This window comes from Novosphingobium resinovorum, assembly GCF_036352595.1.
Lineage (GTDB): Bacteria > Pseudomonadota > Alphaproteobacteria > Sphingomonadales > Sphingomonadaceae > Novosphingobium > Novosphingobium resinovorum_B.
The window spans coordinates 57,672-115,342 of record NZ_JAZFAX010000016.1; the positions used below are offsets into that span (position 1 = coordinate 57,672).

Consider the following 57,671-nt stretch of genomic DNA (forward strand, 5'->3'; position numbering starts at 1 on the left):
TCGTCTCGCGCCTCGCCATGGTCGTGTTCGCGGCGATCGCGCTCTACCTGACCTTGGGCGCGAGCGGCTCGTTGGTCGAGATCGGGCTGTCCGCCTATGCCGCGATCGGCATGCTGGCGCCGGGCGTCTACTGCGCCTTCCTGCTGCGCCGCACGAGCGCCGCCGCCGTCCTGTGCGGATTGCTGACGGGCTATGCGGTGCTCTGGGTGCCCGCGCTGTCGAGCCTTGCCGCCGCATGGTTCCCGCACTGGGAGATCGGCCTCGTCGCGCTGATCGCCAATGCGGTCGTCACCGTGGGCCTGTCTCTGGCAAGCCCGCGCAAGGTGCTCGTCGCCCAACCCGCCTGACGACAGGCTACCAAGGCACAAGACAACGCCGCGTCCGGTTCCGACCGGGCGCGGCGTCTTCGTGTCCGGACCATATCCGACGTTGCGGCCAGCGCAACGTTTTCGCCCGATGCGCGCCATTGTTGGAAAACAACCCCACTGGCATCGATCGTCCTACGGCAGAGAGCGGGACAAAGATCGCGCCGCTGCAGCAGGAATTTCCGCAGGTCAGGAACAAGGACGAAGCAATGACGGTCAGCAAGCGGTCACGGGTGAACTGGCAGGGCTATATCCCCGCGATCACGACCCCCTTCATCGACGAGGACACCCTCGACGAAAAGGGCCTCGGCCTGCTGCTGGAATGGCTCGTCGATCAGGGCATGCATGGCCTCGTGTTGGCCGGCACCACCGGCGAATGGACCAGCATGCGTCCTGACGAGCGCAAGCGCCTGTTCGAACTGGCGGGTAGCCAGATGGCGAAGAAGGTGCCGCTCATCGCGGGCTGCTCCAGCTTCACCGCGCGCGAGACGATCGCTTATGCGCAGGCCGCCGCAGAGGCCGGTTTCGAGGGCGTTCTGATCACCCCGCCGCCTTACGTGCGCCCACTGCCGAACGAGATCGTGGCGTTCTACGAGGAAGTCGGTGCCGCCATCGACCTGCCGATCTGCGTCTATAACTGGCCTCCGGGCACCGGCATCGACATGCCGTTGGAGACGCTGCGCCGCCTTGCCGACATCGACGCGATCGTCGCCATCAAGCAGTCCACCCCGCGCTTCACGCACTTCATGGACACCGTCTTCGCGCTGGGCGAGCAGGTCCGCGTGTTCGGCTACCCGATGGACGAACTCGGCCTGACGATGCTGCGCGTCCACGGCGGCGACGGAACGATGGGCGCGGGCGGCGTGCTCGGCCGCAACCAGACCGGCTTCTACGACAAGCTCTGGGCCGGTGATATCGAGGGCGCGCGCGAATGCGGGCGCAAGGACCGGGTGCTGATGGAGGAATGGTACACGCCGGACCTCGTCGGCCGCTTCGGTTCCGGCCCGGCGATCCTCAAGGCCGCGCTCGATGCCATGGGCCTGCCCGGCGGTCCGGTGCGCAAGCCGCTGATCGACGTCACCGGCAAGGACCGCGAAAGCATTGCCGAGACGCTGCGAAAGCTCGATATGCTCTGACCATGAGCATGCCGACGACGACCCACTGCGATATCCTGATCGTCGGCGGCGGACTCGTCGGCTGCGCTACGGCCTGGCATCTTTCCCGCATGGGATTCAAGGTGTTACTAGTCGAACGGGGGCACCTCAATTCGGGTGCCTCCGGCCAGAACGCGGGCTCGCTGCACTTCCAGATCGAGCGGCGCTTCCTCGAACAGGGCGAGAAGGCCGCCGCCGACGGGGCGCGCATCGTCTCGCTCAACCGCCTCGCGATCGAGGAGTGGAAGGGCATCGAGGACATGCTCGGCCGCCCCCTCGACGTCGCCATGCACGGCGGGCTGATGGTGGCCGAGACCGAGGCGGAGATGGACCTCCTCGCCTTCAAGGTGGCCCGCGAGAACGAACTTGGCTTGCCCACAAGGGTACTCAACGGCACTCAACTGCACCATAAGGCCGCCGCACTGTCCCCCAACCTTGCCGGAGCCGCCTGGCTGGAGGACGAAGGCCATGCCAACCCGCGCATCCTCGTCGATGCCTTCGCCGACGGCGCGCGCGGGCAGGGGGCGGTGGTGAAGACCGGCACCGCGCTTGCCGGACTCTCGATGCAGCGCGACCGGACATACCGCGCCACGCTGCACGGACCCGACGGCGAGGTTACGGTGAACACGCCGCGCGTGCTGCTGGCGGCGGGACATTGGGTGCCGCGCCTTGCCGGGCTGCTGGGCCTCAACGTGCCGCTTTACCCTGCGCCGCTGATGATGAGCGTCACCGATCGGACCGAGCCGGTGCTGCCTTACCTCATCCAGCACGTCGGTCGGCGGCTGTCGATGAAGCAGACCGAGGACGGCAACCTGCTGATCGGCGGCGGCTGGCCCTCGCGCCTTGCGAAGCGCGCCGACGGCACCCCTGATCTCGACCGCCCCGCGATCGTCGAGCCCGAGAACCTGCGCGCCAATCTGGACGTCGCCGCGCGGGTCATGCCGGAGCTGGCCGAGCGCTCCCTGCTGCGGACATGGACCGGCACTACCTGCATTTCCGCCGACCAACTTCCCATCGTCGGCGAGGTCGCCGCCGCGCCGGGGCTGTTCGTGGCGGCGGGGGGATCGCTGTTCACGCTTGGCCCGGTGCTGGCGCGGCTGCTCGCGCGCACGATCGCGGAAGGGACCACGCCGGAGGAACTGACGATGTTCACGCCGCGCCGCTTCGCCCACCTCGATGCCTTCGCGGTGTTGCCGTGAAGCGCGTCGAACAGGGCGTCACCCGGCCCGCGCCGGTCGCGGTGGAACTCGACGGCGCGCCGGTCATGGCGCATCCGGGCGAGACGGTGGCGGTTGCCGTGCTATCCGCCACGCCGCGCTTTCGTGACGACCGTTCGGGACAGGCGCGGGGGATGTTCTGCAACATGGGCACCTGCAGCGAATGCACCGTCTGGGTCGCGCGCGGGGATGCGCCATGGCGGCGCCTGCGCGGCTGCCTCGTGCCCGTAGAGCCGGCCCTGCGCATCCGCACCGAAAGGCCGGAAGCATGAGCACTTACGACGTCGCCATCGTTGGCGGTGGCCCGGCGGGCCTCGCCGCTGCGGAGCGCACGCTGGCGGCGGGCCTTTCGACATGCGTGATCGACGAGCAGCAGCGCCCCGGCGGCCAGATCCTGCGCCAGCCTCCCGCGACGTTCTCGGTCCCCGGCTGGCTCAGCGGCGCGCCTTATCGCAAGGGCCGCGCGCTGCTGGACCGGGTGAGCGGTGATGCGCGGCTCCAGTGGCTGGGCGGCCGCTCTGTGCTGGGCGTCATGCCTGACGGCGAAGGCTTCGCGCTAACGCTTTCGGGCACGGCGGGCGGCATCGAACAGGTGCAGGCGCGGCGGGTGCTGGTGGCCGGGGGCTGCTACGACATGCCGGTGGCGCTGCCGGGCTGGACGCTGCCCGGCGTCATGAGCGCGGGCGCGGTGCAGACGCTCATAAAGGCGCAGCAGGTGCTGCCCGGCCAACGGATCGTCCTGTTCGGCACCCATCCGCTGATGATCGTCCTCGCGCAGCAGATCGTCGAGGCGGGCGGCGAAGTCGCTGCCGTCTGTTTCGCGCAGCCCTTTGCGGCGATGGCGCGCACGGCGCTGGCGAACCTCCCGCGCGCGCTGCGGACGCCCGGCCCGTTGCTAGCCGCTGCCGCCGGGATCATGGCGCTGCGCCGGGCCGGGGTTCCTGTTCGCCACGGCGCGCAGGCGTTGCGCTGCGAAGGCACCGACGCGGTGGAGCGCATCGTCTTCAGCAACGGCGAAAGCATCGCCTGCGACGTCGCCGCGATGTGCTACGGCTTCCTGCCGCAAGTGGACCTGATCCGCCAGATCGGCGGCGAAGTGCGTTGGTCCGACCCCGCCGGAGGCTGGGAGGCAGTGCACGACGAAGCCATGCGCGCGACCGTGCCGGGCCTCTACGTCGCGGGCGAGACTACCGGTGTCGCGGGCAGCGATGCGGCGATGGCCGAGGGCGCGCTGGCGGGGCTGGCCATCGCGCGGGACGCGGGCGCTCTGTTGGCCGGGGAAGCGGCTGCGGCCATGCGCAAGCCTTGGGCCGAGCGGCAGGCGATGCAGGGCTTCATCGATCTTCTGCGCGGTGTCGCCGATCCCCGCCCATGGCTGCCGCAGCCGGAACCGGAAACCCTGCTCTGCCGGTGCGAAGACATTTCCGCCGGGGCTGTCGATCGCGCGATTGCCGATGCCTTGGAAGTCGGTCCCTCGTTCGGGGCAAGCGCGATCAAGCTGCGCTGCCGGGCTGGCATGGGGCTGTGTCAGGGCCGGACCTGCGAACACGCGCTCGTGCGCCGCATCGCCTCGGCGCGGGGCTGCACAGAGGGTGAGGTGAGCGGCTTCCGCCCGCGCTTCCCCGCGCGTGCGGTGTCGGTGGCGGACTTGCTGGAAACGATGGAATAACCTCCTAACTCCGCTCAGCCTGAGCTTGTCGAAGGCCCCTGCGGCGTGGCGCCTCGTCTCGGGGCCTTCGACAAGCTCAGGCTGAGCGGGGGGAGGGGGAAGCGGCGGGCCTTTACGTTGCGTCCATCGCAACATCTTCGCTCAGTCCACGCCATTGCCGGAACACTCGTGCGGCGTAGGCTGGCCGCTTCCCAGCCGGAGATTCCCATGACCGACGCCGCGTCCGACCGCCCCATCTTCATCGAGGCCGACCACGTATCCTGGACCGTGGCCGATGCCGACACCGTCGCGCAGTGGTACAAGGACGTTTTCGGCGCCACCGAACTGTTCCGCATGGGACCGCTCGACGCCGCCGATATCCCGGTCGGCGAGGACGGCCGCGACTGGATGGAAAGCCATGTCGGCGTGCCGGGCGCCTGCCTGACGCTCATCATGCTCAAGCTGACGGCGAACCTGAACTTCCAGCTCGTCCAGTACGACAAGCCCGCCGATCGCGGTACGACCCTGCCGCGCAACTGCGATGCGGGCGGCCACCACCTCGGCATCAAGGTCGACGATGTCGAGAAGGCCAAGGCTTACCTCGCCGCCCACGGCTGCACGCCGATGGACACCATCGACATCACCGAGGGTCCGCTGGCGGGCAAGAAGAACCTCTATATCCTCGACCCCTGGGGCCACCAGCTCGAGATCGTCGACTGACCTTTCCTGACAGGAGCCTGCCATGACCAGCACCCGCATCAATCCCGAGACGCTCTATCCCAGCGTCCAGTACGGTTTCTCACACGCCACGCTCGACGAGGCGACCGGCACCCTGCACCTCTCGGGGCAGGTGGCCTGGGACAAGGACTACAATGTCGTCGGTGGCCCGGACATCGGCCTTCAGGCTCGGCAGGCGCTGGCGAACATCAAGGACGTGCTGGCTTCGCAGGGCGTCGGCCCCGAAGCGGTGCTGCGCCTGCGCACCTTCATCGTGAACTACGACGTCTCGATGCTGGCCGCGATCGGGCCGGAACTGGGCGCGTTCTATGGTGATGTAGTGCCGGCGTCGAACACCGTGGTGGGCGTTTCGGCGCTGGCGATGCCCGAGTTCCTGATCGAGATCGAGGCCATCGCCACGGTGAAGTAGCCGTAGCGATGCCCTGCCGGGGTTGAGGCAGGCCGATGGGGCTTCGACAAGCTCAGCCTGAGCAGGATTAGAAGACCGCCTCTCAACGCCGCTCAGGCTGAGCTTGTCGAAGCCCCATCGGTGCACGCCAAGAAGGCCCGTCGCTTCATCTGCGACGGGCCTTTTTCATCACCCCTCCGCCTTCTCTGCGCTCCACTGCGCGTAAGTCGGACGCGTCATCTGGAACAGGTCGGTGGTGCGTGCATACCAGCCGGCGCCGTGGACACGGGCGACGAGGTTCATCGCCAGGGTATCGACGTGCAGCTTCTCGGCATCGATGAAGGCGTTGTCGATGTGGAAGCGCAGCACTTCGCCAAGGGCAATGGTGGTCTTCTCGGTCTCGACCGCCTCGTAGAGCCGGCATTCCATCGCCACCGGGGCGCTGGCGATGCGCGGGGCGCCGATCACGCTGGAGGGCAGCGTGCCGATGCCCGCCGCCGCGAGTTCGTCGAACTCGGGCGGGCCGTCGATGCAGGTGAAGTTCATCGCCGCGCTGTCCGCCTCGGAGACGAGGTTGACCACGAACTCGCCGGTTTCGAGGATGTTGGCGGCGCTGTCCTTGTGGGTGCCGTCGGGGCGGCGCATCATGCCCAGCACGACCAGCGGCGGCTCGGCGCTCATCATGTTGAAGAAGCTGTAGGGCGCGGCATTGCGCAGCCCCGCGCCCGACACCGTCGTCACCCACGCGATCGGGCGCGGGGTGATGCTGGAGCCCATCAGCTTGTAGCGATCGGGGCCCGGTACTTTTGAAAAATCGAATTCCACGCTTGATTACTCCCCGGAGCGGGTGACCGCGCGGCGCGGCGCGACATTGACCTTCAGTTCGAACACGTCCGGCCGGGCGTAGTGGCCGACGACGTCGAAGTCGTACTTGCCGCGCACCACCTGCGCCGGTTCGATATCGGCATAGAGGATCGTTTCGCCCGAATAGTCCGGCCCCGCAAGCACGGCGCCCAGCGGATCCACGATCATCGAGCCGCCGCGCAGCAGGACGGTCTCGGGATCGTCGCCCAGCGCGCAGTCGTAGTCTGCCGGGTAGGCGCCGCGCGTCACGTGCTGGCAGGCGGAAAGCACGAAGCAGCGGCCCTCCAGCGCGATGTGCTGCATGGTCGAGGGCCAGGCGTCGCGGTCGTCGGCGGTGGGGGCGCAGTAGATGGAGATGCCCTGATCGTACATCGCCATGCGCATCATCGGCATGTAGTTTTCCCAGCAGATCACCGCGCCGACCTTGCCGAAGGGGGTATCGAACACCGGCAGCGTGGAGCCATCGCCGAAGCCCCAGATCAGGCGCTCGGCGCCGGTCGGCATGAGCTTGCGGTGCTTGCCGATCAGCCCCCTGTCGCCGTCGAAGAACAACGCGGTGCAGTAGACGGTGCCGCCGTCGCGCTCGATCACGCCGATGACGACGAACGCGCCGGTCTCGGCGGTTGCCTCTGCGAGGAGGTCCACTTCGGGGCCGTTCAGGTCGATTGCGGCTTCGTGGTAGATGCGGAAGTCCTCGCGGCCCTGGGGCTTCCTCATGCCCACCGGCGTGCCGAACGAAGCGCCCTTGGGATAGCCGCCAAGGAACGCTTCGGGGAACACCATGAACTGCGCGCCGCCCGCGGCTGCCTTGCGGATCAGGCCGGCAGCCTTCTGCGCGGCGGCGAGAGAATCGGTGGGGATCGATGCGGCCTGAACGACGGCGGCCTTGAAGGGTGCGGGCATGTGGCGCTCCTTTCCAGAAATCGCAGGGAATCTGCGGTTCACATAAGCGACAATAGTTGCATTTGACACTTTATTCAAATTATTTTAGGTCTGTAATATCTCGAACGGAGGCACCCATGGCGACTGAGAGCTACGACCAGTATCGCGAGGACATGATCGGCCGCGCGAACGTGGAGGACACCCCCGAGCTGGTGGCCTATTACGAGCGTCTGAAGCAGCTGGGCACCGGCGCGCTGTGGACCGTCGCCAACAAGATCGAGCCGTGGGAGCCGGTTTCCACGTCGGTGCCGTACCTGTGGCGTTACAAGGACTTGCGCGACGATGTTATGAAGGCGCTTGACCTCGTGACACCGGAGAAGGCCGGGCGCCGGGTGGTCTACCTGGAGAATCCGGGGCGCAGCGACGTCGTCGCCGCCGTGGGCTGGCTTTATTCGGGGCTGCAAGTGATGGGGCCGGGCGAACTGGCTTCCAGCCATCGCCATTCGGCCTCGGCGCTGCGCTTCATCATGGAGGGCGAGGGCGCCTTCACCAATGTCGATGGTCATAAAATGACCTTGGGTGCCAATGACTTCGTGCTCACTCCTAATGGAACCTGGCATGAGCATGGCGTGGCCGAGGGCGGCACCCCGTGCATCTGGCAGGACGGCCTCGACATCCCGCTGATGAACGCACTGGAGGCCAACTTCTACGAGGTTCATCCCGATCTGCAGCAGGCGGTCTCCTACCCGGTCGACGATTCCACCGCGACCTGGGCGGGTACCGGCCTGCGCCCGGCGGGCATGGCCTGGTCCAAGCCTTATTCGCCGCTGTTCAAATACGAATGGGCGCCCACCTACGAGGCGCTGACGAAATATGCGCGAGTCACCGACGGGTCGCCCTTCGACGGTGTGATGATGGAATACGTCAATCCGCATACCGGCGGTCCGGTGATGCAGACGATCGGCGCGTCCATGCAGCTGCTGCGCCCCGGCGAGCGGACGAAGGCCCACCGCCAGACCGGCAGCTTCGTCTACCAGTGCGCCAAGGGGAAGGGCTGGTCCATCATCAACGGCCAGCGCTTCGACTGGCAGGAGCGCGACATCTTCGTGGTCCCCGCCTGGATGTACCACGAGCACGCCAATGCCTCGGACACCGAGGATGCCTGCCTGTTCACCTTTAACGACCTGCCCGTGATGCGCGCCCTCGGCCTCTACCGCGAGGAAGCGCTGGGCGAGAACGACGGCCACCAGCCAATCCTCACCTGATTTGTCAACTTAACGTCATAACCTACGGGGGAATAACCCAATGCGTCTCGTTACCTACCGTGCCAATGTCGAAGCCGAAGCCCGGCTCGGCGCCCTCGTCTCCGGGTTCGGCCCCGGTGCTGCCAACGATCTCGTGCTCGACCTCGAACTGTTCGGCGAGGAAATGGGCGTTCCCTTCCCCGCGACGATGCTCGAATTCATCGACCTCGGCCCGCAGGCGGTCCTGATCGCCTCCAAGCTGATCGAGCAGGCCGAGGGCCTGTTCCCGCTCGGCACCGCGATCCCCTTCGCCAACGTGATCCTGCTCGCGCCGATCCCGCGCCCGCGCAAGAACATCTTCGGTATCGGCCTCAACTACACCGAGCACGTCGCCGAGAGCGCCAAGTCGCTCGACACCTCGCCCGAGCTGCCGCGCCAGCCGGTGATCTTCTCCAAGCCGCCGACCTCGGTGATCGCGCCGGGCGAGCCGATCCGCCACAACGGCGAGATCACCCAGCAGCTCGACTGGGAAGTCGAACTCGCCGCGATCATCGGCACCAAGGCCAAGGGCGTCGCCCGCGAGGACGCGCTGAACTACGTGTTCGGCTATACCGTCTGCATCGACATGAGCGCGCGCGACTGCCGCCGTGCCGGCCAGTGGATCTACTCGAAGGGGCAGGACACTTTCGCGCCGATGGGCCCGGTCGTGGTCACCGCCGACGAACTGGGCGATCCGCAGACCCTCGACCTCTCGCTCACCGTCAACGGCGTGACCAAGCAGTCGAGCAACACCGCCTTCATGCTGTTCAAGGTCGACGAACTGGTCGCCGACATCTCGAAGGGCATCACCCTTGAGCCGGGCGACATCATCGCCACCGGCACCCCGGCGGGCGTCGGCGCCGGCATGGACCCGCAGGAGTGGGTCTGGCCGGGTGACGTGATCACGGCCACCGTCGAGAAGATCGGCTCGCTAACCCACTCGGTCATCAAGGCTTGAAATTTCGGGCCTGAAGCTTCGGGCCTGACACCAGGCTTCCTCAAGGAAGAACATCCTCCCTGACTTACGACGGGGGCCCTGCCAAAGGGCCCCCTTTTTTTGCCGAAAACGCCGCGTTCAAACCGTTGCAGACATTCAACCTTAGGTCCGCGTTAACCAATTATGCCTAACAGCGAGGCGCAATCTTGGGGCGCGCTACGCATGTTCGATATTCTGCTGTGCATTCATGACCAGCACGACCACCGGCTCGTGGTGCTTGCCGGGGTGATCTGCCTGGTGGCGGCGGCGAGTTCGGTGCTGCTGCTGCGCCATGCCCGGCATATCTCGGGGCCGGCGGCGGTGCGCTGGACGGTCGGGGCCGGCTTCGCGATCGGCTTCGGCATCTGGGCGACGCATTTCGTGGCGATGCTCGGCTACGACCCGGGCGTGATCGTCGGCTACGGCGTGCCGGCGACGATCGTATCGCTGGCGATCGCGATCGCGATGACGACGATCAGCTTCTTCGTCGCGCTGGGCTGGCCCGAGCGCCGGGGGCTGGCGGCCGCCGCCGTCCTGGGTGGCGGGGGCATCGCGGGCATGCACTATATCGGCATGTCGGCGCTGGAAATCCCGGCCGAGATGCACTGGCGCGCGGGCTATGTGGCGGCTTCGCTGCTCTTTGCGATCCTGCCCGGCTATCCGGCGCTGCGACTGGCGGTACGCGGGCACTCGCTGCGCAGCGGGCTGGGGGCGAGCCTGCTGCTGGCCCTGTCGGTCCTGCTCCTGCACTTCACCGGCATGGCCGGGATGCAACTGACCGCGGCGCCGCTGGGGCGCCCGGACGACGTGCTGCTGTCCTCGCAGAGCATGGCCGCGATGATCGCCGGCGGCTCGCTGGGACTGCTGACGCTCTGCACGGCGCTGCTGGCGATGGCCCGCAGGGCGCGCATGGCGCTGCACGCCAGCGAACGGGCGATGAGCATCCTGGTCCAGGGCATCACCGACTGCGCCATCTACATGCTCGACCGCGAGGCGCATGTGGTGAACTGGAATGCCGGCGCGCAGCGGTTGAAGGGCTATGACGCCCACGAGGCCATCGGCCTGCCGCTGGCGGCGTTCTATACCCCGGAAGACCGCGCGCAGCGGGCCCACGAACATGCCGTCGGGCTGGCGCTGGAGAACGGCAAGTTCACCGGCGAAGGCTGGCGCCTGCGCCGCGACGGCACGCGCTTCTGGGCGCACGTCACCATCGAGAAAGTCACCGACGAGCAGGGCCAGCACATCGGCTTCGCCAAGATCACCCGCGACATGACGCGCTTCAAGGAAGACGAGGACCGCCTGCGCGAACTCGCCGGGCATCTCGACGCGGCGCTGGGCAACATGCACCAGGGGCTGTGCCTGTTCGATGCGCAGCGCGAGCTGCTGATGGCCAATTCCCGCTTCGCGCAGATCTGGGGCATCGATCCCGCAGTGACGCTGCGCGGGCAGACGCTGGCGGCGGTAGCCGATGCCGCGGCTGCGGTGCAGGTCGCCCGCGGGCTGTCCGAGCGTGACGCCGAATTCCTGCACCGCCAGGTCGTGCAGTGCTTCGAACTTCCGGGCGGATCGCCGGTGGTACTGGACGTGGGCGAGCATCTGGTCGTCGCGATGACGAGCAGGGCGATGCCGGGCGGCGGCCGCGTCGTCACCTTCGAGGACATTACCGAGCGGCGCCGCTCGGAGGACAAGATCGCCCACATGGCGATGCACGACAGCCTGACCGGGCTGCCCAACCGATCGTCGTTCGCGCACTGGATCGACGCCGAACTGGAGCAGGCCCGGCACTTCGGGCACCAGCTCGCCACGGTCATGATCGACCTCGACCGGTTCAAGGAAATCAACGACACGCGTGGCCACGGGGCCGGCGACATGGCGCTGCAACTGCTGTCGAAGCGGCTGCTCGACGTCCTGCTCGACGGCGAGGTCGTCGCCCGGCTTGGCGGCGACGAGTTCGCGGCGGCCAAGCGGTTCCGCGATCGCGCGGAACTGGCGAGCTTCCTCGACCGCCTGGAAAGCTGCTTCGCGACGCCGCTGGGGCCGGCCGACAATGCCTTCCACCTGGGCGCGAGCATCGGTGTCGCCATCTTCCCGCATGACGGCGAGTGGCGCGAGCAGATCCTCAACAACGCCGACCTCGCGATGTACCGCGCCAAGGGCGGGCTGGGCGAGCGCATCGCCTACTACGAGCCCGAGATGGACGAGACCGCGCGCGCCCGGCGGCAGATCGCCCACGACTTGCGCCTGGCGATCGAGCGCGACGAATTGTCGCTCGTCTACCAGGCGCAGCATTCGCTCGTGGACGGAGAGCCCAACGGCTACGAGGCGCTGCTGCGCTGGCGGCATCCGACCCGGGGCCTGGTTTCGCCGGTCGAGTTCATCCCGGTCGCCGAGGAAACGGGCGAGATCTTCCGCATCGGCGAATGGGTGCTGCGCGAGGCTTGCCGCGAAGCCCGCGACTGGCCCGCCGGCCTGAAGGTGGCGGTCAACCTCTCGGCGGTGCAGCTGCTGCAGCCCGACCTCGCCGACGTGGTGCGCGGCATCCTGGTCGAAACCGGGCTTCCCGCCGCGCGACTGGAGCTGGAGATCACCGAGACCGCGATCATCGCCGACAAGCTGCGCGCGCTGCACCTGCTGCGCCAGATCAAGGCGCTGGGCGTCAGCATCGCCATCGACGATTTCGGCACCGGCTATTCCTCGCTCGATACCCTGCATTCGTTCCCGTTCGACAAGATCAAGATCGACAAGTCGTTCGTGCTCAAGTCGCAGCGCAGCGCGGAAGCGCGCGCGATCATCAAGGCGGTGCTGGCGCTTGGCCAGAGCCTCAACATGCCGGTGCTCGCGGAGGGCGTGGAGACGGGGGACCAGGCCGCGCTGCTGCGGGAGCAGGGCTGCGATCAGGCCCAGGGCTACTACTTCGGCCGCCCGGGCCGGGCGCCGTTCCCGCTGGCGCTCGAAGGGTCGCTGCGGGTCGCGGGCTGAGCCGCGACCGAACTGCCGTCAGGCGGGGACCAGCCCGGCTTCGATGGCGGCGCGCACGCCCTGCGGCCATTCCACCGGGCGATGGATGTTCAGGTCCATGCAGACCAGCACCACCCGCGCGCGCAGGCGCTCGCGTCCCTCGCCGGCGAACACCACCTCGATCCCGCAACTGGTGCGACCGAGGTGCTGGGCGGTGATGGTGATGTCGAGCTTGTCGCCGAGGCGGCTCGGCGAGAGGAACTCCACCTCCAGCTTGACCGTCGGCACGCCGATGTGGTGATCGAGGTGCATGGCCGCGAAGTCGAGCCCGAGTTCCTGGGCGAACCAGTCCTCCACCGCACCGTTGAGCATCTCGAAATAGCGGGGGTAGAAGACGATCCCCGCCGGGTCGACATCTGCGAAACGCACTTGCGCGGTGGTGGTGAAGGGCATCGGCGCGGATCCTAGAGAATGGAAGTCTTGAGCTGGGTCAGCAGGGCCAGGAGCTGGCGCTGGCTGTCCTCGGGAAAGTCGGCGAGGGCTTCGCGCACCCAGCCGTGGTGGGCCTCCGCCAGCGCGGCGAACTGGACGCGGCCGTTCGGCGTGAGCGAGACGATGGCGGAGCGGGCGTCTTCCGGATCGGTGTACGAAGAGACGAGGCCCTGTTCCTGCAGCTGGCGCACGATCGCGGTGACGTTGCCGTTGGAGACGAGCAGCGCGCGCGACAGTTCGCCCATGCGCAGGCCGTCCGGCGCGCGGTCCAGCGTCGCGAGGATGTCGAAGCGGGGCAGGGTGGTGGAGAACTGGTCCTCGAAATTGCGGCGCAGGCGCTTCTCGATGATCTTCGCGCAGTCGAGCAGGCGCACCCAGACGCGCAAGTCGAGCGTGCCGGACGGCGCGGTGCTGCCGGGAATCGTCTTTTCCATCGTCGCCAAGGCTCCTCGTTTTCCAGGAGGTTCCATAGCGGGGGATGCGATTATGTCGATTCCTGCAGGCATAAAGTTTCTTTCGGGCAAGCAACCCTGCGTTGAAGCAGCCCCTTCGACAAGCTCAGGGTGAGCGGGGTTGGAATGAACCTCCCAATTCCGCTCAGGCTGAGCTCGTCGAAGCCCCGGCCGCCGGGCGCGAGGGTCAGGCCCGTGCGCCCTCCGCCTGTTTCGCGGCGCGCATCGCCATCTGCTGGCCCAGTTTGTAGGGCGCGGGGATCGGCTGTTCCTCATACCCGGCCGAGGCCGCGGCGCGCAGCGTCCACACCGGGTCGAACAGGTGCGTGCGGCCCAGCGCGACGAGATCCGCGCGGCCCGCCGTCAGGATCGAGTTGACCTGATCGGCATCGGCGATGTTGCCCACCGCGATCGTCGGTACGCCTGCCTCGTTGCGGATCTGGTCGGCGAACGGGGTCTGGAACATGCGGCCGAAGACCGGGCGGCCTTCGGGGGCGGTTTCACCGGCGGAAACGTCGACGATGTCCACGCCTGCTTCGCGCAGCAGCCGGGCGATCTCGACCGCCTCGGCCGGGGTCACGCCCGCTTCGCCGACCCAGTCGTTGGCCGAGATGCGCACCGCCAGCGGCTTGTCCTGCGGCCATGCGGCGCGGACCGCCTCGACCACGCGCAGCGGGAAACGCATGCGGTTTTCAAGGGAGCCGCCGAAGGCGTCCTCGCGCGCGTTCATCACCGGGGTGATGAAGGCCGAGAGCAGGTTGCCGTGGCCCGCCTGCACCTCGAGCATGTCGAAGCCGGCCTTGTCGGCCAGCATGGCGGTGGCGACGAATTGCTGGACGATGCGGTCCATTCCCTTCGCGTCCAATGCCTGCGGGACCGTGCCGCCCTTGCGCCACGCCTGCGCGCTGGCGGAGACGATCGGCCACGGCGCGTCCATCGGCACGTCGTAGCCCACACCTTCACCGGGCACCTGACACGCGGCGCGGGCACCGGCATGGCCGATCTGTGCGCAGGTCTTGGCCGCCGAGTGCTGGTGCGCGAACTGGTTGAAGGCGGTCCAGCGCTCGGCCTGACCGTCGTGCCACAGGCCGGGGCAGGCGGGGGTGGTGCGGCCTTCGGGCGCGACGGCGAGCATCTCGGTGACGACCAGACCCGCGCCGCCCAGCGCGCGCGAACCGTAGTGGACCGAGTGGAAGTCGGTGGCATAGCCGTCGGCATCGGCCGAGTACGTCAGCATCGCCGGGATCACCACCCGGTTGGGCACCGTCATCCCGCGCAGGGTATAAGGCGTGAACATCGGCTGCACCGGCACGTTGCGGCCTTCGTTGCCCGCCCAGAACCAGCGCTCCAGCCCCTCCAGCCAGGCGGCGTCGCGCAGGCGCAGGTTCTCGTGGCTGACGCGCTGCGAGCGGGTCATCAGCGAATAGGCGAACTGCGGCAGGTCGAAGCCGAGGTAGCGATCCAGCGTCTCGAACCATTCCGTCGAATTGCGCGCCGAGTTCTGGATCTTGAGCACCTCGACATGGCGCTCCTCCTGATATTCGGCGAGCGCGGCGGCCAGTTCCTCGCGCCCCGTGATGCCGGGTCGGTCCAGCACTTGCGCCAGCTTGATCGCATCTTCCAGCGCCAGCTTGGTGCCCGAACCGATCGAGAAGTGCGCGGTGTGCGCGGCATCCCCAAGCAGCACGACGTTGTCGAACGACCACTGCTTGCAGATCACGCGGCGGAAGTTGATCCACGCCGCCGAGCCGCGCAAGTGCGTGGCGTTGGAGATCAGCGGGTGGCCGTCCAGATGGCGCGCGAAGATTGTCTCGCACAGCGCGATCGAATCGGCCTGCTCCATCACGTCGAGGCCAAGGCCGGTCCACGTTTCGGGCGAGCATTCGACGATGAAGGTCGAATGCGTCTCGTCGAAGCGGTAGGCGTGCGCCCAGATCCAGCCTGCGTGGGTCTTCTCGAAGATGAAGGCGAAGGCATCGAACAGCTTGGTGGTGCCCAGCCAGGAGAACTTATTGGTCTTGGTCTGGATATCGACGCCGAACTTCTCTTCGTTGGCGGTGCGCACCATCGAATTGATGCCGTCCGCCGCCACGATCAGGTCGAAGTCCGCGAACTGCGAGAGGTCGTCGCTGAACTGCGTCTCGAAGTGCATGATCACGCCCAGTTCGGCGGCGCGCGCCTGCAGGATCTGCAGCAGGTGCTTGCGGCCGATGCCGATGAAGCCGTGGCCGGAGGAGCTGACGGTGTTCTCGCCGACGGTGACGTCGACGTCGTCCCAATGCGCGAAGCTGTCGACGATGGTGGCGGCGCTGACCGGGTCGTTCGCCTGCAGGTTCACCAGCGTCTGGTCGGAGAACACCACGCCCCAGCCGAAGGTGTCGCCCTCGCGGTTGCGTTCGAAGACGTGGACCTCATGCGCAGGGTCGCGCAGCTTCATCGAGATCGCGAAGTAGATACCGGCAGGTCCGCCGCCGAGGCACGCAATACGCATGGATGTCTCTCCTGAATTGCTTCATGCCTAAACTAATATGGTTGCACGTGCAAGTTTAATCGAGGCGGAAATGCGTTGGCGGTCCGGGGGTTTAGGGCTGGCCCCCAAGCTATACGCTCGTCACCCTGAACTCGTTTCAGGGTCCATCGGGCCGCGTGCCCCTGCCGTTGCGATGGCAGGCTGCCAGCGCGGCACTATGGCACTTCGCTCCGGCTTACACCGAGGGATGGACCCTGAAACGAGTTCAGGGTGACGAACGTCTCGAGTGAGGTGGACGCGTGCGGCCAGCGGTCCCGGATCAGGTTCGGGACGACGAATTAATCGAGGTTGTCGTAGAGCCGCCCAAGCAGGTCCAGCATCTTCGAAAAGTCCCCGGCCGAGAACCCGCGAATAATCTTGTCATAAAGCGGCGCGGTCACTTCGCGCGCTTCGGTCAGCTTCACGCGGCCCTCGGCCGTCATGCGGATCTCGGTCACGCGGCCGTCCGATTCGCTGGGCGCCGTCTCGATCAGCCCGGCCTTGGTCATGCGCTCGACGATGCGCATCATGGTGGAGAGGTTGATGACCGCCGACTTCGCGACCTGCCCGATCGCCAGCGGCTCGTGCTCGCCGAGAATCATCAGCACGCGCCACGTCGGAATGTCGATGCCGATGCCGCGCAGGCCCGACTCGATGACCACGTTGTAGCGGCTCGCGGCCCGGTTCAGCAGATAGAACGGGTAGGCGTCGAGGCGGAAATCCTCCGATCCAGGGTTACCGAAAGGGCGCAAATCCTCGCTCATCCTAGGCTCCAGCGGGCCGAAACGCCCGGCATGACATTTTAGTTGCATATGCAACTTAATTCGATACTCTTCGCCGTAATGGTCCAACAGGAGGCCCAAGTCCATGACAGACGTTCTCGCTTCTCTCGCCCATGCGCTGACCGCCGGTGACATCACCGTCGTCGATCTGACCCAGACCCTCTCCGAAGACACCCCGCTGCTGGTGCTGCCCGAGCCGTTCGGCCAGACGGCGGCGTTCTCGCGTCAGGAAATCTCGCGCTACGACGAGCGCGGTGTCGCATGGCACTGGAACAACTTCACCGTGGGCGAGCACACCGGCACGCACTTCGATGCGCCGGTCCACTGGGTCTCGGGCAAGGATCTGCCCGACAACACCATCGACAAGGTGCCGCCGCAGAAGCTGGTCGCGCCCGCCGTGGTGCTCGATTTCGCGGCCGAATGCGCCGCGAACCCGGACTTCCTCCTGACGGCCGAGCACATCAAGGCATGGGAAGCCGAGCACGGCGCCATTCCCGCCGGCGCCTGGGTGCTGTTCCGTACCGACTGGTCGAAGCTGGACGTCGATGCCTACACCAACCGCAAGGACGACGGCGCCCACACCCCGGGTCCGGACGCCTCCGCGATCCAGTACATCCTCGACCGCGACGCGCTGGGCTTCGGCGTCGAAACGATCGGCACCGATGCAGGCCAGGCACATCTGCTTGAGCCGATGTATCCGGCGCACACGCTGCTGCACGGCGCGGGCAAGTACGGCCTGCAGTGCCTTGAAAACCTCGACAGGCTGCCCGCGACCGGTGCGATCGTGATTGCCTCGCCGCTCAAGATCCTGGGCGGTTCGGGCAGCCCGCTGCGCGTCCTCGCGCTCGTTTCGGAGTAAGGCGAAGTGGCGGAGCGTTCATTCAAGAAGGAAGTTCTCAAGCTCACCGCCGGTGAGGGCGAGGTCTTCACCGGCGAGGGCATCCTGGCGGTCACCAAGGGGCTGCTGCAGTCGGGCGTGGCCTATGTCGGCGGCTATCAGGGCTCGCCGATCAGCCACCTGATGGACGTCTTCGCCGACGCCAACGATCTGCTCGAAAGCCTCGGCGTCCATTTCGAGGCGAGTGCCTCGGAAGCCACCGCAGCGGCGATGCTGGCGGCTTCGGTCAACTACCCGCTGCGCGGCGCGGTCGCGTGGAAGTCGGTGGTGGGGACCAACGTGGCGTCGGACGCGCTGTCCAACGTCTCGTCGGGCGGCGTTACCGGCGGCGCGCTGGTGATCGTGGGCGAGGACTACGGCGAAGGCTCCTCGATCATGCAGGAGCGCACGCATGCCTTCGCGATGAAGTCGCAGATGTGGCTGATCGATCCGCGCCCCAACCTGCCCAGCATCGTCGATTCGGTGGAGCAGGGCTTCCGCCTCTCCGAAGCCTCGAATACCCCGGTCATGCTGCAACTGCGCGTGCGGTCTTGCCACATGACCGGCTCGTTCGTGGCGAAGAACAACGTGCGTCCGCCGCTGACGGTGGGCGAGGCCGCGGCCAGCCCGGTGCGCGATACCGACCGCATCGTGCTGCCCCCTGCGAACTTCCTTCACGAAGTCGAGAAGATCGAGAAGCGCTGGCCCGCAGGCATCGCCTATGTCCGCGACAACAAGCTGAACGAGTGGTTCGGGCCTGAGGAAAGCCCTGGAGATTCTGGCGAAGGCATCGGCCTGATCGTGCAGGGCGGCCTCTACAACAACCTCAACCGCGCGATGGAACTGATCGGGCTGGCGGACTCCTACGGGGTCAGCAAGCTGCCGATCTACTGCCTCAACGTCGTCTACCCGATCATCCCTGAGGAAGTCGCCGCGTTCTGCAAGGGCAAACGCGCGGTGATGATCCTGGAGGAAGGCCAGCCGGAGTTCATCGAGCATGAACTCAACACGCTGATCCGCCGCGCGGATCTGGACACCCGGATCGTCGGCAAGGACATGCTGCCGCGCTCGGGCGAGTACACCGCCGACGTGATCCGCAAGGGTCTGGCGAAGTTCCTCGAAGCCTACGCGCCCGCGCTGGCGCCGCAGCTGGAAGCGGCCAGCCCGCTCCCCGCGCCGGTCGCCAAGGAAATCCCGCAGCGCCCCGCGGGCTTCTGCACCGGCTGCCCCGAGCGTCCGATCTTCACCGCGATGAAGCTGGTGGAGCGCGAGCTTGGCCCGACGCACGTCTCGGCCGACATCGGCTGCCACCTGTTCTCGATCCTGCCGCCGTTCAACATCGGCAACACGACGATGGGCTATGGCCTTGGCGCGGCAGGTGCCTCGGCGTTCAAGCCCAAGGAAGGCGAGGGGTCAAAGCGGTCGATCGCGATCATGGGCGACGGGGGCTTCTGGCACAACGGCCTGACCTCGGGCGTCGGCAATGCGGTGTTCAACAAGGACGACACCGTCACGATGATCATCGACAACGGCTATTCGGCGGCCACCGGCGGTCAGGATATCCTGTCGTCGCGCGCCGAAAACGCCAATCGCGTGACCAAGAACCCGATCACCAAGGCCGTGCGCGGCGTCGGTGCCAAGTGGGTGCGTGAGACGCACCGCACCTACGACCTCAAGGGCATGACCTCGATGCTGCGCGAGGCGCTGACGACCGAGGAAAAGGGACCCAAGGTCATCGTCGCGCAGTCCGAATGCATGCTCAACAAGCAGCGGCGCGAAAAGAAGGCGACCTCGGCGAAGCTGAAGGCGGGCGAGCGCGTGGTGCGCGAACGCTTCGGCGTCGACAGCGACACCTGCACCGGCGATCACAGCTGCATTCGCCTCTCGGGCTGCCCCTCGCTGACGATCAAGCCCAACCCGGACCCGCTGCGACAGGATCCGGTGGCGCATGTCGAGAACTCGTGCGTGGGCTGCGGCCTGTGCGGCGAAGTGAGCCACGCGGCGGTGCTGTGCCCCAGCTTCTACCGCGCGCACATCGTCGCCAATCCGGGCAAGTTCGAACGCTTCAAGGCCAAGGTCAGCGGCGCGATCATGGCCCGCTGGCAAGCCGGCGCCGACAAGGCCCGCGCGGCGCGCGCGTTCTGAAGCCATTCCTCCCCGAGCTTGTCTCGGGGAGGGGGACCGCCGACGCAGTCGGTGGTGGAGGGGGGAGAACCCAGCCTTCCCCCTCCGTCAGCCCTGAAGGGCTGCCACCTCCCCGAGCAAGCTCGGGGAGGAATTAGAGAGACAAACGAGGCAACCATGACGAACGCCAACGAAAATCGCATCACCATCGCCATCCTCGCCCTCGGCGGACAGGGCGGCGGCGTGCTGGCCGACTGGATTCAGGAAGTCGCCCGGGCCGAGGGCTGGCTGGCGCAGGGCACCTCGGTCCCCGGCGTGGCGCAGCGCACCGGCTCGACCGTGTACTACGTCGAACTGGCGAAGCCCGACGGTTCGGGCCGACTGCCGGTGATGGCGCAGATGCCGATGCCGGGCGACGTCGACGTGGTGGTCGCCTCCGAACTCATGGAAACCGGCCGCGCGCTGCTGCGCGGGTTCTCGACCGTGGGGCGCACGACGCTGATCGGCTCCACCCACCGCATCTACGCCATCGGCGAGAAGCAGGCGATGGGCGACGGACGCGGCAACGGTGAAAAGATCATCGAGGCGGCGTACCAGCGCTCGAAGCGCTTCATCGGCTTCGACATGGAGGCCGCGACCGACCGTTCGGGCAGCGTCATCAGCGCGATCATGTTCGGCGCGCTGGCGGGCAGCGGCGGGTTGCCGTTCTCGGCGGAAACCTACCGCGCCGCAATCGAGCACAGCGGCATCGCGGTGAAGAGCAACCTCAAGGGGTTCCAGGAAGGCTTCGACCGCGCCCAGCAGCCCGTCGCCAGGCCCGACGAGATCACGCACGATCTCCCCGTGCCGACCACCGAGCAGGGCCGCGCGCTCGCCGCGCGCATCGCTGCGAACCTGCCCGCGCCCGCGCAGGCCAATGCGCTGCACGGCGTCGCCAAGCTGATGGACTGGCAGGACGGCGCCTATGCCGCGCTCTACCTCGATCGCCTCGAATCCGTCGCCGCGCTCGATGCCGCGCCTTTCGAACTGACCGCCGAGACCGCGCGCCACCTCGCGCTGTGGATGGCCTACGAGGACACCATCCGCGTCGCCGACCTCAAGACCCGTGCCTCGCGCGTCGAACGCGTGCGCGGCGAGGTGAAGGCCGGCGCCGAGCAGATCCTCTCGATCACCGAATTCATGCACCCGCGCCTGCAGGAAGTGTGCGAGACGCTGCCCGCCGGGATCGGCCGCCGCATCCTCGCCAGCAAGGGCCTGACGAAGCTGCTCGGCCGCTTCTTCACCGAGGGCCGTCACGTAGAGACGACCGGCCTGCGCTGGTTTCTGGCGCTGCGCACGGTGGCGGCGATGCGCTCGATCCGTCCGCGCTCGCTGCGCTACATCGAGGAGCAGGAGCGCATCGAGCACTGGCTGGAACTGGTGCGCACCGAGGCGGCGAAGGATCGCGAACTGGCGCTTGAAATCGTTCTGTGTCAGCGTCTTATCAAAGGTTACGGAGATACTTTCGAGCGTGGTCTTGGCAATTACCAGCGCCTGATCGCCGAACACCATCGCCATGCCCGCTCGGGAGCGGAAATCCGCAGGCTGCGCGAACTTGCGCTGGCGGATGACAAGTCGGCAGCCTTCGGCGAGGCGCTCGCCGGCTGACGACGGGCCGGGATTCGCTTCCAACCTCGCGCTTTGACGGCCTGCCGCAGCCAACTGTAGGCAAGCCGGCTGGACCTTCACGGGCAGAAGTTCGCGCTGGGCTGAAGCCGTCAAAGCGCGCGGAGCCTTCATAATTTAACATAAGATATATTATCGATCCAAAACGACAACTGCATCCGTTATCGAGTTGCTGCTCCCCCGAAACTTTTCCCTAAGCTCCTAAGGAATTTGGTTCCCTCACAATCATCTCGGAAACGGAGGAAACCCGAATTGGCGAATCCGGCCATGTGATTATTCCAGTGCCCGGTCGAGATCTCGAGTGCTCGACCCGCACAGGGAGCCATGCCATGCCCGTCGAGGTAAAGATCTCTCCGGAAACCGGGGGCATCCCCGCAGCACCGGTGCAGACCGTCGAAGGGGCCGTATCGATCGCCCCCGGCAGCAGCGTCGCTCTCGATGTGGCTCCGGCGGGGGTTGCCGGATACAGCCGGCAGGGCGCGGACCTTCTGGTCCACCTCAAGTCCGGAGAACTGGTGCGCATCACGGACTTCTATCTGGATCCGTCGCGCGGTTCCCACCTGCTGCTGGCCCAGGAAGATCAACTGGTGGCCGCCGATCTCGCCCAGGTCACCGGCGGGGAACTCGCATCCGCTGCCTATGTCCCGGTCGATGCCATGGCCGGCTTCGATGCCCCTAACGTGGCGGCGGCGACAGTTGCGGCGGCAGGCGGCGGCGGGCTGAGCACGGGGCTCGTCCTTCCGCTTGCGATCCTGGGCGGCGGCGGACTGGTGGCCGCCGCGGCGGCCGGCGGAGGGAGCGGCGGCGAGGACGAGCCGGGCACCCCTCCGGACACGACCGCCCCTGCCGCCGCCACCGACCTTTCGGTGAGCGCCGCGGGCGATCGCCTTACCGGCCGTGCGGAAGCCGGGGCGAGCGTCCGCGTCGATGCCGACGGGGACGGTACCAGCGACTATTCCGCCACGGTGGCCGCCGACGGCACCTTCTCGGTGGCGCTCTCGCCGCCGCTCGTGAACGGCGAGACGCTGGAAGTCACCGTGCGCGATGCGGCCGGGAATGTCGGTCCGGCGGCCAGCGTCACCGCGCCCGACATCGTCGCGCCGCTGCCGCCTTTCCATGTCCTGTTCGCGAGCCATGGCGGGAGCATCACCGGCACCGGTGAACCCGGCGCGACGGTCGCCGTCGATATCGATGGCGACGGCGAGGCCGACCATACGACCCAGATCGCGCCGGACGGTACGTTCACGATCACCTTCGCCGCGCCGCTCGACAATGGCCAGTCCATCGACGTGACCGTCATCGACGGTGCGGGGAACGCCAGCGTTCCGCTTACCGTCGTGGCGCCCGACCTGACCCCGCCGCCGGCGTTCGCTCCCTCGATCGCCCCCACGAACGGGAGCATCGTCACCGGTACCGCCCAGGCCGGCGTCGCAGTCATGCTGAGCGATTCCGCCGGCGTTCCCCTTGGTCAGGCCATCGTCGCGGCAGACGGCACCTGGTCGTTCTCGCCGTCCTCCCCCCTTCCCGATGGCACCGTCATCACCGCTGCCGGCGTGAATGCAGAGGGAGAACCCGGCCCTGCCGCGACGGTCATCGTCGATGGCATCGCTCCGGCGGCGCCTGTCCTGTCGCCGTCCAACGGCACGATCGTCAGCGGCACGGCCGAAGCGGGAGCAACGATCCTGCTTTACGACGCAGATGGTGGCCTCGTCGGCCAGGTCGTCGCCGATGCCGGCGGTGCCTGGTCGATCGTACCGCGCACGGCGCTGGCCGACGGCTCGGCGGTGACCGTCATCGCCCGCGATGCGGCCGGCAACTCGAGCCCGCAGGCCGGCACGGTCATCGACGCGGCGGCGCCCTCCGCCCCCATCCTCGCCCCGGCCAATGCCACGACCATATCCGGCACAGCGGAGGCTGGATCGACGGTGCTGCTTTCGGATGGTGCCGGCCGCGCGATCGGGCAGGTGACAGCGGACGGTGCCGGCAACTGGTCCTTCACCACCACCACGCCGCTTGCGGACGGCAGCACCGTGCAGGCCACCGCGCGCGACGCTGCGGGCAATCTCAGCGCCGCTGCCAGCATCACGGTGGACGCCATCGCCCCTGCCGCGCCGACGGTCGCCGCGTCGAACGGCGCCGTGCTCTCCGGCTCCGCCGAGCCGCTCTCGACCGTGATCCTGCGCGACGGCAGCGGCAATCCCCTCGGCCAGGTCACCGCGAGCGCGAGCGGCAACTGGATGTTCACCCCGGCGTCCCCGTTGCCAGATGGCACGGTGGTGAGCGTCATCGCCCGGGACGCGGCGGGCAACGCGGGGCCGCCTGTCGTCACGACCATCGATGCCGTCGCCCCCGCCGCCCCGACCATCCAGCCGAGCAGCGGCGTGGTGCTGAGCGGTTCGGCGGAAGCCGGTGCGCTGGTCGTTCTGACGGACGGCAACGGCAGCCTCATCGGCCAGAGCCTCACTTCCGCGAATGGCAACTGGTCCTTCACCCCGCCCTCCCCGCTGCCGGACGGGACCATCGTTGCCGCCACGGCGCAGGATGCCGCTGGAAACATCGGACCTCAGGCCGGCACGGTGATCGATGCGATCATACCGGCCGTCCCCGTGGTCGATGCCACGAACGGAGCCCTGGTCAGCGGCAACGCAGAACCCGGAGTGATCGTGCTGCTTACCGACGGCGCCGGCAATCCGCTCGGGCAGGCGGTAGCGGACGCATCGGGCGCATGGAGCTATGCGCCCCCCACCCCGCTTCCCAACGGCGTGATCGTTTCTGCCGTGGCGCAAGACGCGGCGGGCAACACCAGCGCCGCCGCCAGCGTGACCGTCGATGCCCTCCCCCCCGCCACGCCGACGATAGAGCCCAGCGACGGTACGGTGCTTTCCGGCACGGCAGAAGCGGATGCCCTCGTCATCCTGGTCGATGGGGATGGCAACGACATCGGGCAGACTTATGCCGATGGTTCCGGCCAGTGGAGCTTCACTCCGGCCTCTCCGCTGCCGGACAGCACTATCGCCAGGGCGAGCGCACAGGACGCATCGGGCAACGCCAGTGGTGCGGCTGCCACGACGATCGATGCCCTCGCCCCCGCCGCGCCCGTCGTCGCACCTTCAAACGGTGAGACCGTCCAGGGCACGGCGGAAGCGGGAGCGCTGGTGATCCTGACCGATGGCGGGGGCAATCCGATCGGGCAGGTGCTTGCGGACGGCGCCGGCAACTGGAGCTTCACGCCCGGCACGGCGCTGCCTCATGGCACGCTCGTCAATGCCGCCGCGCAGGACGCCGCCGGCAACGTCGGCCCCCAGGCCAGCACTACCGTCGATGCCGTCGCCCCGGATGCGCCGACCATCGATCCGACTGACGGCACCCTGCTTTCCGGCACGGCCGAGGCCAACTCCCTGCTGATCCTGACCGACGGCAACGGCAGTGCCATCGGCCAGGTTACGACCGATGGTTTCGGTGCATGGAACTTCACGCCGGCCGTGCCGCTGGACGATGGCACCGTGGTCAATGCGGCCGCGCAGGACAGCGCCGGCAACCTCAGCGCCCAGGCAAGCACCACCGTCGACTCGACGCCGCCGGCCGCCCCGACTATCGATCCCACCAATGGTTCCCAGGTGACCGGCACGGCGGAACCCAATTCCACGGTCGTGCTGATGGACGGCACCGGAAGCAGGTTCGCAGCATTCTCGTCGGCCGCCGTTCCGCCGCTCGGGATACTGATCGGCGAAGCGACGACGGACGCCGATGGCAACTGGACGTTCACCCCGCTCCTGCCGCTCCCGGACGGTACGGTGGTCATCGCGGTTTCGGTCGATGCCGCAGGCAATGTCAGCGGCCCGGTCAGCACGGTGGTCGATGGCACCGCGCCCGCCGTCCCGACGATCGATCCGAGCGCCGGGCTGCTGCTGGAAGGCTCGGCCGAACCCGGGGTATCCCTTCGCCTCACCGACGGGTCGGGAAACCTCATCGGCGAAACCACCAGCGACGGGGCCGGGCACTGGAGCTTCGCTCCGCCAACCGGTCTGCCGGACGGCACCGGGGTCGATGTCGTGGCGATCGACGAGGCCGGCAACGAAAGTCCGCCCGCAAGCATCGTCATCGATGCCCTGTCGCCGATGACGCCTTTCGTCGAGGCCAGCAACGGCATCGCCATTTCCGGTACGGCCGAACCCGATACGACGGTTTTTCTCACGGATTCCGCAGGCATCCCGATCGGCCAGGCGATCGTCGACGGGGCGGGCAACTGGAGCTTCACGCCGGCCGCTCCGCTGCCGGATGCGGCCCTGGTGCATGTCGTGGCGGTCGATGCCGCCGGCAACACAAGCCCCGTGGCAACCACCACGATCGACAGCGTCGCCCCGGCCAGCCCGGTGATTTCGCTGCTTTCGGCCGGCGAACTGCTGGTGGGAACGGCGGAACCGAACAGCCAGGTCCGGATCGTCATCGCCGGGGATACCGCGCATCCCTTCATCGTGACGGCGGATGGCAGCGGTGGTTTCACCTTGCCGTTGCTGACACCGCTGATCGCGAACGAGACCATCAGCGCCGTCGCGATCGACGCCGCCGGCAACGAAAGCCTGCCGGCCACGATCGTCGCGCCGGATATCGCACCGCCGCAGATCACCGTACCGGAGGCGAGCGACGGATACGTCAACGGGGCCGAAGCGGCGGATGGGGTGCAGGTCGAAGTGACGCTGCGGCCGAGCATGCAGGCGGGCCAGGCCATCACCGCGAGCCTCAGCGGCCAGAACGGCTACCAAGCGCAGGCGACCCACATCCTGAGCGCCGGCGATATCCTGGCGGGGGCGGTCCTCATCAGTATCGTGCCCACGGGAAGCCAGGGCGCCCTGCCGAACGGAACGGCGTCGGTCAGCGCCAGCATCGGCGGCGGCGATGCATCCTCGCCGATAGGATTCGTGATCGACACGACGCCGCCGGCCACTCCCCTGCTCTCGCTGCTGGCAAGCGTTCTGACCATTTCCTCCGAGCCCGGCTCCGAACTGACCGTTACCGCCGATGTGGCAGGCCTCACCGCCGGCGCGGTGGTGACCGCCGACAATGCCGGCCTGGCATCGCTCAACCTGCTGACGGGGCTCGACATCGGCCTGGACTGGTCGCAACTGCTCGACGCGCAGGTCTCCGTCGTCAGCCGGGATGTGGCCGGCAATGCCAGCAACGTGGCCAGCCTCGCGGTGGCGCCCAACATCGATACCCCGGTCACGATCGGAGATCTCGGGCTGGCGGTCAGCCTCAATCCCTTCAGCCCGCAGTTTGGCGTCAGCGGGACGACCGAGCCGAATTCAACGGTGGTCATCCGCGTCGTCACCCCGGCGCTCAACGTGGAACTGCTTCCGATCACGGCGGATTCCAGCGGTCATTTCGTGTTGAACCTGCTCAGCCCGACGATCCTCAACCAGCTGGGCCTGGAGGTGACCGACATCCTCAATCTCGGCTCGCAGATCTCGCTCGGCATGGTGGCGACCGATGCGCAGGGGCATGAAAGCGCGTTCTACGGCCTTTCCCTCAGTCCGGCGGGACTGTCCCTGAACATCGGCCAGATCGACGTCAACGGTACGCTCGCCGACGATGTCATGTCCGGCGCGAACGGGGCGGAACATATCAACGGCAACAGCGGCAACGATCTGATCCTCGGCGTCGGCGCGGGAGACCATGTGCTGGCCGGGCCGGGCAACGATACCGTCGAAATCACCGCGACCAATTTCTCGACGATCGATGGCGGCCTCGGCTTCGATACCCTGCTGCTCTCGAACGGCATCGATCTCGATTATGGCCCCGGGGTGGGCACTCTCGCCAACATCGAGCGGATCGACCTGGGCAGCGGCGACAGCGGCAGCGTGCTGACGCTGACCGCGAGCGAGGTCGCCGCCATCACCGATGCGGGCGATACGCTGCAGGTCACCGGTGAAGGCAACGACGTGCTGCGCATCGTCGGCGCGGTCGGCACCGGGACGACGGAAACGCACGGTGGCCTGGTTTACGATGTCTACACTTTCGGCGCGACGCATGTGCTGGTCGAGGAAAACACCGTTCAGGTCCTGGTGTGAGATCCCCATGCGGAGCGGCGTTCAAGGTCATGCTCGGGTGGGCCATTGCGGTGCCGGCACCAGCCTCGGCAATGACGGTCGATGAGGCGGTCGCGGCGGCAATCGCGCGGAACCCCACGCTTGCGGCCGCGACGGCTGAGGAGAAGGCGGCAAGAACCGACGTCGATGTCGCCAGGGCCGGCTACCTGCCTTCGCTGTCGGCATCAGGTGGGCCGCAGGATACTTCGCCGGATCAGTGGGCTTACGAGGTGAGCGCCGCACAGATGGTCTACGACTGGGGGCAGACCCGCAGCAAAGTCCGGGGAGCGCGCGCAACCGAACGGCAGCGCCGGGAGGAGTGGCTGGTCGCCCGCGACGAGGCGATGCTCGATGTCGTGGAGACGTATCTCGACGTGCTGCTGGCCCGGCGCCAGCGGGAGGTCGACCTGGCGCAGATCGCCGCGATCGAGGATCTCTCCGGAATGACCCGGATGAGGTCCGAAGCAGGCTATGCCGATCGCAGCGAGCCCGATCGCACCGCGCTCGAACTGGCCCGCGCACGCCAGCGTCTGGCGAGCGATGAAGGGCTCGTCGCCGATGCATCGGCGCAGTTCGAAACGCTGGTCGGCGTCAGGCCCGATGCGCTTGCAGAGCCGTCGCCCGCGCCGATGACGGATCAGGTCGGTGCCGGAAACCTCGACGCGCTGATCGATGCCGCGCCGCTGTTTCGCAAGACGGTGGAGGAAACGCATCAGGCGCAGGCCCAGTTCGAGGATGCCCGCTCGTCGATCCTGCCGCGTCTCAACGTCGAGGCGACCGCGCTCAGCCGTGAGATCGGCGGGCACATGGAAAGCGACGGAATCCTGGCGCTGCGCCTGCGCGTCAATCCTATGCAGGGCCTTTCCGCCTTCGATCGCACCCAAGGCGCGCGGGAGCGGATCGACGCCGCACAGTGGCGGCAGGCCGCCGCACGGCGCGATATCGAGCGGCGCATACGCAACCTCGTCACGAACGGCCGCGCTTTGGCCGAACAGGCGCATGCGCTCGAACGGCAGGTCGCCGACGCGGGCCAGCTTGGCGGGCTTTACCGTGAACAGTTCGAGGTCGGCAGACGGGACATCGTCGATCTCGTGACCATCCAGCGCGAGCATTTCGACGCGCGGCGATCGCTGAACGAGGTCGAATTGCAGCTTGTGCGCATCCAGTACCAGGTCGCGGCGCAGATCGGGCGCCTGTCCGGCCTGCTCGCGCTGCCGGCGGCGGATGCACGATGACGGATCGCGGGCACGAGCCCCAGGCCCGGTCCATCCGCAGCCGCGATCCGCTGCGCGAAGGGCTGGTGCTGCTGGCGACCATGCTGGGCCGCCACATCAGCGCCAGCGAACTGGGCGACGGGCTGCCGCTGGTCGATGGCCTCCTGCCCATGGACATGGTGGCCAGGGCCATGCGCCGACTGGATATCGCCGCGCAAGTCCGCCGTTCCGACCTTGCGATCCCCGGCTACCTGCTGCCGGCGCTGCTGCAGTTGGAGAACGGCGAAACCGCGGTGCTCGCCGCGATAGAGGGCGACGTCGCGGTCCTGCGGATCCCCGATGCCGATGGCGGTATCCAGAAGATGCCGCTGGCCGCCGTTGCCGCGCTGCATACCGGAACCACGGTCTTCGCCAAGCCGCGCCACCGCCCGGACGAACGGGCCGGCGCCCTCGCCGCCACCGATGGCCGGCACTGGTTCTTCGGTGCGCTCCGCCGCTACCGCAAGGCTTACGTCGAGGTCGCCCTGGGTGCGATGATGGCGAACCTGCTGGCGATCGCGACGGCCATCTTCGCGATGCAGGTCTACGACCGCGTCGTCCCCAACGGCGCCTATGATACCTTGTGGATACTCGCCGGCGGCGTGGTGCTGGCGGTGGTGTTCGAAGCGGTGCTGCGGCACATGCGTGGGCACCTGCTCGACACGATGGGCAAGAGCCTCGACCTCGTGCTGTCGACCCAGCTCTTCGCGCGCGTGCTGCAAACCCGGCTGGCCGCGCGGCCGGCGTCGCTCGGGGCCTTTTCCAGCCAGATCCGCGAGTTCGAGGGGGTGCGCGAATTCTTCACCTCGTCGAGCGCGGCGCTGGCCAGCGACCTGCCGTTCACGCTGATCTTCCTGGCCTTCATCGCGCTGATCGGCGGGGTCGTGGTGGTCGTCCCGGCTGCGGCGATCGTGCTGATGGTGCTGCCCAGCCTGCTCATGCAGCGGCGTCTCGCCGCGCTGTCGCGCCGCACCTTGCGTGAGGGCGCGGTCAAGAACAGCATCCTGATCGAGGCGGTCGAGAACCTGGAGGCGATCAAGGCCGGGCGCGGCGAAGGCCGCATCATGATGCTGTGGGAGAGCCTGACCGCCCGGCTGGCGGAGACCGCCCGGCAGAGCCACGCCTTGTCGAGCGCCCTCGCCTACGGCGCGGCGATGGTGCAGCAACTGTGCTATGTCGGCGTCGTCGTCTTCGGGGTCTACCGGATCGGCGAGGGAGAGATGACCGTGGGCGCGCTCGTCGCCTGTTCGCTGCTGGCCGCGCGGGCGGTAGCGCCGATGGGCCAGGCGGCGGGAATCCTCGCGCGGTGGCAGCATACGCGGGTGGCTCTGGAAGGGCTTGACCAGTTGATGGCGGCGCCGGTGGAGCGGCCGGAGGATCGCGTCTTCGCCCGCGCCGAACGTCTGCGCGGGCACTTCGTGATCGAGGATGTCACCGTCCGCTACGATGACGGTCCGGCGGTGGTGTCGATCCCGAAGCTGGCAGTCGCGCCGGGGGAGCGGGTGGCGGTGCTCGGCGGCAACGGCGCGGGCAAGTCGACGCTGCTGCGCCTGCTGTCAGGGCTGGGGGACGCAACGTCGGGCCGGATCATGCTCGACGGCATGAATCTCATGCAGATCGACCCGGCCGACCGCCGCGCCGCCATCGGCTTCCTGCCGCAGGACGTGGCGCTGATGCACGGCACCTTGCGCGAGAACCTCAACCTGGAAGGCCGCGCGATCGGCGAAGACGACATGTTCGCCGCACTCGATGACGTCGGGCTCGGGCGGTTCGTGAAGGCCCATGCACTCGGCCTCGACATGCCGCTGCTGGGAAGCCGGAGCCTGTCGGGCGGCCAGCGGCAGGCAGTAGGTTTGGCGCGCGTGATCCTGCAGGATCCGCCGATCGTGCTGCTGGACGAGCCGACCGCGTTCTTCGACCAGGCCACGGAGGACCACGCCGTCGCCCGCCTGCAGCACTGGCTGGGCAAGCGGACGCTGATACTGACGACGCACAAGCGCTCGATGCTGGCGCTGGTGCAGCGCATCGTCGTCATGCGGGACGGCATGGTGGCGATGGACGGGCCGGTCGAGGCGGCAGTGCCGGGGATGGCGGCGGGGGCGCAGCCCCGGGCTCATGCAGGGGCGGCACATGGCGGTTGAGGGCTTGTCTCCCCAGGCGCTGAGACGCGAACTCGACGATCCGCTGCGCGCGGCGACGCATCCGCTCTACCGGCCATTGCTGTGGGCCATGCTGGCATGCCTCGTCGTCGCGGCGGGTTGGGCCGCCCTCGCCCGGATCGACGAAGTGACGCGCGGGGACGGCCGGGTGGTGCCCGTCAGCCGCATGCAGAAGATCCAGAGCCTGGAGGGCGGCCTGCTGGGCGAACTGCTGGTGCGCGAGGGGGACATGGTTGCGCGCGGGCAACCGCTGGTCCGTCTGGACCCGACGCATTTCCGGACGTCCTACGAAGAATCCGCAAGCCAGGCGGCCGTGCTCAAGGCCTCCGTCGCACGGCTGCAGGCCGAAGTGCTGGGCCGGGACACCGTGACTTTCCCGCCGGAGGTGAGCGCGGATCCGGCGCTCGTCCGGTCGGAGCGCGAACTCTTCGCCTCGCGCCGCAGCAAGCTCGAGCAGGGGCGGCAGGCGCTGCGCCGGCAGGTCCGGATCGCCCAGGGGCAACTCGCGATCGTGGAGCCGCTCACCGCGCGCAAGGTCGTCAGCGAGATGGAGGCGCTCAAGCTGCGGCAGGACATCGCAACCTATACCGGAAAGCTGGTCGAGCTCGAGAACACGTATGCCCAGGAAGCCTATACCGAGCTGGCGAACAAGCAGGCCGAACTCAGCGCGCTCAGCCCGATCGTGCAGCAGCGGGGCGACCAGTTGCGCCGTACCGAGATCGTCTCTCCGGTGCGCGGCCGGGTGAATACGGTGCTCATCAATACCCGCGGCGGCGTGGTCCAGCCCGGCGAGCCGATCATGGAGATCACCCCGATGGAGGATCGCCTGCTGATCGAGGCCCGCGTCCGCCCGCGCGATGTCGCCTTCCTGGTTCCGGGCATGTCCGCCAAGGTCAAGATCACCGCCTACGACTATACCGTCTACGGCGACCTCAACGGCCGGGTCGAGCGGATCAGCGCCGACACCATCGAGGAGGACACGGTGCGCGGCAAGGAAGCCTACTACCAGGTCCTGGTCCGTACCGACGGCGCCCACCTGATGCGGAACGGGCGGCCCTTGCCGATCATTCCGGGCATGGTCGCCGAAGTCGATATCCTCACCGGCAAGCGCAGCGTGCTCAATTATCTGCTGCAGCCGCTGCTCAAGGCGCGGCTGCATTGATGGGCGGCACGATCGTCAGGCGGCGGTGCGCCGCTCCTCCACGTCGTCCTCGGGCGATGCCACATGACCGCTGATTTCCGCGCCTGCGTCCCTGGCGAAGCGCAGGTTCCAGATCGTCGCGCTCAGCGAGATCGCCGTGACGACCCAGAACGCCACCGAGAAATCGGACATCGCCGGCGTGGAACTGCCATTCGCCAGCATGGCGAAGTGGAGCGCCATCGCCGCGACGCAGATGCCGAGCGAGAGCATGAGCTGCTGGAAGGTCGAGTAGAACGCCGTAGCGCTGCTCATGTGCCGCTTGTCGATGCCGTCGTAGGCGATGGTGTTGTAGGCGGTGAACTGGAAGGACATGAAGAACCCGCTCAGCACGAGCACCAGGAACATCAGCCAGGTCGGCCAGGCCGGGCCGAACAGCCCGCAGACGGCGTAGCTGCCGGTGGCGATCACGCCGTTCCAGATCAGCGCGCGCCGGAAGCCGAAGCGGCGCAGGATGCGTTGGGCCATGCTCTTCATCGTCAGCGACCCGATCGCGGTCGCCACGGTGATGGTGCCGCTCTGCGCCGCCGAGTATCCGAGGGCGACCTGCATCATCAGCGGCAGCAGGAAGGGCTGCGCGCCCTGGGTGATGCGGGTGATCGAACCGGCGATGATCGAAAGACGGAACGTCGGATCGCGCAGCAGTTCCAGGTCGAGGATCGCGCCCGCCCGATTGCGGGCGTGGACGACGTAACCGGCGCCGGACACCACGCCGACGCCGATCAGGATCGCCGCCATCTCCGCCTCGCCGGGACGACTGGCCATTTCGAACCCGAACAGCAGGCAGCCCAGCGAAATCCCGCTCAGCACGAAGCCGAGGGTGTCGAAGCGATTGGGATCGTCCTCGCGGATATTGGCGATGTAGCGGCCGACCAGCCAGAACCCGAGCGCGCCCATCGGCAGGTTGATGTAGAATATCCAGCGCCAGTCGAGGTAGGTGACGATGAACCCGCCCAGCGGCGGCCCGAGGATCGGCCCGATCAGCGCGGGCACCAGCAGCCACGACATCGCGTTGACCATGTCGCGCTTGGCGACCGACCGCAGCAGGACGAGCCGGCCCACGGGAATCATCATCGCCCCGCCTATGCCTTGCAGGAACCGGGCCGCCACCATCATTTCCAGCGATCGGGACTGCCCGCAAGCGATGCTGCCCAGCACGAACAGCAGGATCGCGGTGCGAAACACCGTGCGCGAACCGAAGCGATCCGCCAGCGTGCCCGACGCCGGGATGAAGATGGCGAGCGCGAGGAGGTACGAGGTCAGCGCGACGCTCATTTCCTGCGGCAGCACGCCGAAATCGCGGGCCATCGTCGGCAGCGCGGTCGCCAGCACTGTCGCATCGACGAATTCCATGAACAGCGCCGAAGCCACGATCAGCGCCACGAGCCGGTAGTTCGCCCCCGATTGCGCCGGCCCCAGATCCTGCGTCTTGGCCAGCGAGCCCGCCGCCGGGACGATCCCGTCGCGCACTTCGGCATTGACCGATGCGATACCGCGCCGCCGCGGCCTCAGCATGGGACCACAGGATGATGGGCGAGGTAGGACATGAGCGACTTTCCGGGTCTCTGGCGGATGGGGGATCTCCCGGCCGGGGTTCGCTCATCTTGGCGTGAACGTATCCTCGCCGCCTATATAGGTGCGCTGCAGCATATTGGAACCCCTGCCGCCAAGGCGGTCTTTCAGGTGCCGCGTTCGAAATGCGCTCTTCCGCCCATTTCCAAACACTGTCTCAGGAGATGGCCGGCTCAGGACATGGCCGGCGGTTTCAGGAACGGATCGTCGGGGAGCGGGATGAACTCCCGGTCGTCCGCATCGGGCAGCTTCATGCGACCGGCCTTCCAGTCCTCGGCGGCCTGGCGTAGCCGTTCCTTCGACGAGGAGACGAAGTTCCAGTACAGGAAACGCTCGCCCAGCGGCTCCCCGCCCAGCACCATCACCGTGGCCGGTTCGGCGGCGCTGACGTGCGAGACGTCGCTGCCGAGGATCAGCATCCGCCCTGCCCCATGGCGCTCTCCATCGACCTCGACCGAGCCGGTGGCGACGTAGATCGCCCGCTCGGCGTGCCCTGGGGGAACTTCCGCCGTGGCCCCGGCGGCCATGTCGAGATGCGCATAGAACAGCGGCGAGTGCGTCGGCACGGCGGCGGTCAGGCCATAGGCGCTGCCCGCGATCAACTGGCCGCGCACGCCGGCATCGTCCCATCGCGGCAGGTCGGCGCCGCCGTGATGCGCGAACGAGGGTGCGGTCTCCTCCGCGCTTTCGGGCAGGGCGACCCAGGCCTGGATGCCGTGGAGATGATCGCCCACGGCGCGCGCCTTCTCGAAGCGCTCGCTATGGGTGATGCCGCTGCCAGCGGTCATCCAGTTGACTTCGCGCGGGCGCACCGCCTGCTGCGAGCCGACGCTGTCGCGGTGCATGATCTCGCCCGAGAACAGGTAGGTGACGGTCGACAGCCCGATGTGCGGATGCGGCCTGACGTCGAGCGTGCGATCCGCCCCGGCCGCCACGTCGAGCGGGCCCATGTGGTCGAAGAACACGAAGGGCCCGACCATGCGGCGCCTGGCGAAGGGCAGCACCCGGCCGACATCGAGCCCGCCGCCGAGACTGCGCCGCCGCTGTTCGATCACCATCTCGATCATGCCGTCCACCTGCGTTCGCCATTGTTCCTGCCATCGTCATAGGCTTGCGCACCCCGGCCGTGCAACTTCGCCCGTCAGGCGGTATGGGCGGGGCATGAAGGAACGGACCAGAACGATCGGCATCATCGGCACCGGGCGAGTGGCCCGCGCGCTGGCGCTCGGCTTCGCCCGCCGACCCGAAGTGCGGCTGCATGCCTGGGGACGCTCCCCTGCCCGCGCTGGCGCTCTGGTCACGGGCATGGACGGGAGCACGGTCCATGCCGGGCTGGCCGACCTCGTGGCCGCTTGCGACACCATCGCCATCGCGGTCGCCGACGACGCGATGGCAATGGTGATCGCCGGGATCACCGCCGCGCCGCTGGGGCACCGCCCCTTCGTGTTCCATGCCAGCGGCGGGAGCGGCACGGCGATCCTGGAGCCGCTGCGCCGCCTCGGTGCCCGTACCGCCGCGGTGCATCCGGCGATGACCTTCACCGGCGATCCCGCGATCGAGGTCGAGCGCATGGCCGCGGCCTGCTTCGCCGTCACCGGATCGGACCCGCAGGCGACCGCCGAAGGGCTGGCAATCGTCCGCATGCTGGGCGGCTCGCCGGTGGAAGTGGCCGAGCAGCATCGCACGCTCTATCACGCGGCCCTGTGCCACGGGGCCAATCACCTCGTCACGCTGATCGCCGGTTCGCTGGGGGCGCTGGCCAGGGCCGGGCTGGAGGATCCTGCAGCCGTGCTCGCCCCGCTGGTGCGCGCGGCGCTGGACAACAGCCTCGCCTCGGGACTGGGCGCCTTGTCCGGGCCGGTCTCGCGCGGGGACGCGGGCACCGTGCGCGGCCACCTTGATGCCATCGCGCGCGAGGTGCCGGAACTGCTCCCGGCCTACCGCGCGATGGCGAGCGCCACCCTCGACGCGATGGAGCGGCAGGCGATGCCGACCGCCACGGACCTGCGCGAGGCGTTGGACGAAGGTTCCTGATCCTGCGCGCTACTTTCAACCCAGATAGCGGGCTTCGGCCAGATCCAACTCGCGGGTGAGCTTGCGAACGGTTTCGCTGCCGATCCGCCGAGATCGGACCATCTGCAACAGGGCCTGCCGCTCGGCCTTGACGCCGACGAGGCGGAAGTCGCGCAGGAGCCGCTCTCCGCTCCGGGTCTCGGCGGCGGACTGGCGGTCGCTCAGGCCCTCGATGCGCTCGCGGTAGAGATCCATGACTTGTCCTCCGGCCTCGGCGTAGAGGTCGGCCTCGCCATGATCTTCGGCCAGCGCGTGCTGGTGGCGCTCGATGGCCCGGATCGCGGCTTCGGCGGCGGCGACGCGGGCGCTGTCCTCCTCCGCCTGCCGCGCGGGTTCGGGAGGCATCGCCAGCCCCTTGAGGAGGACCGGCAGCGCCAGGCTCGCCAGCACCAGCGACACCACGATCACCCCGGCGGCCAGGAAGATCGCCAGGTCGCGGGTGGGAAACGGCGTGCCGTCATCGAGCGCCAGCGGCAGCGTCAGCACACCGGCAAGCGTGATGGCGCCGCGCACTCCCGCTACCGAAGTCGCCGCGATCAGCCGCCAGTCGGGGCTCTGCACCCCCATGCCGCGCCGCGCGCCGCGCAGGATCGTGAACTTCAGCGAGGCCCAGACCCACAGGAAGCGCAAGCCCGCAAGGCCGGCGACGATCACCAGGATGTAGATCGCCAGCCACCACGGCTGGCTGTGCCCGGTGGCGGCGACGGTCTGCCTGGCGCCCGCAAGGATGTTCGGCATCTGCTCGCCCAGCAGCACGAAGATGATGCCGTTGAGCGTGAACTGGATCATGTCCCACACCGAGTTGCGGCGCATGCGGGTAACCGCCAGCGCCTGGCGGGAAATCTCGGCGAAGGTCATCGTCACGCCGGCGCTCACCGCCGCGAGGATGCCCGATGCATGGAAATGTTCGGCCAGCAGGTAGGAGCCGAAGGGGATGAGCAGGCTGACCAGGATCTGCGATCCGGTATCCTCGCCCCAGCGCCGGGTGACGAAGGCCTTGGCGCGCGTCACCACCAGCGTCACCGCGACGCCGATCGCCAGGCCGGCCCCGGCCACCCACGCGAAGTTCAGGGCGGCCGCCCCGGCGGAGAAGGTGCCCGTCAGCGCCGCCGCCACCGCGAAGCGCAGGCAGACGAGGCCGGAGGCATCGTTGAGCAGCGATTCCCCTTCGAGGATGTGCATCATGCGCTTGGGGATCGGCACGCGCGCGGCGATCGCGGACACGGCGATGGGATCGGTCGGCGAGACGACCGCCGCCAGCGCGAAGGCCACCGCCAGCGGCATCGCCGGGATCATCCAGTGGATCAGGAAGCCCATCCCGATCACCGTCATCAGCACCAGGCCGAGCGCCAGTTCGACGACCGTCGAGGCATCCTTGAACAGCTCGTCCTTGGGGATGCGCCATCCGTCGAGGAACAGCAGCGGCGGCAGGAAGAGAAACAGGAACAGTTCGGGATCGAGTTCAACCCGATGCGACGTCGACAGTCCGATGACGGCCCCGAGTGCGATCTGCACCAGCGGGGTGGGAACCGAGAATGGCAACATCCTGGCAACGGCTCCGCTGACGACAACCGCCAGCAGAAGAAAAAGCACGATCGAAACTGTCTCCAAAACCTCACTCCGTGTAGCCACTCGTTCGTGGAAGCTTAGGGGGCGGAACGCCGCCGGGGCAACCCCGCGAAAGCCCTTCCGTTGCATTTTTTGAAAGTATTGCGGCTGTGCCAGGCCTTGCCTGTCGCCGCCTCGTTTGCGAAAGCGGCCTTCACTCCAGCGCAGGACAACGCCATGCAGCCGCCAGTCGTGAAGCCAACCCCGATCGCAGGCGCGCGCGTGCTGTTCGTGATGGCGACCGAGCACGAATATGGAGCCCACCTCAAGGCGCGCATGACGCCGCTGGTCACCGGCGTCGGCCCGGTGGAGGCGGCGATCGGCACCGCGACGTGCCTGCAGCATTTGCAGGCGGGCGGAGAACGGGTCGATCTCGTCGTTTCGCTCGGTTCGGCGGGATCGCGGCGGTGTCCGGTGGGATCGGTGCACCAGATCGACAGCGTGTCCTGGCGCGACATGGACGCCTCGCGGATCGGCTTCGCCAAGGGGGTCACGCCGTTCGCCGATTTCCCGGCGGTCATGCCGCTGCCGGCGCTGCTGCCCGGCCTGTCATGCGCCTCGCTGTCGACCGGCGCGGATATCGTCGGCGGCGAGGACTATGCGCGGATCGATGCCGACCTGGTCGATATGGAGACTTACGCCGTGCTGCGCGCGTGCCAGCGGATGGGCGTGCCGATGATCGGCCTGCGCGGCGTATCGGACGGGCCCGGCGAACTCGATGGCCTGTCGGGGTGGACGCAATTGCTGGCCTTCCTGGACGAGCGGCTTGCCGAGGCCGTCGATGACCTGTTCGCCGTTCTGTCAGCGGAGCCTGCGCCGGAAGGGCTGACTTTCCCGCCGATCCCGCGCGCCTAGCGCCGCACGTCGCCGCCGCTGGCGGAGAACGCCTCCAGTTCGCCCGGCCCGACGAGGCACATGTCGCCGGGCACCGTGTGCTTGAGCACGGTATACGCCAGACCCGCCTGCGCGGTGGCGATGAGATCCGCGCCCTGCAGCCACTTGTGCAGCACGCCCGCCGCGAAGGCGTCTCCGGTGCCGATGCGATCGACGATGCCGGTGACATCGACTTCGCTGGTCTGGTGCGCCCCGTCCCGCGCGTCGAGACGTGCGGCGATACGGTGATGGCCGGAGTTCACGACATGCCGCGCGGTCGAGGCGATCAGTTGCAGCTTCGGGAAAGCCTCGAAGGCCGCCAGCGCCGCCTCGCGCCGCCGGTCGGAGCCGTCGCCGGAGAATGCCTTGCCCAGCAGCAGCGAGATATCCCGGTGATTGCCGATCATGACCGTCGCCGACTGCATGAGGTCGGTCAGCACGCTGCGGGGATCACTGTCCCATGCATCCCACAGCAGCGCGCGGTAATTGCCATCGAAACATATGGGTACGCCGGCGACATCGGCCCCAGCGACGGCGGCTTGCGCAAGCGCGACGCCTCCAGGGCCGAGCGCCGGCGTGATGCCCGACAGGTGGAGCAGTCGGGCTCCCTCGAGAGCAGACGCGAAGTCGAACTGGTTCGCGGAGGAGGCCGCGAACACAGAGCCCGCGCGATCGTAGGTGATCGACGAAGGCCGAAGACCCGCCCCGCTCTCGAGGAAATAGAGGCCCATGCGGCCGGAATCGCGCCCCACATACGTGGTGTCGATCCCGGCGGCGCCAAGGGCCGCGCGCGCCTTGTCGCCCAGCGGGCTCGACGGCAGGCGCGTCAGCATCTTCACGTCATGGCCCAGCGAGGCGAGCCCCGCCGCGACGTTGGCCTCGGCCCCGCCGACGACCATGTCCAGCGCATCGCACTGCACCGTCAGCCGCGCGGCCGGGGTGGCGAAGCGCAGCAGCACTTCGCCGAAAGTAACGACATGGCCGGTAATGTCAGGTGCTCCTTGCCTGGAGGATTCAAAGCCACTCGTCATTGCGAGCGGAGCGAAGCAATCCAGCGTCGTGTAGACCGCCCTGGATTGCTTCGCTCCGCTCGCAATGACGGAAGGCGGGCATCAGATCTTCGCGCTCATCAGGAATCGCTCGCGGCTTTCCTGTGCCTTGCGCCTCAGTTCGGAAATCTCGCGCTCCTCGGTCGCGTCGAGCATCGAGCCGAGCAGGCGCTGGAAGTGCTGGCGCATGGCCAGGCGCGCGCCCTGCGGATCGTGGCTGCGCAGCGCCTCGACGACGGCGGCGTGCTCGTCTTGCCGGGTCATGCCGTCGTGGTGGCAGACGCTGGCATGGGTGTGCTTCACTTCGGGCAGTTCGGTGCGCAGCCGCCACAGCGTGCGGATGACATGGGTGATCGCTCCATTGCCCGAGGCCGAGGCGATCGTCATGTGGAACTCGCGGTCGATCTCGGTCGAACGCTCGTCGTCCTCCTCCACCGCCATCGCCGCGAGCAGTTCGTCGAGCTTGGCCAGCGTCTCGTCCGAGATCACCGGGGCGGCCAGCGCCGCCGCCTCGGATTCGAACAGCGAGCGCGCCTCGGTCAGTTCCAGCGCGCTGACCTTGGGCAGGGTATCGTCGTTGCGTTCGTCGCGCTCGGACACGTAGATGCCCGAGCCGGTCTTGATCTTCAGCACGCCCACCGCCTGCAGCGCGATCGCCGCCTCGCGGATGGTGACGCGGCTGACGTTGAAGCGCTCCGCCAGCTCGCGCTCGCCGGGCAGGCGCGTTCCCGGCGGGAACACGCCTTCGTCGATCAAGGCCACGATCCGGTCGGCAATGCCCTGGAACAACCTGTCAGCCATGGTGTGTCATCTTTCTCATCGTCACACCCATTACATAGCGTTCATGCCAAAACGACGCAATTGTCCGACCAATCTTGCGGCCGCCCTGGATTGCCGCGCCCCTGCGGGCCTCACAATGACGACCGGGATTGGCGTACTTCGCCCCATTCGTCCCCCTGAGGAAGGGCAATCCTTCACGGCGCGATCTGGCTGCGCAGTTCGGGCACCGCGCGGGCGAGATCGCGCGCCACCAGCGCCGCGAAGACTTCCGCGCCGGCATCGCCGATGTGGGTATAATCGAACTTGCGCACGAACTGTCCGCGCGGGCCGTTCGGGACGGTGGGCACCGGCGGCAGGCGGGCGTCCTCGGCCGCGCGCGGCTTCAGCGTCGTGCCCGCGCGGGCGGCGGCGAGTTCGGCTTCGCTCGGGCCGGTCTGCGCCAGCGCCGTCGAGGCCTCCGGGCCGAGCTGCTGGACGGCGGCGGCGCTCGATGCGTTGAGGTCCACCAGCGGCACCTTCAGCGCGGCGGCGACCTCGCGCACTTTGGCGCTCCACGGCTCCAGCGTGTTGTTGAGCTTGCCCTTCACGAACTCGCGGCGGGTGAGCGGGGTCACCAGCACCGGGATCGCCCTGGCGGCGCGGACCTCCTCGACCATGCGGCGCAGGTTGTCCGGAAACTCCTTGTCCATCTCGGTCCAGCGCTCGGCGACCGAGGACTGGTCGTTGTGGGCGAACTGGATCAGCACGTACGTCGCGCGGTAGCCGGGCACTTTCGCCTCGGCCATGGCATTGGCCCACGAGCCTTCCTGCCGGTACGAGCGGGTCGAGCGGCCGCCGCGCCCGAGGTTGAGGCAGGCGACCGAGGACTTGACGTGGTGCGCGCAGAAGATCGAGGCCCAGCCGCTCATCGCCGCCATCGTGGAATCGCCGACGAGGATGACTTTGTAGACGCTGATCGGCGCGGCATCGGTGCGCACGGTGCGGCCCTTGCTGGTGCCGCCGTCCGCCGTGGGCTGGCCGTCCTGCGCCATGGCGGGAGAAACGAGCAGCGCCGCTGTTGCGGCTGCTGCGAAAAGTGCCTTTCGGGTCATCCTCATAAACTCCCTTACGAGAAGAACAGGCCGCCATTGATGTCGAGGTTCACGCCGGTCAGAAACGCGGCGTCTTCCGACAGCAGGAAGCCGATGGTGGTGGCGACTTCGTCCGGGTGGCCTTCGCGGCGCAGCGGGGTGTTGTTCGCGGTGGCGGCGCGCCCCTCGGGCTTGGAGAAGATATCGTGGAAGCTGGTGCCGATCAGGCCCGGGCACACGGCATTCACGCGCACGCCCTGCGGACCCAGTTCCTTGGCCCAGCCGCGCGTCAGCGTCATCAGCGCGCCCTTGGACGTCGCATAGACGGTCGCGCCCGGTCCGCCGCCGTCGCGGCCCGCGAGCGAGGCGACGTTGACGATCGCGCTGCCCTTGCCGAGATGCGGCAGCGCCGCCTTGGTGACGAGGAACGCCGACTTGAGGTTGAGGTCCATGACGTGGTCGAAGAACGCCTCGTCCATCTCGGCCAGCGTCTTGCGCGCGACCATGCCGCCCGCGAGGTTCACCACGAAGTCGATGCGGTCCCCGAAGGCTTCGGTAGTGGCGGCGACGAGGCCCGCAACGGCTTGCGCGTCGGCGACGTCGGCCTGGTGGATGATCGCCTTGCCGCCCTGCGAGGTGATCTCCTCCAGCGTGCGCTCGGCTTCCTCGCGGTTGCTGCGGTAGTTGATGACGACGCTGGCGCCTTCGCGCGCGAGATATTGCGACACCGACTTGCCGATGTCACGCCCGCCGCCGGTGACGATGGCGACCTTGTCCTTGAAACGCATGGGAATTGCCCTTTGATCTAGCTGTTGGGGGAGGAGAGAGGTTCGATCCGGCGGCCGAGCAGCCAGATGCAGAGGAGAGACGCGGGCACCAGCGCGGCGGCCAGTGCGAAGATCGGGGCGTAGCTGGTCTTCGTCATCACCGGCACGAGCCAGGTGGTGACGAGCGTTCCGGCCACCGCCGCCGTGCCGCCGAGACCAGCGAGAGAGCCCACGGTGCCGCCCGCGAAGTAGTCCGCAGGCAGCGTCTGGATGTTGTTGATCGCCATCTGGAAGCCGAACAGGATCACCGCGATCAGCAGCACCGCATAGAGCGGCGAGCCCGCGTGCATCGTCAGGAGCAGCGGCGGCAGCATGATGACCCCGCCCGCCGTGATCGCGGTCTTGCGGGCGAAGTTGACGCTTTTCCCGCGTGCGATCAGCGCGCCCGAAAGCCAGCCGCCAGTCAGGCTCCCCGCCATCGCGCCGACGAAGGGCACCCAGGCGAACAGGCCGATCTGCTGGACGTCGAAGCCGAAAGTCTCGGCCAGGTAGATCGGCAGCCACGAGACGAACAGCCACCAGACGGGATCGAGGAAGAAGCGCGAGAGGATGATCGCCCAGCTCTGGGGGTGGCGCAGCATCTCGGCCCAGCCCGGCGCGTAGCCCAGCGGCGTGGCGGCCTGCGCCTCGGCGGTGCCCATGATATGGTCGCGCTCGGCCTTGGTCAGCCAGGGATTGGCGTCGGGGTCGGCGCGGTAGAGCAGCAGCCAGGGCACCAGCCACAGGAAGCCGAGCACGCCGATGAGCAGGAACGTCGTGCGCCAGCCGAAGGCGGTGAACAGCAGCGCCACCAGCGGCGCCGAGACGATCGCGCCAAGCGAGGCACCCGCATTGAACACGCCCTGCGCCAGCGCGCGTTCCTTCTGCGGGAACCACAGCGCATTGGCCTTGGCCGCGCCCGGCCAGTTGCCCGCCTCGCTCACCCCCAGCGTCACCCGCAGCACTGCCAGCAGGCCGAGCGAGCGGACCACCGAATGCAGGCCGATGGAGAGCGACCAGAACAGGATCGAGACCGCGAAGCCCAGCCGGGTGCCGATCACGTCGAACACTTTGCCGAACGCCGACTGCCCGAAGGCATAGGCCAGCATGAACACCGTCACCAGCAGCGCGTAGTCGGACTTGTCGGCGCCGATCTCCTTGGAGACCGCAGGCCACATCACCGCCAGCGCATTGCGGTCGATATAGTTGATGACGGTGGCCAGCGCGATCAGCGCGATGACCATCCAGCGCAGGTTCTTCACCGGGATTTCTCCTGCGGAATTGCGAAGCGGCCGACCGCGCCCTTCCAGCCTTGCGCCTTGCCGCCGATCTGCGCCGAGTGGCTCTTGGCCGCGTCCGTATCGTCGGCGATGGCGAGGACCACCGAGGGGCCTTTGCGGAAGGTGATCGTCACCAGATCGATGTCGCCCTGCCGCTCGTGCGTGAGGCTGCGCACCGCGCTTTCGCTGCCGGTGGTGGTCTCCGCCGAGGCGTCGTAGCGGCCATGCGGTTCGAGCAGGCTGACGAAAGCCGCGTCCTTCGCGCCGTCGAGGCGCTGGAGGATGAACGGCTCGCGCCGCAAGTTGAAGCGCGGGTCGCCCGCGCCGCTCTCGCCCAGGATCATCGTCACGCCCGGCGTGGCGACGCGGTAGGAGTAGAACCGCCCGTCCTCGATCCACGTCACGACGCCGTTCTGGGCCGCCGGCTTGCCCGTCGCATCGACCCAGAGGTGCTGGTAGCCGTTGGCCTTGCCCAGCACCGGGCGCGTCGTCACGTTCGACTGCAGCGGGAAGCCGGTGTCGATCAACTGCCCGGCATAATGCAGCGGCAGGTCATAGCGCGCCGCCTTGCCGCCCGTCACCTTGAGCAGATCGACGACCAGCGGGCTCTTGGCGCCCTCAACCGGCACCTGCAGCAGCGCGCGGCGGAAGGTGACGCCCGGGTATGCCCCCGCCATCTCGGCGATCGAGCCGCGCACGGTCCCCTCGCCTGCGAACCACAGCTGGCGCGGAGAGAGCGTTTCGCCGCGCTTCCAGTCGGCGCCGAAGTGGCTGGTCTCGTCCACGACGAGCGTATTGTGCGCCACCGTCTGCGCCGCCCAGCTGACGTTTTCGGGCAGGTAGCGGCCGCCGTCCTTGGCTTCGATGTTGAGGAAGCGCGCGGCACCGTAGTCGGTCACCACCGCCTGCCCGTTATCGTAGAGAATCCAGTTCAGCTTGTCGAAATGGCCGTGGCCCATGCCCTGCGCGGTGTTCTTGACCGCGAGCACCTGATCCTTGGGCCCCGCCCCATCGCGCAGGATCGCGATGCCGCCGTGGTCCCCGTCCGGCCCGTCGCGCAGCAGCATCGAGGCGAAGGGAAAGGGCCTGGACTTGCCGGCGGCAAGATCTCTGGCAACATCCAGGCCCTGGGGGGTGAGCACGGTACGACCCTGCCACTGCGCGATCGATAGCAGCGCCGGGTCATGCGTCTTGCCGTAACCGATCGCGACTGCCTGATAGAGTTCCTCGGTCTTGAGGCTCTTGTCGGGCATCGCGTCGTTGAAGGGGAAGAAATAGCCGTCGTACGTGGTCTGGATCGCCGAACGGATCGCCTTCAGGATCACCCCGTCGCGATATTCGAAGATGTGCCGCTGCGGCTCGTTGGCATCGACCGCCGCCGCGAAGATCACGAAAGGCTGCAGCGCATAGCGCTGATAGTACGGCCCCTCGGCATAATACCCGTCGGGCGAGAACAGCAGGTCGAGCTGGCGCAGGAACCCGGCCTTGCCGCTCTTGTCGAGGCCCTTCAGCGCCTGCTCGACCATGTTCGGATCGCGCAGCACGTAGCCGGTCATGCCGACCCCGGCATTGGCCCAGGTCGCATGGTTGTGGATGCGGTCGAAGACCTTGGGCGATCCGGTCGAGAGGAACTGCGCCATCTTGCGAAACACGTTGTCGTCGATCGTCTTGCGGTCGGCCGGGCTCAGCGCATCGCGCACCGCGTCATAGCCCTGAATGCCGTAGACAAGCCAGACGGAGTCGTTCAGGCTCTGCCAGAACAAGCGCCCGGCCGCCTCGTTCTTCGCCGCCGGGTGCGGCCCGAGCGTGGGATAGAGCTTCGCGTAAGCCAGCAGCATGTCGCGCGCGTAATCGACATAGCGCTTGTCGCCGGTCACCCGGTAGAGCAGCCCGGCGCCGTAAAGCGCGGTGTAGTTGCGCTTGTGCTGTTCGTGGCTGGCCCCGCCGCCCGCGTCCTTCGGCACCGGAACGTTGATGCCGTTCTTCATCTCGGTATCGACGAGCTTGCGCACCCGCGCCAGCTCCTCGGCGAACAGTGGATAGCGCTGCGCTTGCGCGCCAAGACCCGAGAGCGCGGCGGCATCGGTCAGCACCGGATGCGCATCATCGACCGGCGCGGCATGCGCGGTGAGCGGCGTCATCGCGATCAGCGCGACGCCCAGAAGCAGATTGCGACCGATCACGAAGCGTCTCCGCTCATGATGTTGCCGGAAACCTGCACGCGCGGCGCGCCTTGCGGGTAGAGTTGGGTCACTTGAGGCTCCGAGGTCTGGGCAAAGCGGTTGCCGGTGATGCGGGTCTCGGGCGCGCCGACGCTATTGGCGACCGCGATCAGCCCGGCACGGGCGAACATGTTGCCATCGATCAGCGCCGACTGCACGCCCGAGAGCGTCAGCAGCGCCGGGCCGCTCTGCGCCACCGCATTGCCGCGCACGATCACTTCGGGGCCGAATGTGCTCTCGTCCGTCCCGCCGCGCAGCACGCTGGCCAGCGCGCCGATCTGCGCAAAGCGCGAGCCGGTGATGGCGATGTGCTCGGCAGCGTAGTAGCCCTTGGTGCCGGTCTCGGCGGCGGCGTCGAGCACGGTGCCCGACAGGCCCGCGACCGCCACCTTGTCGATCGTGATATCGTCGGCGAAGGTGCCCGGCGTGGTGGCGATGAGGTCGAAGTCCGGCGCGCCGTCGAGGCCGTTGAAGGCGGTGCCGACGATCTCCAGCGCGTAATTGGCGATGGTGGACTTCGCGGCGGTGCGGATCACGGCATTGCCGCTCTGGCGCGGGGCGGAGGCGCCCGTCACTGTCAGGCCCTCAAGCCGCAGGCGCCCGCCCTCCTCCAGCACGAAGAGGCTGGGCGCGGAAAAGGCGATCTCGGCGCTGGCGGGACCGGCAAGCGTCAGCGGCACCGAGACTCGCAAGGGCGCGGCAGCGGTGTATCGCCCGGCAGCCAGCCTGAGCACATCGCCCGGTTTCGCGGCAGCAACGGCGGCATCGAGGGCACCCGCCTGCACCGGCACCGAACGCCCCGAACCGAAGGCGACCACGCCATCGGCCTTGGCGTACCAGCTCGGCCCGACTTCGCCGAGCGTCACCGGTTTCAGGTCAGGCGGCGCGCCCAGCTTCGCAAGCGCCGGGTCGGTGGGATAGAGCAGTCCGTTGGCGGCGCGCTTCGTGGCGATCGTCGCCTTGCGCACGCCCGAAGCCAGCGCACCAGGCACCTCGCCCTGAGAGACGTTGCCGGTGAAGGTGATGCCGCCGACATCGCCGTCGAGCCGCAGTACCCCGCCGCCTTTGGCATCTGCACTGGCGGTAAACAGGTTGTCGCGGATCGTGCTGTCCACCGGCGGCGCGGTACGCTCGGCATCGGCGCCCGCGCCCAGCGTCACGCGCGCGACGTCGAACATCGAATTGCCCGCGACCACCGCGCCCGACACCTGATGGTAGCGCGCGAGCGAAGAGCCCGGCACGCCGTTCATCACCGCCAGCGCGCTGGTGAAGCTGATCCCGGCCAGCCCCTCCATGTAGTTGCCCCGCACCACCTGCCGCTCGTTGATGACGCGCACGCCGCCGGTATGGGGCTTGCCCTTGCCGAGGAAGACGTTGCGCTCGACCACGTTGCCGTTGCCGTGGCGCAGCACGATCGAGCCCTGCGACTGCAGGATCAGGTTGCCCCGCACCACGTTGGCACCAGACTTGATCGAGACGATCTCGACCTCGCCGTCGCAGCGGTCGAACACGTTGTCCTCGACCAGGTTGGCGCCGTCCGAAAGCGACTCGTCGCTGGTGCCCAGCCGGATCGTCTCGCCGCCGTTGGAGCCGAGCGGCGGGCGCGGGCCGAAGTAATTGTGGTCGATACGGTGGCGGTTCGCTTGCGGCTGCCCCTTGGGCCGGATCACCGCGAGGGTGACGCCGAGGTTGCCTTTGCCTGCGAACCAGCTGTGATCGACGCGGTTGTCGGTGCCGTAGAGCGAGACCCAGCGGTCCTCGGCGCGGCGGTCCGCCTTGTTGTAATGGTCCACCACGACTTCGGTGAGGCGCGAGTGGCTGGCGTACGTGCGCGCGTCGCGGCGAAAGCTGATGACTTCCGCCCCCGGCGCGGCACCGTCCCGGAAGACGAGGCCCGAGACGACGAGGTAGTTGCCCGCCATGCGCAGGCTGGAGGCGCCGGTGAGGATCGCCTTGCCTTTGGTCTGCGCGGTGAGCGTGATCGGCGCCTTCGCGGTGCCCTCGCCCTGCAGCAGCACGGGGAAGTCCTTCCACTCGCCATCGGCGAGGCGGATGACGTCCCCCGCCTTCGCGGCGGCGGCCGCGGCAAGATATTCCTTCTGGTCATGGACGAGCCAGTCGCGCGCCGATGCCGGAACGGATGTCGTCGCCAGGAGGATGCTGCTCCACAGGAGCTTGCGAGACGGTGCCATCGGGCCACTCTTCCACTTCATACCGGCCGTCAGTGAGGCCTTGAAAATTGGCATACTCTTATGCGGGCAAATGGGCAATATATGTTCATACCAAATTTCATGACAAATCACGAAGTCCGGTAGACCACCCGGCCTGCCGAGAGGCCCCGCCGCTTCCATCGCAAGCAGCGGGGCCCATGCGATCACGGCGCTTCGGCAGCGTCGATCACGCCGTTGCGATTGGCGTCGGCGCGATCGAACTTGGCGAGATCCTCGGCCTGAAGCTCGGCGGCGCTGACCACGCCGTCACCATCGGTGTCGAGGCGCTTGAGGCGGCGCTCGAACTGCGCCTGATCGACGGTGGTGCCGCGCTTCTCGGCGGCCTTGTCCATGAACGCCTTCAGCTCCTCCGGGCTGCCCTTGCCGTCGCCGTTGGTGTCGAGGTTGCGGAATTTCTTGGCCGAGGCGGCGATCGCCTGGTCGCGGGTCTGGCCGGCTTTCTGGGCCATGGCGCTGCCCCCCGCAAGAAGCGCGATGGTGGCCAGGGTAAAGGCTGCTGTCTTCATCTCTCACTCTCCTTTGTGCATCTGTGGTATCGTTAGGTGCCGTTCAGTGCCGCTCAGTGCCGCTCAGAAACGGAAGCCCGCGCTGGCCCGGAAGCCGTAGCCGGAAGCGCCGCCGCCGGTCTCGCCATGGACGCCGAGGCCCAGCAGCACGCGGCCGACGCTCGCCGAACCCTCGATCCGGCCGGTCAGCGCGGTGGTACCGTAGCGCGCCGCGCCGATCTCGAAGCTGTCCCCGCCGTCGACGAACCGCAGCGTGCGGCGCGGTGCGGCGTTGTCGAGATAGGACCGCGCGCCGATGTCCGCCGCCAGCTGGAAGCCGCCATCGAACGTCGCGCTGCCGTGTGCGCCGTAGCTGGCGAGGACGGTGGTATCGCGCGTCCGCTCGCCCGCCAGCGCCGCCGCGCCGCCCCATTCCTCCAGCGCGCCGAGCGTCGTCGAGGCCGCGCTGATCCCGCCGTACGGCCCGACCCGCAGCGTCTTGCCGACCGGGACGGCGTAGGACACCTCGCCGAAGCCGACATAGGAACGGCCGTCGCTGTCGGAGCGCAAGTCGTTGGAAAGGCCGCCGAAAGCAACCGCGCGCTCGGTCGACAGGGTATGCGCGGCATAGCCGAAGCCACCGGCGATGCGTAGCCCGCCCTGGATGTAACCGAGGTAGGCATACGCCGAATTGGTCACCAGGTCGGCGCTGCCCGCCCGGCCCGAAAGGTCGATCTCGTTCTTCGAATAGCGGTAGGCTAGGCCCGCCCGCAGATGCGTGCCGGTATATTCGACGCCGCCCTCCACGACCTTGCGGTCCGAATTGACCTTGGCGAAATCGCCCTGCGATCCGGCGGCCAGCCTGCCGATATCGCCCGCGACCCAGGCGCTGAGCCGCTGGCCGCGTGGGCCGTCGAGGCGCCCGATCAGGTCGCGCGCCGCATCGTGCCCGTCACGGCCGGCGATCGTCGAGACGGCGACGAGGATCTCGCCCGAAAGCTGGTCGAAGGCATCGCGCGCATCCTCGGCGTTGAGGCCGATGGCGGCGTCGAACAGCGCGCCGCCAGCCGGATCGTCCCCCTGCGCCTCGACGACGCCGGCCACCGCCGCCTGGTTCGCGGTGACCGCGACCGAAGCGAAGCTGGCGTCGTTGCGCAGCAGCCGCAGTTCCACGTCCGCCGCGTTGTAGACCAGGCTGGGCGTCAGGAACGCAAGGTCGCTGGTCACGCTGGAGAACGTGCCGGTGACAGAGGAACCCGACAGGATCGTGTACGTGGTGAGCGGCGAGAAGTTCGTCTGTCCGCCGCCCAGAACCGAGACGGTGCCGCCCTGGATCGTCACCGCGCCGGTGGCGGTGATGCGGTCCGCCGTGCCGTTCGGGGAGACCTCGACGAGGTAGGTCGAGGCGTTCTGGAAGGTCAGCGAGCCGGCGACGTTGAGCGTGCCGATCGAGTTGCCGGGCGATACCGTGCCCGCGACGTTCAGCGACCCGACCTTGCCCGAGCCGCCCAGCGTCCCGCTCGCCCCGAGCGAGACGGTGCCGGCCAGCGAGCCGTTCACGATCAGCGTACCGCCGGTGATGCTGGTGGAACCGGTGTAGGTATTGGCGCCGCCCAGCACCAGCGTTCCGGTGCCGGTCTTGATGAGCCTGCCGGTGCCGGACAGGACGCCCGAATAGCTGGTGTTCCCTGCGCCGTTGACGGTCAGGATCGCACTGCCCAGCGCGATCGTGCCCTCGCCCGAGAGCCCGCCTACGGTCTGTGCGAAGTTGCCCAGCGCGGCGTTGGCCCCGCTCGCCACGGTGAGCGTGCCGCTGCCCAGCACGTTCGCCGCGCCCGCCGCAAGGGTGCCGCCGGCAACCGTGGTGCCGCCGCTGTAGGTGTTCGCGCCCGAGAGGGTCAGCGTGCCGGTTCCGGTCTTGCCGAGGCTGCCGGTGCCGCCGATGATGCCGGTGAAGCTGCTGTTCGCACTGCCCCCCGCCGTGAGCGTGCCGCTGCCGAGCTGGATCGCACCCGCGCCGCTCAGGGTGCCGACGGTGGAACTGGCGCCGTTGAGGTCCAGCGTCGCCCCGCTCGCCACCGCCAGCGCGCCGCTGCCCAGCGTACCGCCATCGAGGCGCAGGATGCCTGCCGAGACGGTGGTGCCGCCGGTATAAGTGTTGGCACCCGCCAGCGTGAACACGCCGCTGCCGGCCTTGGACAGCGCGCCCGAGCCGCTGATGACGCCGCCGAACCGGGTCGAGCCATCGCCGCCGCCGGTGACGAGGTCGCCTCCCGAAAGCGTTACACTACCGTCTCCGGCAAGGCTGGCGATCGCCTGGAAACTCGCGAGGTCGAGCGTCGCGCCCGCCGCCACGGTGACGTCGGTGCCGGCAGGCAGGGCCCCCGCCACGCCCGCGCGCAGCGTGCCGCCCGAGACCGTGGTGGCCCCGGCGTAGCTGTTCGCGGCGCCCAGCACGAGCGTGCCGGCATCGAGCTTGGCGATGCCCCCGTTGCCGCCGATGGATGCCGCGATCGTGGCGGTGACGCCGGGATCGACGCGCAAGTTGGTCTGCGCCTCCAGCACGCTGAGGGCGCCGGTTCCGGCCGCGAGGGTGTAGCCATTGGTCATGAACTGCATGCCGGTGACGCCGATCGCGCCATCGACGGTGACCGTGCCCGCCTGCCCCTGGAACACGGCGAAGCGGCCGCCCCAGCTGTCGTTGGCGGTGCCGTTGGCGTCGGTCCAGTTGTCGTCGGTCGTGGTCCACGAGCCGGAGCCGCCATCGACCGCGCCATTGGCGGTGGTCGCGGCGCCGTCCCAGAACTGGAGTTCGGCAATCTCCCTGTCGTAGACGAGGTTGACTTGCGAGGTCACCGAGGTCTGCACGGTGACGTCGTCGCCGTCGATGCCGGTGGGCAGGACGCCGATATCGAGCCCGTTGTCGGTCAGGGTGCCGGTATAGTCGGCCAGGCGATAGACGCCGATGCCGAAGCCGCCGAGGTCGGTGACGTTGAGCGTGCCGTCGAGGGTGAGGTTCCCGTTGACCTGCAGGCGATCGCTCGCCCCCGCCACGTTCGGCGCGCCAAGGCCCATTTCCAGGACCGAGCCGGAGGACAGCACCAGCCCGCCGCTGGTGAACGTCCCGGCGCCCGCGCCGCCGACGACGAGCGTGGCGTTGTCCGCCAGCGTCACCGTGCCGCCGGCGCTGCCCGAGCCCGTCAGCACCGCGCCGCCCGCGACATCGACCGCCTCCGCGACGCTGCCTTGCAGCGCCAGCGTGCCGGTGGCCACCGTGGTCGTCCCGTCATACGTGTTGGCGCCGCCCAGCGTCAGGCTGCCCGTGCCGGTCTTCACCAGGCCGCCGCTGCCGCTGATCGTGCCGCTGAAGCTGTCCGCATTGCCGAGGCCGCCCGTCGTCAGGGTGGCGCCCAGCACCACCTGCCCGGCGCCGCCGAGGCCGCCGACGGTCTGGTCCGCGCGAATGTCGAGGGTGCCCCCGCCGGCGACGATCACCGCGCTCGACGCCGGGATCGCCGAGCCGCCGAGCGCGACCACGGTGCCGCCCAGGATGCTGGTGGCGCCGCCGTAGCTGTTGGCGCCCGAGAGGACGAGCGTACCGCTGTCGTTCTTGACGAGCCCGCCGGTGCCGCCGATCGCAGCGCTGATCGTGCCGGTCAGGCCGGGATCGACGCGGATGTTGGTGAGCGCGGTGTCGGTGGTCAGCGTGCCGGTTCCGGCGGCGATCTCGTAGCCGCCTGTCATGAACTGCGCGCCGGTGAAGACGATCGCGTCATCGACGGTCACGGTGCCCGCCGTGCCCTGGAACACCGCGAAAGCGTTGTCCCACGCGGCATTGGCGCCGCCGTTGGCGTCGGTCCAGTTGGCTGCGAGGTTGGTCCAGCTGCCGCTGCCGCCATCGACCGCGCCGTTGGCGACGGTGGCGCTGCCGTCCCAGAACTGGATGTCGGTCGCCGTCTGCGCGCCGTAGACGAGGTTCACCTGGTTCGCCGCCGAGGTCTGGACGCCCAGCAGCCCGCTGATCGTGCCGTTGGGCACCGTGCCGAGCGCCAGCCCGTTATCGGTCAGCGCCCCGGTATAGTCGATCAGGCGGTAGACGCCCTCACCGAAGCCGCCGACGTCGGCGACGTTCAGGGTGCCGTCGAGGGTCAGGTCGCCGTTGACCTGGATGCGGTCGCCGGTTCCCGGCGTGCCGAGGTCATAGGCCAGCACCGAGTTCGAGGAGAGCACGAGCCCGCCGGTGGTGAGCGTGCCGATGCCGCCGCTGCCCGGTGCGATCGTGCCCGCGCCGACCGTCAGCACGCCGGCGACGCTGCCGGTGCCGCCCAGCGCGGCGCCATTGCCGACTTCGGCCGCGCCCGCCCACTGGCCGGTGAGCGCAAGGCCGCCGCCCTGCACCGAAAGCAGGCCCGTGGCGGTGTTGGCGCCCGAGAGCGTGAGCGTCCCGGTGCCCACCTTGGCAAGCCCGCCCAGCTGGCTCAGCACGCCCGAGAACAGCGTGTCGCCGCCCGCGCCGCCCGTCATCAGCGTCCCGCCGTTGTTCTGCCCCAGCCACACCGCGCCGTCGCCCGAGAGGTTGGCGATGGTCTGGTCGCGCGCGAGCGGGGTAGTGGCGGTGTCGTTGAGATCGAGGACGCCGGTGCCGGTGACGACGAAGGCGGAATTGGCCGAGAAGGCGCCGTCGATCTGCCCGGTGCGCAGCCGCCCGGCGCTGATGACGGTATCGCCCGAATACGTCGTCGCGTCGTTCAGGACCACGGTGCCGGCGCCGGTCAGTCGCACGCTGCCGCTGCCGCTGATGGTGCCGTACTGGTTGACCCCGCGCGACCGGTTGAACACCAGCGTCCCGTCGTTGACCATGGCGCCGGCAAGATAGGCGCCGTTTTCCGCGTCGAGGTCGTCATAGCGCAGCGTCGCGCCGCTGGCGATCGTGGCCCCGCCGCTGAGCGTCTGGGAACTGGTGATCGCCCAGCTTCCGCCCAGCACATGCAGTTCGTCGAAACCCGCGAAAGTGCCCAGCACCTGCGCGCCGGAGCCAGTGAGGTTCAGGATATCGGTCACGCCGGTCGTGGAGTTGCCGCGAAGGCCGCCCTCGATCACCGCCCCGGTCTCCACCGTCAGCGTGTTCACGGTGCCGGCGACACCGGTGCCGCCGAAATAGACCGCATAGCCCGAGGCGCTGGCCCCGGTCCCCGCGCGGGTGAGGCTGCCGTTCGCCAGGGTCACCGAGTTGACGGTGCTGGAGGCGCTCAGGTTGATGCGGATAGCCTCGCGGGTGTACGTGCCCGCATCGCCGTCGGTGCCGCTGATCGTGCCGCGATTGACGATGGTGGTGTTGCCGGCGCCGATCACGCCGTAGATGCCGGTGATGCTGCCGGTCGCCTCGTTGGTGAGGTTCAGCGAGCCGCCCGCATTGCTGCGCACGCCCTCGCCCTGCCCGCTGACCGCGCCGGTGCCGGTGATGGTGCCCGCATTGACGAGGTTGGTGATCGCCGTGGTGACCACGCCCTGCGATCCGCTGATCGTCGCGCCCGCATGGTTGGTGAGATCGAGCGTGACGCCGGTGACGGTCACGTCCACGCCTTGCGCCTGCTGCGCGAGGTTGCCCGCGTTGTCGAGGCCGGTGCTGACGATCGTGCCGTAGTTGTCGATGGTGATCGTGCCGCCATCGCCGCCCACGGTGCTCTCGCTGAAGCGGATCGCGTCGTTGGCGCCCCGAATGGTCCCCCGGTTGACGATAGTGGCGGTGCGATCGGCGAAGTCGGTGCTGCCGCTGATCGCGCGACCGTTCGACGCGCTGGTGGCCAGCGCCTCGATCGTGCCGTCGTTGGTGATGAGGATGCCGTCGCCGCTGCTGGCGCCGTTGACGTTGACCGCCTGGTTGCCGGTGACCTGGAAATTCGCGCCCGATGCGACCGTCAGGGTGTCGGAACCGTCCATGCTGAGCGCACTGGTGCGCGATGCCGTGACCGTGGTGGCGTCCTGCGCATGCGCCGCCAGCGGCAGCACTGCGAAGCACGCGGAAACGAGCAGACGTGTGCGCAGGTGCCCCGCGCGAACCGGATTAGCCATGAATCACCCCTCCACCGCGGCGCAGGCCGCATGGTCAATGCCGGTTGCCCGGCTGTTTTTCGTGTTGTCCGGCGGAAGCCCCCTGTTCGGCTCCCGCCAGGGTAGATGCCTCAGCGCAGGCGCAGGCGCAGGCGCAGGCTGAGGAAGTATTGCGGGCCGTAGAATTCCACGTTCCGCGTGCTGCCGACGACCGGCATGTATTCGACCCGAGGCTCGTTGAAGATGTTGAGTGCCTGAAAGCGGATATCGGCGGTCTTGTTGATGGAATACCGCACGTTGACGTCGAAGGTATCGTTGCCTTTCACGTAGCGCAGCTGCGTGTTGTCGCTGGTGAACGCCTGGTAATAGCGCGAGCGATAGCGATAGATGCCCTGGATCGAGAACTTGCCGATCTCGTAGAAGGCCTGCGCCGAGAAGACGTGCTTGGAATAGCCGCTCAGACTGGCCGCCGGAATCAGGCCGGGCGTGACTGCACCGGTTTCCGCGTCGACGACGTCGCCATAGCGGATGTCCTGCGTCTTGAAGTTGGTCCAGGCGTAGTTGTAGCTCAGCTTGGCGCCCAGCCCGTCGAGCGGGTGCGGCAGCCAGGTGAACTGGTTGCTGGCCGTGATTTCAAGGCCGTAGAGGTCGCTCTGCTCGTCGCTGTTGGTGGTCTGCGTAACCGGTACCGAATAGCTGGTGCCGCCGATCGTGAAGTCCTCGTCCTCCTCGATCGGGATGCGTCCGCCGGTGAAGCGCTTGTAGTAGACCGCCGCCGCCAGCAGCGTGTCCTTGTTGGCGTAATATTCGAAGCTGAGGTCCGCGTTCCACGACATCGTCGGCTTGAGCGCGGGGCTGCCGGTGGCGATGATGGTGTTGATCGCGTCGGTGACCGAGGTGTAGCCGGTGCCGGTCTCCAACGTGATCTGCCGCCCGGCGCCGAGCGCGCTGGGCGCCGGGCGCGACATCGCGCGGTAGATGCCGGTGCGCAGGCGCGCCTTGTTCGACAGGTCGAAGATGGCGTTGAGGCTGGGCAGCCAGCGCGTGGAACTGGACGTGATGCGGGTCTCGGTGAAGTCGCCGTTCTCCCGCAGGGAGATCGAGCCGTCACTGTTGTTGATGACGTCGAGCCCGCTGCGCAGGCCGTTGGCGATGACCTTGGTGTGGACGCCGCGCACGCCGAAGTTGCCGCGCACCGGAATTCCGCCCAGATCGCCCGAATACGTCGCCAGGACGTAGCCGGCCATGGTCTTCTCGGTGACGTCCGAGTTCTCGACCGCGCGCAAGTCACCGCTGTTGCCGGGATCCTCGGTGCCGAGGTACTGGCGGAACTGGCACAGCACGTCGAAAGTCGCGTAGTTGGTGATCGCGCCCGCCGGGCCATCGGCGAAGAAGTTGCTCTGCGGGAACGGCGTGCGGCAGGCGAGGTTGACGTCGCGGTCCACCGCCGGGTCGGTCTGGTCGATGTTGACGTCGTTGCTGTAGCCGAAGAACTTGCGCTGCGACCAGCGCGCGCCGACCGCGATCTGCTCGATGAAGCCGTCGAGCTTGTACTTGCCGTCGAGGCGCATCGCGTAGATCTCGTCGTCGCGGCCGTCCTGCGAACGCGTCAGGCGCGCATCGTCGCTGAACAAGTCGGCATTGGTCGGATCGAAACGCTCGTCGAAGGTGAACACCGGCAGGTAGCTCTGGCTCATGTCGACGTGGTAGGGGATGCGCTGGTTGTTGATCGCGGTGCGCTGGCCGTAGATGTCGAAAGGATCGGTGCGCAGGCGGACCTGGCGGGTGATGTCGAGCCGCTTGGTATGCGAATAACCGAAGTCGGCGTTGAGGGTCAGACGGTCGCTCGCCTGCCATTCGACGTTGCCGCCCAGGCCCAGGTACTTCTCGTCACGCTGGAACAAGCCCGACACCGACTGCATCGTGGCCGAACCGTCGGCCTCCAGCAGCTGGTTGTTGTCGCCGATGACGACGTTGTGCAGGTTGTAGCGTCCTTCCGCCGTGCCGAAATCGTGGCGTTCCTCGCTGTACTGGCGGCGCGAGTACTGAAGGTCGAGGTTGATGTCGAGCGTCGGGCTCGGCTGCCACTGCAGCGCCCCGAACACCGCGTTGCGCAAGTCCGAAGTCGTCATCTGCCGGTATGCGTAGGAATTCGAGGCATGGAAGAACGGCGTGCCCGAATTCCCCTGCTCGCGGCTCACTTCGGTGCAGTTGCCGGTGGACACGATCGCCGCATTGCAGGTGAACCATGTCGAACTGGTATAGAAGCGCTCGACCGGATCGCTCACCTTGTTGCGCTGGTAGCCGATCGAGATACCCACGTCGCCCAGCGCGCCGAGGTTGAACTGGTCGATGTAGCTGGCGGTGATGCGGTAGCCATAAGGGCTCTCGCCATCGATCCGGTCCTGATACGGGTTCAGGTTGCCCTTGACCTCGGCCTGAAGCTGGCGGCGCTTGTAGTCGAGCGGCTTGCGGGTCTCCATCTCGATCAGGCCGGCGACGCCGCCTTCGATGAGGTCGGCCTGCTGCGTCTTGTAGATCTTGATGGCGTTGAACAGTTCGGCGGGGAACTGGCCGAAGTTGACCGCCCGGTCGCCCGACCCGTTGGTCGCCTCGCGCCCGTTGAACGTCGTCATGCTGAGCCCGGAGCCCAAGCCGCGGATGGAAACTTCGGTGGGGCCGTAGTTCGCCCGGTCGATCGAGGCGCCGGTGATCGTCGCGATCACCTCACCCACCGACTGGCCCGGCAGTTCGCCGATCTCCTTGGAGGACACCGCATCGACGATGGCGTCGGACGTGCGCTTGGCCTCGATGGAATTCTGCATCGTTTCGCGCACACCGGTGACGACGATGGCATTCGCCGAAGTATCGTCGACAGCCTCATCCGAGCCCTGAACGGCACCATCCTGAGCCATCGCAGGGGCGGCGCCCACCGCGCAGGCCACGATGGAGGCCCCCATCAAGAGCACGGCACGCATGGCCACGAAACCACTGCCTGCGGGGCATTTCGCCGCTGAGACCACCCAGATTCTCCTCACCCATTCTATATACCAATTATCTACTCCAGTACGTGCAGATTCGTCAAGAGTATTTGCATGCCAATTGTTCAATCCAAATATGCATGACGCTTTTGCGGACATTTCGGCCCGATACCGCCGCTGCACTTCTCTGCGGCCAATAGATTGGCCCGTTCGGCATAGTCGTACCCGGCTGCAATCACCGCGCCCGCGCTGTACGCTGCGTTTCGCCGAGCATGTGGAGAGAACCGTGGAAGTGGAAGTCGAGACAACCGCCGGAAGAGTGCGCGGGCGCGTAAAGGCCGGCGTCGCTTCGTTCTTCGGCGTGCCTTATGCGGCGGCGCCTGCAGGGTCGCTGCGCTTCGCGCTGCCACGGTCGCCGCTGCCGTGGCAGGGTGCGCGCGATGCCCATGAGCCTGGAGCCAATGCCCCGCAGCGCGTCAAGGGCATGCCCGGGCTCGACGTCGCGGCGCTCATCGGCAGC

38 protein-coding genes and 1 pseudogene (2 of these 39 cut by a window edge) are annotated in these 57,671 nt (G+C 68.0%); 20 read left to right on the forward strand and 19 right to left on the reverse strand.

Features of this window, described 5'->3' with window-relative positions; all coding sequences use genetic code 11:
- The 7 genes from V2S85_RS15680 to V2S85_RS15710 all read left to right on the forward strand — a co-directional run.
- On the forward strand, positions 1 to 347 hold the 3' portion of the coding sequence (locus V2S85_RS15680; protein WP_330703783.1) for a sodium:solute symporter family protein. Its footprint begins 1,108 nt before the window's first position; the window shows 347 of its 1,455 coding nt (coding positions 1,109–1,455); its start codon lies off the left edge, out of view; the stop codon is at positions 345 to 347.
- Between the two features lie 227 nt (positions 348 to 574).
- Positions 575 to 1,501, forward strand: coding sequence for a dihydrodipicolinate synthase family protein (locus V2S85_RS15685; RefSeq protein ID WP_330703784.1), 927 nt, complete (start codon positions 575 to 577; stop codon positions 1,499 to 1,501).
- Between the two features lie 2 nt (positions 1,502 to 1,503).
- Positions 1,504 to 2,718: an FAD-dependent oxidoreductase gene (locus V2S85_RS15690; protein ID WP_330703785.1), complete on the forward strand. Its 1,215-nt coding sequence runs from the start codon at positions 1,504 to 1,506 to the stop codon at positions 2,716 to 2,718.
- Positions 2,715 to 3,008 (forward strand): 2Fe-2S iron-sulfur cluster-binding protein, encoded by a 294-nt coding sequence (locus V2S85_RS15695; protein WP_330703786.1) that lies wholly within the window; start codon positions 2,715 to 2,717, stop codon positions 3,006 to 3,008. Before V2S85_RS15690 ends, V2S85_RS15695 begins: the two co-directional genes overlap by 4 nt.
- On the forward strand, positions 3,005 to 4,405 hold the full coding sequence (locus tag V2S85_RS15700; protein WP_330703787.1) for an NAD(P)/FAD-dependent oxidoreductase: 1,401 nt from the start codon (positions 3,005 to 3,007) through the stop codon (positions 4,403 to 4,405). Before V2S85_RS15695 ends, V2S85_RS15700 begins: the two co-directional genes overlap by 4 nt.
- A 207-nt stretch (positions 4,406 to 4,612) precedes the next feature.
- Positions 4,613 to 5,104: a VOC family protein gene (locus V2S85_RS15705; RefSeq protein WP_330703788.1), complete on the forward strand. Its 492-nt coding sequence runs from the start codon at positions 4,613 to 4,615 to the stop codon at positions 5,102 to 5,104.
- A gap of 22 nt (positions 5,105 to 5,126) precedes the next feature.
- Positions 5,127 to 5,531 carry a RidA family protein gene (locus V2S85_RS15710; protein WP_330703789.1) on the forward strand — a complete coding sequence of 135 codons (405 nt, stop codon included), beginning with the start codon at positions 5,127 to 5,129 and terminating at the stop codon, positions 5,529 to 5,531.
- A 168-nt stretch (positions 5,532 to 5,699) separates the two neighbouring features.
- Here V2S85_RS15710 and V2S85_RS15715 read toward each other — a convergent pair whose 3' ends face one another.
- Both V2S85_RS15715 and V2S85_RS15720 read right to left on the reverse strand, forming a co-directional pair.
- Positions 5,700 to 6,335 (reverse strand): flavin reductase family protein, encoded by a 636-nt coding sequence (locus tag V2S85_RS15715; RefSeq protein WP_330703790.1) that lies wholly within the window; start codon positions 6,333 to 6,335, stop codon positions 5,700 to 5,702.
- Between the two features lie 6 nt (positions 6,336 to 6,341).
- Positions 6,342 to 7,277, reverse strand: coding sequence for a carbon-nitrogen hydrolase family protein (locus V2S85_RS15720; RefSeq protein ID WP_330703791.1), 936 nt, complete (start codon positions 7,275 to 7,277; stop codon positions 6,342 to 6,344).
- A gap of 116 nt (positions 7,278 to 7,393) precedes the next feature.
- Between V2S85_RS15720 and V2S85_RS15725 the strand changes: the two genes are divergently transcribed.
- From V2S85_RS15725 to V2S85_RS15735, 3 genes are all read left to right on the forward strand, one after another.
- Entirely contained in the window at positions 7,394 to 8,521 is a 1,128-nt protein-coding gene (locus V2S85_RS15725; RefSeq protein ID WP_330703792.1) for a cupin domain-containing protein, read from the forward strand.
- Positions 8,522 to 8,561: 40 nt separating this feature from the next.
- A complete protein-coding gene (locus tag V2S85_RS15730) occupies positions 8,562 to 9,497 on the forward strand; it encodes a fumarylacetoacetate hydrolase family protein (RefSeq protein ID WP_330703793.1) in 936 nt (311 codons plus the stop codon).
- 201 nt (positions 9,498 to 9,698) lie between these two features.
- Positions 9,699 to 12,494, forward strand: a complete 2,796-nt coding sequence (locus V2S85_RS15735) for an EAL domain-containing protein (protein WP_330703794.1) — start codon at positions 9,699 to 9,701, stop codon at positions 12,492 to 12,494.
- 18 nt (positions 12,495 to 12,512) lie between these two features.
- On the opposite strand, the gene V2S85_RS15740 is transcribed toward V2S85_RS15735, so the two are convergent.
- The 4 genes from V2S85_RS15740 to V2S85_RS15755 form a co-directional block, all read right to left on the reverse strand.
- On the reverse strand, positions 12,513 to 12,926 hold the full coding sequence (locus V2S85_RS15740) for a thioesterase family protein (RefSeq protein ID WP_330703795.1): 414 nt from the start codon (positions 12,924 to 12,926) through the stop codon (positions 12,513 to 12,515).
- Positions 12,927 to 12,937: 11 nt separating this feature from the next.
- A complete protein-coding gene (locus V2S85_RS15745) occupies positions 12,938 to 13,399 on the reverse strand; it encodes a MarR family transcriptional regulator (RefSeq protein WP_330703796.1) in 462 nt (153 codons plus the stop codon).
- Between the two features lie 205 nt (positions 13,400 to 13,604).
- A complete protein-coding gene (locus V2S85_RS15750) occupies positions 13,605 to 15,908 on the reverse strand; it encodes a bifunctional salicylyl-CoA 5-hydroxylase/oxidoreductase (RefSeq protein WP_330703797.1) in 2,304 nt (767 codons plus the stop codon).
- 317 nt (positions 15,909 to 16,225) lie between these two features.
- Entirely contained in the window at positions 16,226 to 16,690 is a 465-nt protein-coding gene (locus tag V2S85_RS15755; protein WP_330703798.1) for a MarR family winged helix-turn-helix transcriptional regulator, read from the reverse strand.
- 103 nt (positions 16,691 to 16,793) lie between these two features.
- On the opposite strand from V2S85_RS15755, the gene V2S85_RS15760 reads away from it, so the two are divergent.
- From V2S85_RS15760 to V2S85_RS15790, 7 genes and pseudogenes are all read left to right on the forward strand, one after another.
- Positions 16,794 to 17,567, forward strand: coding sequence for a cyclase family protein (locus V2S85_RS15760; protein WP_330703799.1), 774 nt, complete (start codon positions 16,794 to 16,796; stop codon positions 17,565 to 17,567).
- A gap of 6 nt (positions 17,568 to 17,573) precedes the next feature.
- Entirely contained in the window at positions 17,574 to 19,730 is a 2,157-nt protein-coding gene (locus V2S85_RS15765; protein ID WP_330703800.1) for an indolepyruvate ferredoxin oxidoreductase subunit alpha, read from the forward strand.
- 156 nt (positions 19,731 to 19,886) lie between these two features.
- Complete coding sequence (locus tag V2S85_RS15770; protein WP_330703801.1) at positions 19,887 to 21,356, forward strand: indolepyruvate oxidoreductase subunit beta family protein; 1,470 nt, start codon at positions 19,887 to 19,889, stop codon at positions 21,354 to 21,356.
- 347 nt (positions 21,357 to 21,703) lie between these two features.
- Positions 21,704 to 27,442, forward strand: a complete 5,739-nt coding sequence (locus tag V2S85_RS15775; protein ID WP_330703802.1) for an Ig-like domain-containing protein — start codon at positions 21,704 to 21,706, stop codon at positions 27,440 to 27,442.
- Positions 27,443 to 27,513: 71 nt separating this feature from the next.
- Positions 27,514 to 28,695, forward strand: a complete 1,182-nt coding sequence (locus V2S85_RS15780; RefSeq protein ID WP_330703803.1) for a TolC family protein — start codon at positions 27,514 to 27,516, stop codon at positions 28,693 to 28,695.
- Entirely contained in the window at positions 28,692 to 30,854 is a 2,163-nt protein-coding gene (locus V2S85_RS15785; RefSeq protein WP_330703804.1) for a type I secretion system permease/ATPase, read from the forward strand. Before V2S85_RS15780 ends, V2S85_RS15785 begins: the two co-directional genes overlap by 4 nt.
- Positions 30,814 to 32,034 (forward strand): annotated as a pseudogene (locus V2S85_RS15790) (HlyD family efflux transporter periplasmic adaptor subunit); the annotation flags it as partial. The gene V2S85_RS15785 and the pseudogene V2S85_RS15790, both read left to right, overlap by 41 nt.
- Before the next feature lie 15 nt (positions 32,035 to 32,049).
- Here the strand turns inward: V2S85_RS15790 and V2S85_RS15795 are convergent.
- Both V2S85_RS15795 and V2S85_RS15800 read right to left on the reverse strand, forming a co-directional pair.
- Positions 32,050 to 33,585, reverse strand: a complete 1,536-nt coding sequence (locus V2S85_RS15795; RefSeq protein ID WP_330703805.1) for a DHA2 family efflux MFS transporter permease subunit — start codon at positions 33,583 to 33,585, stop codon at positions 32,050 to 32,052.
- Between the two features lie 230 nt (positions 33,586 to 33,815).
- Complete coding sequence (locus V2S85_RS15800; protein WP_330703829.1) at positions 33,816 to 34,709, reverse strand: pirin family protein; 894 nt, start codon at positions 34,707 to 34,709, stop codon at positions 33,816 to 33,818.
- 94 nt (positions 34,710 to 34,803) lie between these two features.
- On the opposite strand from V2S85_RS15800, the gene V2S85_RS15805 reads away from it, so the two are divergent.
- Positions 34,804 to 35,676, forward strand: a complete 873-nt coding sequence (locus tag V2S85_RS15805) for a Rossmann-like and DUF2520 domain-containing protein (protein ID WP_330703806.1) — start codon at positions 34,804 to 34,806, stop codon at positions 35,674 to 35,676.
- A gap of 15 nt (positions 35,677 to 35,691) precedes the next feature.
- On the opposite strand, the gene V2S85_RS15810 is transcribed toward V2S85_RS15805, so the two are convergent.
- On the reverse strand, positions 35,692 to 37,326 hold the full coding sequence (locus V2S85_RS15810; RefSeq protein ID WP_330703807.1) for a Na+/H+ antiporter: 1,635 nt from the start codon (positions 37,324 to 37,326) through the stop codon (positions 35,692 to 35,694).
- 174 nt (positions 37,327 to 37,500) lie between these two features.
- On the opposite strand from V2S85_RS15810, the gene V2S85_RS15815 reads away from it, so the two are divergent.
- Complete coding sequence (locus V2S85_RS15815) at positions 37,501 to 38,178, forward strand: 5'-methylthioadenosine/S-adenosylhomocysteine nucleosidase (RefSeq protein ID WP_330703808.1); 678 nt, start codon at positions 37,501 to 37,503, stop codon at positions 38,176 to 38,178.
- Here V2S85_RS15815 and V2S85_RS15820 read toward each other — a convergent pair.
- The 10 genes from V2S85_RS15820 to V2S85_RS15865 form a co-directional block, all read right to left on the reverse strand.
- Positions 38,175 to 39,227 (reverse strand): sugar kinase, encoded by a 1,053-nt coding sequence (locus V2S85_RS15820; protein ID WP_330703809.1) that lies wholly within the window; start codon positions 39,225 to 39,227, stop codon positions 38,175 to 38,177. The genes V2S85_RS15815 and V2S85_RS15820 overlap by 4 nt on opposite strands.
- A gap of 81 nt (positions 39,228 to 39,308) precedes the next feature.
- Positions 39,309 to 40,046, reverse strand: a complete 738-nt coding sequence (locus V2S85_RS15825) for a FadR/GntR family transcriptional regulator (RefSeq protein WP_330703810.1) — start codon at positions 40,044 to 40,046, stop codon at positions 39,309 to 39,311.
- A 173-nt stretch (positions 40,047 to 40,219) separates the two neighbouring features.
- On the reverse strand, positions 40,220 to 41,116 hold the full coding sequence (locus tag V2S85_RS15830; RefSeq protein ID WP_330703811.1) for a rhamnogalacturonan acetylesterase: 897 nt from the start codon (positions 41,114 to 41,116) through the stop codon (positions 40,220 to 40,222).
- 14 nt (positions 41,117 to 41,130) lie between these two features.
- A complete protein-coding gene (locus V2S85_RS15835; RefSeq protein WP_330703812.1) occupies positions 41,131 to 41,883 on the reverse strand; it encodes a glucose 1-dehydrogenase in 753 nt (250 codons plus the stop codon).
- Between the two features lie 17 nt (positions 41,884 to 41,900).
- Entirely contained in the window at positions 41,901 to 43,163 is a 1,263-nt protein-coding gene (locus tag V2S85_RS15840; protein WP_330703813.1) for an MFS transporter, read from the reverse strand.
- Entirely contained in the window at positions 43,160 to 45,364 is a 2,205-nt protein-coding gene (locus V2S85_RS15845; RefSeq protein WP_330703814.1) for an alginate lyase family protein, read from the reverse strand. Before V2S85_RS15845 ends, V2S85_RS15840 begins: the two co-directional genes overlap by 4 nt.
- Positions 45,361 to 47,595, reverse strand: coding sequence for a polysaccharide lyase 6 family protein (locus V2S85_RS15850; RefSeq protein ID WP_330703815.1), 2,235 nt, complete (start codon positions 47,593 to 47,595; stop codon positions 45,361 to 45,363). Before V2S85_RS15850 ends, V2S85_RS15845 begins: the two co-directional genes overlap by 4 nt.
- A gap of 182 nt (positions 47,596 to 47,777) precedes the next feature.
- On the reverse strand, positions 47,778 to 48,140 hold the full coding sequence (locus tag V2S85_RS15855; protein WP_330703816.1) for an EF-hand domain-containing protein: 363 nt from the start codon (positions 48,138 to 48,140) through the stop codon (positions 47,778 to 47,780).
- Between the two features lie 63 nt (positions 48,141 to 48,203).
- On the reverse strand, positions 48,204 to 54,191 hold the full coding sequence (locus V2S85_RS15860; RefSeq protein WP_330703817.1) for an autotransporter-associated beta strand repeat-containing protein: 5,988 nt from the start codon (positions 54,189 to 54,191) through the stop codon (positions 48,204 to 48,206).
- A 110-nt stretch (positions 54,192 to 54,301) separates the two neighbouring features.
- Positions 54,302 to 57,148 carry a TonB-dependent receptor gene (locus V2S85_RS15865; RefSeq protein ID WP_330703830.1) on the reverse strand — a complete coding sequence of 949 codons (2,847 nt, stop codon included), beginning with the start codon at positions 57,146 to 57,148 and terminating at the stop codon, positions 54,302 to 54,304.
- Positions 57,149 to 57,437: 289 nt separating this feature from the next.
- Between V2S85_RS15865 and V2S85_RS15870 the strand changes: the two genes are divergently transcribed.
- Positions 57,438 to 57,671: the start of a carboxylesterase/lipase family protein gene (locus tag V2S85_RS15870; protein ID WP_330703818.1), read on the forward strand. The gene runs 1,263 nt beyond the window's last position; only the first 234 of its 1,497 coding nucleotides appear in the window; its start codon is at positions 57,438 to 57,440; its stop codon lies off the right edge, out of view.

What these genes read in the sequence shown, in the direction of transcription:
- V2S85_RS15685 (WP_330703784.1), top strand. Translation starts at nt 575, where the DNA reads ATGACGGTCAGCAAGCGGTCACGGGTGAACTGGCAGGGCTATATCCCC.
- V2S85_RS15690 (WP_330703785.1), top strand. Translation starts at nt 1,504, where the DNA reads ATGAGCATGCCGACGACGACCCACTGCGATATCCTGATCGTCGGCGGC.
- V2S85_RS15700 (WP_330703787.1), top strand. Translation starts at nt 3,005, where the DNA reads ATGAGCACTTACGACGTCGCCATCGTTGGCGGTGGCCCGGCGGGCCTC.
- V2S85_RS15705 (WP_330703788.1), top strand. Translation starts at nt 4,613, where the DNA reads ATGACCGACGCCGCGTCCGACCGCCCCATCTTCATCGAGGCCGACCAC.
- V2S85_RS15710 (WP_330703789.1), top strand. Translation starts at nt 5,127, where the DNA reads ATGACCAGCACCCGCATCAATCCCGAGACGCTCTATCCCAGCGTCCAG.
- V2S85_RS15720 (WP_330703791.1), bottom strand. Translation starts at nt 7,277, where the DNA reads ATGCCCGCACCCTTCAAGGCCGCCGTCGTTCAGGCCGCATCGATCCCC.
- V2S85_RS15725 (WP_330703792.1), top strand. Translation starts at nt 7,394, where the DNA reads ATGGCGACTGAGAGCTACGACCAGTATCGCGAGGACATGATCGGCCGC.
- V2S85_RS15730 (WP_330703793.1), top strand. Translation starts at nt 8,562, where the DNA reads ATGCGTCTCGTTACCTACCGTGCCAATGTCGAAGCCGAAGCCCGGCTC.
- V2S85_RS15735 (WP_330703794.1), top strand. Translation starts at nt 9,699, where the DNA reads ATGTTCGATATTCTGCTGTGCATTCATGACCAGCACGACCACCGGCTC.
- V2S85_RS15740 (WP_330703795.1), bottom strand. Translation starts at nt 12,926, where the DNA reads ATGCCCTTCACCACCACCGCGCAAGTGCGTTTCGCAGATGTCGACCCG.
- V2S85_RS15745 (WP_330703796.1), bottom strand. Translation starts at nt 13,399, where the DNA reads ATGGAAAAGACGATTCCCGGCAGCACCGCGCCGTCCGGCACGCTCGAC.
- V2S85_RS15750 (WP_330703797.1), bottom strand. Translation starts at nt 15,908, where the DNA reads ATGCGTATTGCGTGCCTCGGCGGCGGACCTGCCGGTATCTACTTCGCG.
- V2S85_RS15755 (WP_330703798.1), bottom strand. Translation starts at nt 16,690, where the DNA reads ATGAGCGAGGATTTGCGCCCTTTCGGTAACCCTGGATCGGAGGATTTC.
- V2S85_RS15760 (WP_330703799.1), top strand. Translation starts at nt 16,794, where the DNA reads ATGACAGACGTTCTCGCTTCTCTCGCCCATGCGCTGACCGCCGGTGAC.
- V2S85_RS15770 (WP_330703801.1), top strand. Translation starts at nt 19,887, where the DNA reads ATGACGAACGCCAACGAAAATCGCATCACCATCGCCATCCTCGCCCTC.
- V2S85_RS15775 (WP_330703802.1), top strand. Translation starts at nt 21,704, where the DNA reads ATGCCCGTCGAGGTAAAGATCTCTCCGGAAACCGGGGGCATCCCCGCA.
- V2S85_RS15780 (WP_330703803.1), top strand. Translation starts at nt 27,514, where the DNA reads ATGACGGTCGATGAGGCGGTCGCGGCGGCAATCGCGCGGAACCCCACG.
- V2S85_RS15785 (WP_330703804.1), top strand. Translation starts at nt 28,692, where the DNA reads ATGACGGATCGCGGGCACGAGCCCCAGGCCCGGTCCATCCGCAGCCGC.
- V2S85_RS15795 (WP_330703805.1), bottom strand. Translation starts at nt 33,585, where the DNA reads ATGCTGAGGCCGCGGCGGCGCGGTATCGCATCGGTCAATGCCGAAGTG.
- V2S85_RS15800 (WP_330703829.1), bottom strand. Translation starts at nt 34,709, where the DNA reads ATGATCGAGATGGTGATCGAACAGCGGCGGCGCAGTCTCGGCGGCGGG.
- V2S85_RS15805 (WP_330703806.1), top strand. Translation starts at nt 34,804, where the DNA reads ATGAAGGAACGGACCAGAACGATCGGCATCATCGGCACCGGGCGAGTG.
- V2S85_RS15815 (WP_330703808.1), top strand. Translation starts at nt 37,501, where the DNA reads ATGCAGCCGCCAGTCGTGAAGCCAACCCCGATCGCAGGCGCGCGCGTG.
- V2S85_RS15820 (WP_330703809.1), bottom strand. Translation starts at nt 39,227, where the DNA reads ATGACGAGTGGCTTTGAATCCTCCAGGCAAGGAGCACCTGACATTACC.
- V2S85_RS15825 (WP_330703810.1), bottom strand. Translation starts at nt 40,046, where the DNA reads ATGGCTGACAGGTTGTTCCAGGGCATTGCCGACCGGATCGTGGCCTTG.
- V2S85_RS15830 (WP_330703811.1), bottom strand. Translation starts at nt 41,116, where the DNA reads ATGACCCGAAAGGCACTTTTCGCAGCAGCCGCAACAGCGGCGCTGCTC.
- V2S85_RS15835 (WP_330703812.1), bottom strand. Translation starts at nt 41,883, where the DNA reads ATGCGTTTCAAGGACAAGGTCGCCATCGTCACCGGCGGCGGGCGTGAC.
- V2S85_RS15850 (WP_330703815.1), bottom strand. Translation starts at nt 47,595, where the DNA reads ATGGCACCGTCTCGCAAGCTCCTGTGGAGCAGCATCCTCCTGGCGACG.
- V2S85_RS15855 (WP_330703816.1), bottom strand. Translation starts at nt 48,140, where the DNA reads ATGAAGACAGCAGCCTTTACCCTGGCCACCATCGCGCTTCTTGCGGGG.
- V2S85_RS15860 (WP_330703817.1), bottom strand. Translation starts at nt 54,191, where the DNA reads ATGGCTAATCCGGTTCGCGCGGGGCACCTGCGCACACGTCTGCTCGTT.
- V2S85_RS15865 (WP_330703830.1), bottom strand. Translation starts at nt 57,148, where the DNA reads ATGCGTGCCGTGCTCTTGATGGGGGCCTCCATCGTGGCCTGCGCGGTG.